The organism is Cupriavidus sp. FW305-46, assembly GCF_058787075.1.
Window position 1 is genome coordinate 1 of the sequence record NZ_JBYSZI010000047.1, and the last position, 55,379, is coordinate 55,379.

Genomic DNA, 55,379 nt, shown 5'->3' on the forward strand with positions numbered 1-55,379 from the left:
GTCTTCCCCCCTCCCTCCGGTGCCGAACACGCGTGCACCGGCGGGCAAACCCGCCGGCCAGCCCTGGCCAGAGCGCGAGTCATGAATGGGGCGAATGCGTGCCCCCTCCCGGATACGGGTGGGGCGACGGCCTGGCGAACGATGCGGAAGGAATGCTGTGCGTTGATCGCCCGGCTGGGCGGGATAGCGAAGGAGAAAGCGCGGACGCGCGCTCGTGGCGTCAGCGGTGCTGGCCAGCTGAGCGGCCAGGCGCGTCGGCCTTCAGGTCGCGCAGCAGCGCCACCGCTTCGTCACGGCCGGTCACACCCAGCTTGATGTAGATATTCTTCAGGTGCCATTTCACCGTCTCGGGCGAGACGGACAGGGTGCGTGCCACCATCTTGTTCGACATTGCCTGCGAGATCAGCTGCAGGACCTCGGCCTCGCGTTCACTCAGCGTCCTGATCGGCGCAGAGCGGCGCGTGTCGGCGAGCGGCGCCGCATGGGCACGCCACCGGCCTGATGCCTCCTGAAGACGCCGCGCATAAAAGGCCAGTACCGGGTCTAGCGCCAGCGCCTGCAGAAATTCGCCCATCAGCTTCATGCCCCCGTTGGCGGCATCCAGCAGGCTGCGCACCATGCCGAAGCGCAGTCCATAGCGCAGGGCCTCGCACAGATGATGCTGCGCGGCGCGCGCATTGCCGCGCCCCTGCTCGGCAACCGCGCACTGCATCAGCACAATGGCCACGTGCCGGCCGCGAGCGGCCAGCTGCACGCTGTCCAGCAGCGGCTTCAGGCGCGCCATGGCGCCGTCATAGTCGTGCCGGTGCAGGCACAATCCGCTGCCGGCCAGCTGCGCAACGACGTTGACCTCCCAGGTCGGGCTGCGGGCCGCGCTGTGCGAGGACAGGTCCTGCGCACGGGCGACGGTTGCCTCCGCCAGGTCGATTTCGCCTTGCTGCAACTGCCAACGCGAACGGATGGCAAGTGCGATCACCAGCAGGCGCTCGAGGCGGTGCTGCACTGCGTAGTCTTCCAGACGGTCGAGGTAAGCCGCGGCCTCCAGGCGTCTTCCCGCGACGCGGTGCGACAGCGCGAGCGTCAGCAAGGCACGCAGCACCGCATCGGGGATCGCAACCGCTTCCAGCTGCTCGATCCGCTTCTCGAGCAGCTCGCAGACCGCATCGATTTCATTGAGTTCGTACAGGGTCTCGCTCAGCAGCACCGCGGCCATGTGCGCCGCGCCCGCATACACGCCGCCGAGCTGCTCGGCCTCGCTCAGGACCTGGCGGAACACGGGCTCGGCTTGCAGGATCTTGCCTTCCATCGACAGGCTCAGGCCCGACAGGCAGCGACCGATCAGACTGCTGACCATGGTACCGCCCTGCAGCGTGCTGTCGGCCAGCACCTCGCGCGCGCGCTCATGCTCGCCACGGTGCATGTGGACCCAGCCCATCACATTGCCGCGCGCGGTCAACAGGAAGTCGCCCGCATCAGCGGGCACGCACTCCAGTTCAGGCAGCAAGGCCGCCGCCGCGCCGATGTCATCCCGCATCAGCGCCATGCCGCCGCGCAGCACCGTGACCGCGTAGCGCTCGCGCTCGCCCAGCGCGGCGGCTTGCGTCGCCAGCCGTCCGATCGCTTCAGCCGCTGCGTCGAGATGGCAGGCGCGCAGGTCGATGTGCGCTTGCATCATTTGCAGCGCAAAGCGCGACTCGACCTGCCTGGCGGGGAGCAAGCGCAGCAGGCTGGTAAGCCGGCCAAGACCGTCGCGCGCCAGCAGTTCGGACGCGCGGGCCTGGATCGCGTCCGCGGCAGCATCTTCCTCGCCGGCGAGCACCGCGTGCCGGACCGCTTCGTCAACGTACTCGCGCTGCGCGAACCAGCGCCAGGCAGCCGCGTGCAGCGCTTGCTGCTGCGCGCGGGACATGGCCGCAACACGCGCAAGCAACACTTCGCGCAGCAAGGGGTGGAGGCGATACCAGCTCTCGTGGTCGTGGCCACTCACGTGGATCAGGAACAGATTGCTGCTGTCGAGCCTGACCAGCCGTGTGATCATGCGCGCCACCGCGCGCGGCTCGCCCACCAGCGTTGCGCACAAGTGCGCGCTGAAGCGGCTGCAAATGGCCACGCAGGTCAGCAGCTTCTGGTCGTCGGCGTCGAGCTGGCACAGTACCTCGCGTTCGAAATACTGGGCGAAGGCGCTCGCATCGCGCAGCGCAATCGGCGCGAAGCCGGCGCCGTGCTTGGCCTTGATATCCAGGGCAAACAGTTGCAGCCCGGCGACCCAGCCATCGGTCAGCTCATGCAGCCGCCGGGCGTCGCGCGGGCTGACCTCGCCCAGTTGCTCGCGCAGGTAGGCCTCCGATTCCTCGAGGCTGAAGCGCAGGTCACGCAAATCGAAGACGGCAAGCAGCCCTTGCGACTGCATGCGCGCCAGCGACAGCGGCAACTGGCCGCGCGAGCACAGCACCAGGTGCAGCTGCGGCGGCGCGTAGTCAAGCAGCCATTGCAGCGCCTGCCAGATGCGGCCATCCTCGATATGGTGGACGTCGTCAAGCATCAGGACCAGGTCGCGCGGTTGGCTGGCAATCGCCTCGATCAGCGTCACCACCCACACCCAATGCTCTACCCGGGAAGCGTCGCTGCCGTCCCCGGTCAGATCGGCGGCCTTGGCCGCGATATCGGCGTCGACCAGCGCAATGCTGGCGAGCAGGCAGTCGAAGAAGCGCGCAGGTTCATTGTCCTCTTCGGCCACCGACAGCCACGCAACCTCAAAGCCGACCGAAACCAGTGCCTTGCGCCAGGTCACGAGCGTCGAGGTCTTTCCGCATCCGGCCGGCCCCTGGACCACCACACAACGCCGATGCCGCGCTTCAAGCAGGCGTTCGGCCAACGCATCGCGGACCAACGGCCGCCGTGCAAGGCGCGGGGGCACCAGCTTGGTACCGGCAATCGGCTCTGGATGATGCGAAGACATGTGTGGGTTGCGCCGGCCTGATCACCCCGGCAGCGCTTTGCATTGGGAACGAAGCATTATAGGGCTGTGGTCTGCGGGGGAGCCATCAGGAGGTTTGCGGGCGTCGCCCGCGTAGCCTACGTGGAGCGACTGCAGGGTCCGGGCCTGCGCAAGAGAACCATCCCCGCTGTCACAGCAGCCGCTCCGCCTCCTCGATCAGGGCGGTGGGCGACAGCATGTCGCCACGCGCGAAACGCACCAGTGCGATGGATCGCACCAGCGGCGGATCGCCCGGGACCTGGGCAGTGAGCAGGTCGATGTCGTATGCCGGCCCCGCGCTGTCCGCCGCGAGCAGCACGTTCATGGCACTAAGCCGCAAGTATCTTTGCTCGATGGAAAAGCAGGAGCGTGCATCCGCCAGGACTTCGGCCAGGCATTCCAGTTGACGGTCAAGCGCCCCGGTTTCGGGGCCGAGCTGCGCAAGTTCCTGCTCGTTCGCGGCAATCTGCCCGCCCAGGGCGGCCTGCTCGCCGGGACTTGCGTCGGCATCGCCGCCGAGCACCGAACGCATGCCAGTGCCTTGCTGCTGGAGCAGGCGCAGGCGCGCCACCAGCAGCGCCTGCTCGCGCGCGAGCACGTCGCGGCGTGACTTGCCGGCAGCGAAACGGGCGAGACCCTCCATGCTGAACTGATCGAACATGCGCCGGACAATTTCCTCGCGCAGCGCGGCCTCGCTGCGAGCGATGATCCTGACCTTGTGATCGCCGAAACTGACGGTGGTTTGCGGCACTTCCGTGCGCATGACATCCCCTTCCAGCGCAACCCCCAGCGTGCGCCGCTCGGTCATCGCCATCCCCAGCACCGCAAACGCCTGCGGCGCATCGGGCGACTGTTCGAAGAACGCTCGCAGTTCAGGAGAGCGGCTGAAGGCCAGCTGCACGTCACGCGCCGTGCCGAAGAAGGCGTGAACATAGGGATCGTCACCCCATGCCTGCATGCTGGCTTCCCGCGGCGCGGGAAGCCCCTGGACGAGTTCGCGCACGTAGTCCTGCGCTTGCTCGAGCGCAGGCCGAAGCCGCTGCTGGTAGCGTGACACCAGCCGCAAGCGCGGATAGATCCGGGTCACGCGCTCGGCCAGCTCGGCAATCTCCTGCTTGCCGTGCGCATGGACTTGCGCATTGCGCCGGTGCAACCACCGCAGAAAACCCATCGGCATGCTCCCACCCGGCGTCCGCCTTGCTCAGCGGGCCTGCTTGGGCGTGACGGATATGGCAAGGGCTTCGGTGTAGACGGCCTGCACCTGGTCACCGCGTCGAACCGCCTTCAGCTGCTTCGGATCCTCGACATGCACGTCCACCGTCTTGCCTCTTGGGCCCTTGAGCGTCACCATGCCGGTCTTGGCGTTGACGGCCACCACATCGGCAGTGACCGTCACCTCGCGCCCGACCGTGCCGCCGGGCTTGGCGCCAGGAACGGCCCGGTCGGCGGTCTCGCGTTCGGTGCTGGAGCGCATGCCGCTCTGCTTGGCGAGAGCCACTGACAAGGCCTGCGTGTACTCGACGGTGACCATGTCGCCCACGCGGAGCTGCTCGAAGTTGCGCACGTCCTCGCCGACCTGTACGTCCGTGATCTTGCCCTGCTTGTTCTTGAGCGAAATGGTGCGCGTGGCGGCATCGATGGCCACCACCGTGGCGGTAGCCTTGACCGTGCCGGTGGTCCTGGTAGCCCCGACGCCCGACACCGTGTCCACGCGCGTCTCGGGCTGTGCCAGCGCCGGAAGAGTTGCCGCGGCAAGTGCCGCCGCCACGATTAGCTTGCTGGGATTCATGACGTACCCCTCGATCCATGCGTGCAATATCGAGCACTTTTCTCCAATCCCTGATGGTTGGAGCACCTCGCCCCAATCGGGCATCCCTGCCCGGCTGCCGGCGTTTTAACAATAGCTTACATACACGGACATCCGCTTGATTTACCCTCCGCTGCCTGAACCTTGCCCCGCCCGGGGCCCACTACACGAAAAACAGGCAAACATGAGGAAGATCCACGCGTACCCGCTGATGGCAATCGCCATGCTGACTACCACCTCGGGGGCCGCCTTTGCGCAGCATGTCGTCGGGGGGATGGGCGAGGAAGTCAGGATCGGCGCGTTCTCCGGTCCGACGCACCGCACCGACAGCAATCGCGGCACGCCCACCGGGCGCAGGGACAATACGGCGAAGCCAGGCCGGCAAGCCGCCGACCCGCGTGGCGCGCGCCCGGTCAGCACGCGCGGACCTGCACCCGCGCTCCCCGGCAAGCATTTGCCATAGCCGCCCGCATGCGAACCTCACCGAAGCCACCTGGCGCAGAACCAGTTGCTGCTGGCACGGAACGCGTCAGCCGACGCTTATAACGGGGCGCTCGCCGCCGCGGCGATATTGGCGCTGGCGACCGGCTCGGTCGGTCGGTACGGTGCGCGATGGGGGTGGATGGCCGGCGCGGTGACGCGGCCTGGGCCGCGCTCCCGGCGTCGGGGACGAAAGCAATGGGGGCGAAACCTTGTGGCACGCGCGCTTTTGCACGCACGAGAAGGCAGCGGGCCGGCCCAGGTCAGCCCTGCCGCGGCTGCACCGTCGCCGCAAGGCCGGGCTTGCGCAGCATTTTCTCGACCTCTCCCGCATGCAGTTCCTCCAGCTGGATCAACTGCCGCGCATACTCCTCCAGCGCGACTGAGCGCCCCTCGACCAGGCTTAGCAGCTCACGGTACAGGTCCAGGGCCTGCATCTCGGTCGCAAGCGATTCACGCAGGATCGCGCCGATATCCGTCGTGTGGCTGTCCAGCAGCTCGCCGATGCCAAGCGAGGGATAGGCGCCGAGGGTCGTGATCCATTCGCCGGCCTGGTGCGCGTGCAGCAGCGACTCATTCGCCTGCTCACGCAGCCACGACACGATGGGAATGCGGCCGAAGCCGAATATCAGGAACGAATAGTGCGTGTAGCGCACAACCCCGGCGAGCTCGGCTTCGAGTATTCGATCCAGCACAGCGACGACTTTCTCCTGTTCGATTTCCGTCATGGCAGGTTCCTCCGTGAGGTGGATTCGACAGTACGCCAGCACCCGCGGGGCACGTCGCGCAGTGTCTAGCGGTAGACGAGGACAGGAACCCGGCAGTGGGTAAGTACCTTCTGGGTTTCACTGCCGACCAGCAAGCCCTCCAGGCCCCTGCGGCCGTGCGAGGCCATGAAGATCACGTCACACCCGTGCCTTGCCGCCGCATCGATGATGCCCTTGTAGGGCACCGAGGTCGTCATATCCGTTTCGCATGTGACTCCCGCGGCCCTGGCCGCAGCGACAACCGCTTCCAGCCTGGCGCTTGCATGGGCGGCCTCTTGCTCTTCGAAGGCCTTGCGCCTGGGATGGCCGGCATCGCCTGACGCCACATACGGATACTCTTCCATGCACGTATAGGCCGTCAGCCTGGCGCCGCCGGCTTTGACAAAGCCAATGGCCGCATCCATTGCCATTTTTGATAGCTCCGAGCCATCGGTGGCCAGCAAGATGTGCTTGAACACGATTCTTCTCCTTGGGCGATTGATCCCGGCGGGCAGCGACAGCCCGCCAGTCAAAGTTCAGTATGGACAAGAATCCGCCTCTCGCCACCCACGCCGATGCCTCTGCGCACGCCAACGCAGCCGCGGCGCCCCTCACCCATCGATCTTGAAGCCGATATCCTTGATGAACTGCCCCCAGCGCGCATGATCGGTCCGGATCTGCGCGGCGAAGGCCTCAGGCGTGACCGCCTGCGGCGGCAGCACGCCAACGCCTGCCAGCCGCTTCTGGTAGGCCGGGTCGGCCAGCACCTTGCGCACCGCAGCAGAGACCGCATCGACCGTGGCCTTGGGCATGGCCTTGGGGCCGAACAGCGCGAAATAGCCGCTGAGCTGCTCCATCTCAGGAAAGCCCTGCTCACGGAAGGTAGGCGCCCCGGGCGCCAGATCAGAGCGTTCCGGGATGGTGGTGGCCAGCGCCTTGGTCTTGCCGGCCTGGTATAGCGGCACGCCGGTGGTCAGGCCGTCGATCATCAGCGGCACCACGCCGCCCACGAGGTCCTGCGTGGCCGGCGCCGAGCCCTTGTACAGCACCGGTTCTAGGTTGGTGCCGGCCAGCCGGTTGAACAGCAGCGGACCGAAGTGCGACGACGTGCCCGGACCGTACGAGGCCGAGTGGATCGGCTTGGTCGGGTTCGCCTTGGAATAGGCGATTAGTTCCTTCAGCGTGGAGTACGGCGCATCCTTGTTGGCCGCCAGCAGCACCGGGGCGCGGCCAAGTTCCGCCAGCGCGGTGAGGTCGGTCAACGGGTCGTAAGGAACGCGATTGATATGCGCGCCCGAGGTGGCCGAGGAACCCAGCGTCACCAGCAGCGTCTGCCCGTCATTCTTGGCGCGGATCACATCCTGCGTGGCGGGAATGGTGGCCCCGCCGGGCTTGTTCTCCACCACCACCGACTGCCCGGTCACGCGCGTCAGGTAGTCGGCAAACAAGCGTGCCACCACGTCGGTGCCGCCACCAGGCGGATAGGCCACGACCAGCCGGATGGCGCGCGCCGGCCACTGCTGCGCGATGGCGTGCGGCGCGACGCCGGCGGCCGCCGCGATGGCCGCGGCGCTCAGGAACTGTCGACGATCCATGTATGAAGTCTCCGCGTTATGGTTGTACGCCGCGCTGGCGGCGGGTACTTCATGTTAGAGGCTGTTTCGCCGCGGGACAGGCCCGGGTTTTCCACCATGCGCAACCGGCAAAGCCGTCAGCAAACACGCCGCGACTACCGCACGCGCGCGCCGCGGCCTTCCTGACAGCCCTGACAGGCTGGCGTCACCGTTCCAACCGCCTCCGTTGGCTATAAACCAGCATGCCAATGGCTTGTGGATCCGGCGGATCCGACTGCCATGCCTGCGTTCTCCCTCACCTCATATCTGCTCACGGCGCTCGGCCCTTATGCGCGACGGTTGTGGTTTGCAGCCGCGGCGCTCTGCGTGCTCGCGCTCGGCACGCTCGGCCTGGTCCGGCGCAGCCACAACCTGGTGCGGGTCGGCGATGCCGACGGGATCTTCACCGTCACGCAGCTGTCGCCCATCACCGTGGAATTCACCATGCCGCAGTCGGCGCTGCCGGTGCTGCAACACCTGAGCGCCGGCGGCGCGAACGCGGCCGTGCACGCGCATGCACGCGACGGCGGCGCGCCGCTGGCGCAGGGGCGCCTGCTGGGGTGATCGACAGCCGCGTGGGCACCGGCAATGGCGCGGTCCGGGTCAAGGCCGAGTTCGACAACCGCGCCGGCGAGCTGTGGCCGGGCCAGTTTGTCGCGGTGCGGCTGCAGACCGGGCTGCTGCGCGATGCGCTGGCGGCGCGGCCCGCCGTGCTGCGCTACGGCGAACAGGACCAGCCTAATGTGTTCCGCGTCAGGCCGGCTTCGTGCTGATCCCCAAGGGCTTCTTCCCGCTGCAGGACACCGCATTCGTGCTGGGCACCTCGCAGGCGGCGGCGGATATCCCCAATGCGGACACGGTCGCCAAGCATCGCGCCCTCGCCGACATCATCGCTGCCGACCCGGCCGTGCTGACGGTCAACCATTCGGTCGGCATGACCGGCGGCAGCCAGGCCCTGGCCAACGGCCGCTTCTGGATCGTGCTCAAGGACCGTTCCGACCGCGACGTCTCGGCCAGCGGCCTGATCGACCGCCTGCGGCCCAGGCTGGCCGCGGTGCCGGGCATCCAGCGCTACCTGCGCGCAGCGCAGGACATCAATATCGGCGCCGGACAGCCGCGTGCCCAGTACCAGTACGTGCTCAAGGGCAACGAAACCGCCGAACTGTATGCGTGGTCGCAGCGGCTCACCAGCGCGCTGCAAGGCGAGCCGCTCTGGCCATCGTCAAGGCAATCGCCACCATGCACGGCGGCAGCGTGTTCGCGCAGGTGCAGGCGGACGCGATCCGGATCGGCATGACACTGCCGGTCAGCGAGCCGGCGCAAGCCGCACCCGCGCCGGCACGGCCGGTGCCGCGCCCCGCGGCGGCCTGATTGCGGCGCGTTGGTGCCTCAGGCCGCGCCCCGGAGCGGCCCGAACCGCTCCACGTACAACCCCGCCACCCAATCGACAAACACCCGCACCCGCGGTGCCAGCTGCCGGTGGAACGGATACAGCGCCGACACCGGCAAGTCCGGGCACGGCCAGGCCTCAAGCACCGGCACCAGCCGTCCCGCGCGCAGGTGCTCTTCCACGCGGAAGCGCGGCACTTGGATCAGGCCGCAGCCGGCCAGCGCCGCGCTGGTATAGCACTCGGCATCGCTTACCGAGATCCAGCCGCGCGCCTTGAACTCCCGCACCTCGCCATCGACGGTCAGCGTGAAGGGATAACGGTGGTCATGGTTGCGCGAGAAGAACCCCACGCCGATGTGCTGCGCCAGCTCAGACGGGTGTTGCGGCGTGCCGTGCGCGGCCAGGTATGCGGGGCTGGCGCACAGCACCTCCGGCATATCCGCCAGCCGCCGGGCCACCAGCGAGGAATCGCGCGGCCGCCCGGCACGCACCACGCAATCGATGCCCTCCCCGACCAGGTCGACCAGCCGGTCGCCGCTGCTGACGATCAGGTCGATATGCGGATAGCGCTCCCGGAACTCGCCGATGCGCGGCAGGATGATCATGGTGGCGTGGGTGCCATGCAGGTCCAGCCGCAGCGGGCCGCGCGGGTTGGCCACCTGCGTGCTGAGCGAGGTCTCGGCGTCTTCCAGGTCCTGCAGCACGCGCTTGCTGCGCTCATAGAACGCCTGCCCGTCCAGCGTGGGGCGCACCTGGCGCGTGGTGCGCTCCAGCAGGCGCGCGCCGACGCGGGCCTCAAGTTCCTTGATGGCGTGCGTGGCGGTGGCGCGTGGCATGTCCAGCGCGCTGGCGGCGCCGGTGAAGGAGCCCAGTTCCACGATCCGGGTAAAGAGTTGCAGCGCGTCGAAGCGGTCCATGCGGAGGGGCTGTCATAGCGGAAAGGTCACTTCCGGATTGGAATCAGGTTCCGGGCGCGCGTCAAGCCAGATCTCCGCTCGCCTGTCCGGGGTCGGGTCCTTGACTGCGGGCAGGGACCACGAATCAGCCAGGCATCGATTCTGCTAGCCTATATTTCATTAATAGTCTTCTGCCGTTCTCCCACGTGTCCCGCGCCGGGCATGTGGCGAGTATGCAATCCGGTTAGTGCTGGGAGATGGGATATGAGCGCCGTTCCTGAGTCGCGGGTCACCGGCACCACTTCGGCCCCAGGGAAACGTCCCGTCACTTCCACCCGGCATGTGTGGACCCGATACTGGGCCATTGCAAAACTTTACTGGTTCTCGCGGGAAAAATGGAAAGCCTCCGGCTTGCTGGTCCTGCTAATCCTGCTGCTGTTGGGCCAGACCCAGTCCGAGGTACTGATCGTCCAGCAAACCGGTGAATTCACCTCGGCCCTGGCAGCGCAAGACGCGGATCGTTTCTGGGCCTCGATCAGGAAGTGTCTCTATATCCTGATGGTGGCAGTCCCCATCTACGCGGTCTATTACTACCTGAGGAACAAGCTGGGCCTGCTCTGGAGACGCTGGCTGACGTATCACTATCTGGACGGGTATTTCAAGGGCCGGGTCTACTACAAGCTCAATTCAGATGCCGCGATCGACAATCCGGACCAGCGCATCGCCGAAGACATCAATACCTTCACGCGGCAATCCCTGTTCTTCCTTTCAATCGGTATCGGCGCGCTGCTGCAGCTCATCGCCTTCAGCGCCGTCCTGTGGTCGATCTCAAGAGAGCTGGTCTACTTTCTTGTCATTTATGCCATCGCCGGTACATTTATCTCCATCTTCTTCTTCGGCCGCGTCCTGATCGGCCTGAACTTCTTCCAGCTAAGGCGGGAGGCGGATTTCCGCTTCAGCCTGATCCGGGTGCGTGAGAACGCCGAGTCCATTGCGTTCTATCGCGGCGAGGCGCTGGAGTCATCCCATGTGAGCGGCCGTTTTGGCAAGGCCTTCCAGAATTTCGACCGGCTCATCAAGTGGCAGCTGAGCCTGAACATGTTCCAGTATGCCTATGGCTTCCTGACCATCCTGCTGCCCAGCGCCATCGTCGCTTCACGCGTGCTTTCCGGCGAGCTCGAAGTCGGCAGCGCCATCCAGGCGGCCGGCGCGTTCGCCGCCATCCTGAACGCGCTGACCGTGATCGTCGACAACTTTGAAGACCTGAGCCGCTTCGTGGCGGGGCTGGATCGACTGGACACATTCTCCATCTCGCTGACCGGTACGGCAGCAGCCTCCGTGAAGCCGGCCACCACGATCGAGTCCATCCATGACTCCCGCCTGGCGCTGGAACATGTGACCTTGCGCACGCCGAATCAGGAGCGGACGCTGGTCACCGACCTGACGCTGTCGGTCAACCCGGGAGAGGGCCTGCTTATCGTCGGCGCCAGCGGCGGCGGCAAGAGTTCGCTGATGCGCGCGATCGCCGGATTGTGGAACAACGGCACGGGATGCATCGTGCGGCCAATGCCGCAGGAAATGCTGTTCCTGCCGCAGCATCCTTACATGGTGGTCGGCAGCCTGCGCAGCCAGTTGCTGTACCCGAACCACATTGGCCAGCGAATCCCTGACGAGGAGCTTCTGACGTTGCTGGAAACGGTCAACCTGAAGGACCTCGCTGGCCGCTTTGGCGGCCTGGACACGGAAGTGGACTGGGGCAAAGTCCTGTCCCTTGGCGAGCAGCAGCGGCTGACCATCGCCCGCGTACTGCTGTCAAAGCCGCGCTATGTCATGCTGGACGAAGCGACCAGTGCCCTGGATATCAGCAATGAGGAAGCCATGTACCAGCTGCTCGCCGACATGCAGTCGACGCTTGTCAGCGTCAGCCACCGGCCCACGCTGCTGAAATTCCACCACCAGGTGCTGGAACTGCCCGGGAACGGAAAGTGGTGGCTGCATCCGACCAGGGACTATCGTTTTGGCTGGTAGGCATCCGGCGGCCCTCTACTATCATCGTGCTGTGCTAACGTCGCGCAAGGCACATTTGATGTGGAGGGCGTTTGCATGCAAGCGGGCATTGTCGAGGCCGGCTATGGGTCGGACCCGGTCGGTCTGGTCAGCGGTTTCCTGTTCGAACCCGGCGGGCCGGTGCGCGAGATCGATTCCCGTGCCGCGGCGGCATGGCTGCAGCAGATGCCGTCAGAACCGCCGGACGCCGTGCACCATCGCCCGTTCCTGTGGCTGCATTTCAACCTGTCGCACAGCGCGTGCGAGCGCTGGATGAAGGGCCAGCTGGCCCTGCCTGACGAATTCTTCGAGGCCCTGCGGCAAGGTTCGCGCTCGACGCGGATCGAGCGCCTCGACGCCGCCCTGCTGGCCGTGGTCAACGACGTGATCTACAACTTCGGCGTCACCTCGACGGATATCTCCACGCTCTGGGGCCATGCCGACCACCGCCTGCTGGTGACGGCCCGCGCCAGGCCGCTGCGTTCCGTGGACCGGCTGCGCGAGGCGGTGCGGCGCGGCGAGGCCTTCCGCTCGCCACTGGACCTTGTGGTGCACCTGCTGCGTGACCAGGCCGACGTGCTGGTGCAGATCGTGCGCGAGACCGGTGTGAACGTCGACCAGATCGAAGACCAGTTGCTGTCGCAGCGCCTGCAAGGCAACCGCGCCGACCTGGGTTCGATGCGGCGCGGGCTGGTGCGGCTGCAACGGCTGCTGGCGCCGGAGCCCGGCGCCCTGTTCCGGCTACTGAACCGGCCGCCGGCCTGGCTGCAGGAATCGGACCTGCAGGAGTTGCGTGAATCGACCGAGGAATTCTCGCTGGTGCTCAACGACTTGGCGGCGCTGGTCGAACGCATCAAGCTGTTGCAGGAAGAAATTGCCGCCAAGCTCAACGAGCAAACCAACCGCACGCTGTTCACGCTGACGCTGGTGACAGTACTGGCGCTTCCGATCAATATCGTGGCCGGTTTTTTCGGCATGAATGTGGGCGGCATTCCGCTGGCCGAACACCCGCACGGCTTTTGGGTACTGGTGGCGCTGGTGGCAAGTTTCACGGTGCTGGCCGGGCGCTGGGCATTCCGCAAGCAAGCGGGGTAGGTAACGCTTGCGGGATGTACCATACTTCAGGCAGTGTCCCCTGGCTCTCGCGCCCCCTAACCTGAGGAGCCCTGCCATGAAGCTATTTCGCATTGCTGCCCTGGCGTTCGTGCTTGCGGGATGCGCCATGAACCAGGGCACGCCAGGCACGGCGCAGGCATCGCGCACGGAAAGCTGCAAGGTGACGTCGGAGCAGGAGATTGCGGCGTTGTTTGATCGATGGAACCGGTCACTGCAGACAGGCGATCCACACAAGGTGGTGGCCAACTATGCGGAACGGTCCATTCTTCTGCCGACGGTATCCAACAAGCCCCGCTTGACCGTCGCGGAGAAAGAAGACTATTTCCATCACTTCCTGCAAGACGGTCCATCCGGGAAGATCGACTTCCGCAGCATTGAACTGAGATGCAATTCCGCCGTGGATTCCGGCCTCTACACCTTCACCTTCGCACGAACGGGAACCGTGGTGAAGGCCCGCTATACCTACACCTATCACTGGGATGGCAAGCAATGGCTGATTACAAGCCATCACTCGTCAGCCATGCCGGAGAAGAAGTAACTGAGGCATAAGCCTCAGTTACCGGGGGGCGGGGGCCTACGGCCGCGCATTCACCTGGCGGCGCCTGGCCCAGCGCCCTTACTGCATGTGCTGCCCGCCGTTGATGGCGATATTGGACCCGGTCACGTAGGCCGCTTCCTCCGAGCACAGGTAGGCAACCAGCGCTGCGACTTCTTCCGGCTTGCCGACGCGGCCGACCGGAATCTGCGGCAGGATCTTGGTCTCCATGATTTCCTTGGGCACGGCGTTGACCATCTTGGTGGCAAGGTAGCCCGGAGAGACGGTGTTGACGGTCACGCCCTTCCTTGCCACTTCCAGCGCCAGCGACTTGGTGAAGCCGTGCATCCCGGCCTTGGCGGCGGCATAGTTGGTCTGTCCGAAGGCGCCCTTGGATGCGTTGACCGACGAGATGTTGATGATGCGTCCCCAGCCGCGTTCGACCATGCCTTCGCAAAGCGGCTTGGTGAGATTGAATACCGAGTCGAGATTGGTCCGCATCACGGCGTCCCAGTTCGGCTTGTCCATCTTCTTGAAGGCCATGTCGCGGGTAATGCCGGCGTTGTTCACCAGGATATCCACGCGGCCTACGTCAGCCAGGATCTGCGCGGCGCAAGCCTGGCAGGCATCGTAGTCGGATACATCCACCTCGTAGGCGCGCATCTCGCGGCCGCTGGCGGCCATCGCGGCAAGCCAGTCCTGGGCGGTCGCATTGCCCGGCGAGTGCGTCACCACCACCGCATAGCCTGCGTCGTGCAGCTTGATGCTGATGGCTTCTCCCAGCCCACCCATACCACCTGTTACCAGTGCAATTCTCTTCATCATCCTGCCTGCTTCATTCTCGTAAAGTTGAAAGACCCCTGCCTTGCCGGGACGGGCTCTTGCCTGATTGTCCCGAGCACATTCCCGCTGCCCTGGCGCGAACAAAGCGAGGGCGAGCCGGGCTGGATGACTCCGGGCCCAGCTTGTATGCCGATGCGGGAAGATTGGCGTCGCAGTGCTGCAAGCCAGGACAGCTGATGCCCCTGGCCTGCAAGCCTGCGATCTATGTTCAGCGCGCTGGCCTGGCCTGCTTGGCCAGCCGCACGCCGTTACTGCTTGGAAGCGCGGGGCGCCGCCTGCTGGGCCGCGCCGGAGGCAGCTGCGGCGGTCTTGGCAAAGTTGGCCTTGGCGGCTTCAGCCGTCTGCTTGGCGGCGTCCTGGAAGGATTGAAAGGTGCTGCTGGCGGCTGCAACGCTCGATTGCAGCAGCGCGGTGATCGCTTCAGACCCGGCCGGCGCGTTCTTCACGAAGTTGTCAACGAAGGCTTGCACATTGCGGTTGTGCTGTTCGTACTGGCCCTCGACTGCCTTGGTCAGTTCCACCTGCGTGGTCGATGCGATTTCGTACACATGGCGTGCATATGCAACCGCCTTCTCCGCGGCAGGCTGTGCCAGATTGCCCTGCACGGCGAACACTTCACGCAGGTCCTTTCCGGCCAGCACCGCTTCGATATTGCCCTGGCCTTCGGCAAGCGTCGTCCGGACTGCCTGCAGGTTCAACTCGGTCAACTTCTGGAAGCCGTCAAAAGCCATGTTCGTCAGCGCGAACAGTTGGTTCAGACTGGACTTTTGCGCTGCAGCAAATTGCTCGGGCATAAAAGGGGACATGCAAAATCTCCTGTGGATTGATCGAACGGATTCGCGCAACAGGTTTTGCAACGTGAATCCGCCTCGGTTTGGCTTCCGGATTGGCAGCGCCACCAATCCTGCAGCGCAGCATCCGAGTGCGAATCCTAGAGGCTTTCTTCTAATTCAATCCCTAGGTACATACCCAAAAAGTCTTTAAAACATGACAATAAAAGTGCTTTATACGCCTCTATATTTACATGTGCTTACGCAGAAATGTTGCAGTGCATGACATTTGCATGACATGTGTAGGGCCCACTTCACCCCAGAACTGCCGGCACGCCTCACGTAGCAGCCTTCCTGAGCCGCAGCGCATTGGTCATGACCGAGGCAGAACTCAGGCTCATCGCCAGCGCCGCAATCATGGGCGACAACAACAGGCCTGTCATTGGATACAGAACGCCCGCCGCCAGCGGAACGCCCAAGGCGTTATAAGCGAACGCAAAACCGAGGTTCTGCTTCATGTTTCGAATGGTCGCTTGCGAGAGTTTCGCTTGCAACCATGATTGACATCGGCGTGGCGAGACCCAGTGCGCACGGACATGCGATGATCAGCACCGCGACCGCATTGATCAGCCCGAACACCCAGCTCGGCTCGGGGCCGAAGAGTCCCCACGCGACAAAGGTCAGCACCGCAATGCCGATGACCCCGAGGACGAAGACGCCGGCAACCTGGTCGGCCATCCGCTGCATCGGTGCCTTCGATCGCTGCGCTTGCGCCACCATCTGGACAATCTGGGACAGCACGGTCTGGGAGCCGACCTTTTCGGCCAGGCTCGGTTGCATCGCGTTCGTTGCTTGTCCTGTTCATCCTGGCTGCTTCCTTCAGTTGCCGGCCGGGCATCCACTGCGTCATCCGGCGTGCCTTTTACCTTCATGACACGCTCATGATGCGACGACGACGGCCGTTCGCGGTGGGACGTCCATGTCACGCCTGATGCCCCCAGCTTAGAGGTTCCCATCGTTGGAAGGTCAAGGCCAAGGAAGCACGGGACTGTTCTCAAAGGCCAACGCGCCTGGGTCCAGGATCAGTTGGCCGCCAATGAGAAGTCGCCTTCAGGGGCGAGGTCAGCCGCCGAAGAGATGACTACGGTCGATGGACGCGCACACCTTTTGCATTCGGCGCGCCCCGCAAGAGGACACCCAGGTCTACGGTGCGCCATGCCTTGGAGATGGACAACGCCGAAAGAACCAGCGTTGGGCGGCGAGGCAACCGCCTCGCCCTGTGCGTTTGGGCTGCCGTCAGCGCGCCTTGTTCGCAAGCCCTTCAACTTCAGCGCGCAGCCGCTCTTCCTGCTCCCGCAGTTCTGGCGTGAGTTCAGCACCGAAGTCCTCGACCTCGAACAGCGGGCGAATTTCGATTTCGGACTCGCTTTCCATGGGGTTGGGGCAGCGCCTGACCCATTCGACAGCCTCATCCATTGACTCGACTTGCCACAACCAGAATCCGGCAACGAGTTCGTTGGTCTGCGGGAACGGCCCGTCCGTCACAGTCCGCTGATCGCCCGAAAAGCGCACCCGCTTTCCCCTTGCGCTAGGGTGCAAGCCCTCGCCCGCAAGCATGACGCCCGCCTTGACGAGTTCTTCATTGAACTTGCCCATTGCCGCAAGCAACTCCGTGCTTGGCATCTTGCCGCTTTCTGATTCGCTCGTGGCCTTCACCATCACCATGACACGCATTGTGGTTCTCCTTGAAGGAATCGTTGGCGCCACAAGACCCCGAAGCGGGAGCCGCGGCGGCGGCGGGCGCCGGAAGCAGGATCCAATCAGAATAGTTGAATTCGGCAGCACCTGACTTGCGCGGGCCGTGCCGGTACCTCTACAGTTCGAGCCATGAAGAATGAAACCGCCGTAGCAGCGCTCGCTGCACTTGCCCAGGATTCCCGATTGGCGATCTTCCGCTTGCTGGTCCAGGCCGGCCCGGATGGCGTCAGCGCGGGCCGGATCCGCGAAGCGCTGGGTGTGGCACCCGCGACGCTGTCCTTCCATCTGAAAGAACTGGTCCACGCCGGCCTCATCAAGAACACGCAGGAGGGCAAGTTCGTGATCTACCGGGCGCAATTCGATACGATGAACGCGCTCATTGCCTTCCTGACGGAACATTGCTGCGAAGGCAATCCGCAAGGCTGCGGCGTGCCGGATGTGGCATGCAAGCCGGCCGCCAGCAAACGCCGCGGCGTCTCGACCGCACCGGCCTGAGCGCTGGCAGCCTGAGCATCACGCTCGTCGAGATCAGCGCGCCTTGGGGCGAGCGTCAGGCCCTCCGCCCTGCTTCATACCAGCCTTGGGTCCGATTGACGATGCTGACCACCAGCAGCATGACCGGCACTTCAATCAGCACGCCGACCACCGTTGCCAGCGCCGCGCCGGACTTGAAGCCGAACAGGCTGATGGCCGTCGCCACGGCCAGCTCGAAGAAATTGCTGGCGCCGATCAGCGAGGACGGGCCCGCCACGCAATGCGCCACACCCAGTTTCCGGTTCAGCAGATACGCCAGGCCGGAGTTCAGGAACACCTGGATCAGGATGGGCACGGCCAGCAGCGCGATCACCAGCGGTTGCTCGATGATGGCCTGGCCCTGGAAGGCGAACAGCAGCACCAGTGTCAGCAGCAGCGCGGCGATTGAATACGGTCCGAGCTTGCCCACGACCCGCTGGAAATGCGCCACGCCCTTGCTCAGCAGCAGCTTGCGCAGCACCTGCGAAATCGCCACCGGCACTACGATATACAGCGCCACCGACGTCAGCAGCGTATCCCACGGCACCGTGATCGACGACAGGCCAAGCAGCAACGCCACCACCGGCGCGAACGCCACCACCATGATGGCATCGTTCAGCGCCACCTGCGACAGCGTGAAATACGGGTCACCCTTGCAGAGCTGGCTCCACACGAACACCATAGCCGTGCACGGCGCCGCAGCCAGCAGGATCAGCCCGGCGATATAGCTGTCGAGCTGCTCGGCGGGCAGCATGGGCGCAAACAGGTGCCGCACGAACAGCCAGCCCAGCAGCGCCATCGAGAACGGCTTGACCGCCCAGTTGATGAACAGCGTCACACCGATGCCGCGCCAGTGGGATTTCACCTGGCCCAGTGCGCTGAAGTCGATCTTCAGCAGCATCGGGATAATCATGATCCAGATGAGGATGCCGACCGGCAGGTTCACCTGGGCGTACTCCACGCTGCCGATCGCCTGGAACGCGCCCGGCATCGCCTGCCCCAGCGCAATCCCGACGACGATGCACAGGGCCACCCAGATGGTCAGGTAGCGTTCAAAGAAGCCAATGGCGGGCTTCGTCGAAATGGGGGCGTGGGTGGTTGCGTTCTGATTCATTGGAGTTCCGGCGCCTTCAGTTCTTCGCGATCGCGTTGAGCGCGTCCTGCAGCTGCGCATTGCTCATCCCTTGCAGCGGCAACGCCAGCAGTTGCAGCATGCGGTAGCCAATGGCCTCGCGCGTCAGCTCGAATGCCAGCCGCTTGCCTTCGTCGCCGCCCAGGGCGTTGGACGGATCGGCATAGCCCCAGTGCACCTTGACCGGGCTGCCCGGCCAATACGGGCACTGTTCCGCCGCGGCGCTGTCGCAGACAGTGATCACGATCCGCATTTCCGGCGCGTTGTCGCCGACAAATTCGTCCCAGCTCTTGCTGCGGTAGCCGCTCACGTCGACGCCGGCATTGGTCAGCGCTTCCAGTGCGAACGTGTTCAGGCGCCCGCTCGGTGCGCTGCCGGCGCTGAAGGCGCGCACATCCTTGCCGAGCTTGCTGGCCCAATGGTTGAGCATCCCTTCGCTCAGCACGCTGCGGGCGGAGTTATGGGTGCAAAGGATCAGAACGTTGGTGGTCATGGAGAGAGCGTGCTCAGCAGCACGACGAGTTGGAGTTCACCGCAATCCCGATCGGCTTGCCGCGCGCGGCACGCGGGGCACAGCAGGCGGAGCCTTCGGCGGACGCCGCTTCGGCCTTGCCTTCGCCGAATACCGGGACATTGCCCAGCGTATGGAAGTGCTCCCAGGCAATGCCCTGCGGATCGGTGACCCAGTGCTTTTCGCTGCGCGCATAGCAGCAGGTGGTTTCACCCTGGTCCAGCAGCGCCATGTCGGCCGCCTCGGCACGCGTTTTCAGTTCGGCAAGCTCGGCGGCGTCATCGGTCTGGAAACCGAGATGGTCGACGCCCGTCCCCTGGCCGCGCGTGGAGATCGCGAAGTTGATGCGCGGATCCTCGAGCATCCATTTGGCGTAGTCGCTCTCGACTCGCGTCGGTTCAGCGGCAAATAGCTTCGAATAGAAGGCAATACTCTTGCCTAGGTCGTCGACATGGACGTGAACGTGAAAGCGCTTCATCGGAACATCTCCATCAGCAGTGACAGGAAACCGCGGCTTCCTCGACGCCTTCGCAGCAATTGGCGGTCAGGTAGCCGAGCAATGCATTCATATGCGCGAAAGCGGCGCGGTAGATCAGGTTGCGTCCGTCGCGCTCCTGCGTCACCAGGCCGGCGTGCGCCAGTTCCTTCAGGTGGAACGACAAGGTGGCCGCAGGCACGCCCAGCCGCTCGACCATCGCGCCGGGTGTCATGCCACCCGGGCCGGCGACGACCAGCATCCGAAAGACCTGGAGGCGCAGCCCGTGGGCCAATGCAGCAAGGGAGCGGACAACATCATTCTCTTCCATATTTCTACAATACTGGAAATATAGGATTGATGCAATGCCTGATTCTGCGAAGCGCTGCCGGCACCGCGTTAGAATGTCGCAACTCTTCGCAGCACGGCAGCTTCAACCAAGGAGCGTCTCCATGCTCAAGCTCTACGGCTTTTCGAAGGTCAATGCTGGCGCGCGCGGCCACACCCGCGACCTGCGCGTCCTGTGGGCGCTCGAAGAGATGCAACTGCCGTTCGAGCTGGCCGGCATGGACCATCCTGCACACGACCTGAGCACCGACGCCTATCGCCGGCTCAGCCCGTTCGAACAGATCCCGTCGATCGACGACGACGGCTTGGTGCTGTCCGAATCCGCCGCCATCCTCGTCTACCTGGCGAAGAAGTCCGGCCGCCTGATCCCCGCCGATCGCGCCGGCGAGGCGCAGGTGGTGCGCTGGTGCTTCGCCGCGATGAACTCGGTCGAGCCGCCGCTGCTCAGCCTGATGGTGCTCGACTGGACGGCGGATGGCAGCTGCGGCAAACACCGCGAGTTCCTGGTCGGCTGGGTGAATCGGGTGCTGACGAACCTGGAGCGCTGGTTCGCTGACCGCGACTTCGTCGCGACCAAGGATTTCACCGTTGCCGACATCCTGATGGCGCACGTGCTCCTCTCTGGCATCAAGGACCAGGGATTGATCGCGCCGTATCCGGGAGTCGCGTCGTATCGGGACCGGTGCCTGGCTCGGCCCGCGTGGAAGCGGACCATCGAGGCGTACTGCGCGCGGGTCGAGGCGGGATAGGTCGCCATCGGCGTCCTAGTCCATCAGATCCGTGTACTCACCTTTTGCATAGGGCCGGGTGCGGTTCCACGGAGCGGGTTGCGGCAAGGCAGCGGCGGTCACGCGCGTGATCTTCTTCTGCGTGCCGCTGGCATTGCGCGACTGGACCAGGCGCGGATACTGGCCGGCCACGTCCCACTGGACCGTCACCTGTTCATCGCCGCGCTTTGCGCGGTACTCCTGCACACCGCCGCGCGCAGGACCGCTCGCGCTCATGGTCTTGAGCGCTGCCGGATCCAGCAGGTGGTAGGCGGTCGCCCATGAGCCGTCGAAGCCGATGTTGCCGTATTCGGCCGGGCTGACTTCGAAGGTCTTGCGCATGGCGTCGCTGACCAGCCGCACCGACAGCTTGCCGGACGGCTGCCGCTCGATCCAGCGTGCCGCGGCCGACATGTCCATGTGCTTGTGGCCCTTGTCTGCCTTGGCGTGTTCGGCTTCGTCATGCGCCCCGTGCGGGATCTCGCGCTCGATCCAGACCGTGCCGCCCTCGCGGTAGACACGTTCGGTGAAGTAGATGTCGCGGCGCACGCCGTCGGCCCCGAGCGCCGACAACTCATGCTGCACGCGCAGCGCCAGCGGGCCGGAGGCCCTGGACGGCTCTGCCGCCACGGCGGTGAAAGCTGCCGAGACCAGCAGCAGTGCGAGGACGGGAGTGGCTTGCTTGGTTTTCATGAAATCCGTTCAGAAAGCGAAAATGCGCACGCCGGCAACCGGCGCGCGCATGGCATCAAAAGACCCTGTGCTCAGTCGTGCAGCAAGGCCGCGGCCGGCATCACAGGCCCAGCGCGGACTTCACGACGCTGAACACCTTGGTGTTGTCGATGGTGCCCTTGAGCGCGGCGTTGCCCGGCCCCGTCGAGAACAGCATCACATCGCCGCCGCCGTGGGTTTCCGAGCCCGGCGAGCCAAGGTTGACGCCAACTTCCTGCAGGTAGCCGTCAGCCGTGGTGTCCACCAGCGCGGGGTTGTCGCGCGGGGTCTTGCGCGGACCGCCGCCGTTGCCGAACACCAGCGTGGTGTAAGGCAGGCCGTCGGCCGCCGTGGCCGGCTGCCTGGTCTTGATGTCCGTTGCCGTGCCCAGGATCGGGTTGCCGCGATGCGAGTAGCCATTGATCGTCATCGTATGGTCGTGGTCGGCAGTGACCACGATCATCGTGTTCGACAGGTCCACCATCGACAGCGCACGCTTGATGGCATCGTCAAACGCGATCGTGTCTTCCAGCGCGCGCTTGGCGTTGGTGCCATGCAGCGCATGGTCGATCCGGCCGCCCTCCACCATCAGGAAATAGCCGTTGCCGTTCTTCTGCAGGATGCGGATGGCCTTCTCGGTCATGTCGGCCAGGCTGGGCTCGTCGACATTGTTCTTGACGCGGTCCAGCTCGTAGTTGAGGTGGTCCATATTGAACAGGCCGAGCAGCTTGTTGGTCGATGCCGGGTCCACGGCCTTGAACGCGGTGCCGGTGGTCACGTAGGTGTAGCCCGGGAACTGCGTGGTCAGGTCGACGCCATCGGTGCGCTTGCCACCCGCGGCGCTGGGCAGGAACTGGCGGCGGCCGCCGCCAAGCAGCACGTCCAGGCCGTCCTTGAGCGCGGTGTTGTAGCCGGCGTTGCCGGGCGTTGCCTGCGCGGCGATATTGTTCTCGCCGTCGCGGTGGCAGACGTGCGAGAAAGTGGCCGCCGGCGTTGCGTGGGTCACGCGCGTGGTGGTCACCGCGCCGACCGACTTGCCGGCGGCCTTGGCCAGTTCCAGCACGGTCACGACCGGCGCGCCGTTGCCGCTGGGACAGGTGCTGTCACCGGCGCTGGTCACATAGGCCTTGCCGGTGCCGTCGCTGGCCTTGGTATCGGCCGACATCGAGATGACTTCGTTGTTCATCTTCACGCCGGTCATGTAGGCCGCCATCGACGGCGCGCTGTCGGTGGTCTGCGCGTCGTTCGAATACGTCTTCACGCGCGCGGTGCGCTTGAGCGACTCCATGTTGAGCTTGCCGGTCTCGCCATACTTGTAGATGCGCGAAGCGGTGACGGTGGTCGGGCCCATGCCGTCGCCCAGGAAGAAGATGACATTCTTGGCCTCGCCCGCGGCTTGCGCAGGGAAGGCAATGCAGGCGCAGGCAGCCGCAACTGCGGACAGGCCGGTACGAATGATGAGTTTCATGGCGTTATTCCGTCAGCGATAGTGGCTTAGAGGCCGATGGCCGTCTTGATCAGGCCGAACACGTCGGTGTTGTCCATCACACCGGTGAAGGATTCGGCACCGTTGCCCAGTGCGCCGATAAAGACATCGGTGCCGCCATGGGTCTCGCCACCCGCCGCCATCGGGATCGCGGCTTCCTGGTGATAGCTCTTGTCGTAGACCTGCGCATCGGTCAGCGCGGTGCGCGTGGCCGGGCGGTTCTCGCCGGTGCCGAAGCCGATGATGGTGAAGGGATTGCCGCCGGAGTCCGTGGACAGTGCGCCGGTCACGTAGTTCTTCAGCAGGCCCAGCACGCCGGGGTTGCTGTCGCTGGTGGGGCCGGTGCGCTTGGCGTAGCCGTTCAGCACCAGCGTGTGGTCATGGTCGGCGGTGACGACGATCAGCGTGTTCTTCAGGCCCGGGTCGATCACGTTGAGCTTGTCGATCGCAGTCTTGATCGCGGTGTCGAAGGCCACGGTGTCCTGCAGCGCCTTGCGCGCGGTGGTTTCATGCAATGCGTGGTCGATGCGGCCGCCTTCCACCATCAGGAAGAAGCCCTTCTTCTTCGCGGCAAGCACGTCGATGGCCTTGCCGGTCATCTCCGCCAGGCTCGGTTCATCGCCGGGCACGCGGTCCAGGTCGTAGGCCATATGGCTGGACGTGAACAGCCCTGCCACCTTCTTCGCGCTGGCGGCGTCGATCTTGTCGAACTCGGCCTTGCTGGAAGCGTAGGTATAGCCGGCCTTGGTCAGTTCGCCAACCAGGTCGCGGCCGTCGGTGCGGGCGCCGCCCGCGGCCTTGTTCTGGAAGTGCTTGCGGCCGCCGCCGAAGATCACATCGACGCCATCGCCAAGCGCGCTGTTGTAGCCGGCGCCGTTCGGCACCAGTTGCGCGGCGATGGTGTTCTCGGCGTCGCGGTGACACACGTGCGCGTAGGTCGTGGCGGGGGTTGCGTGCGTGATGCGGGTGGTGGTGACCACGCCGGTGCCGTAGCCTGCCGCCTTCATCTGCTCGAGCAGCGTCGGCACGCTCTGGCCGTTGCCGGAAGCCGGACAGGTGCTGTCCGCGCCGGACAGGTAGTCCTTGCCGCTGGCGTCGAAGGCATTGGTCTCCGGCGTCATCGAGATGACTTCGTTGTTCATCTTGACGCCGGTCATGTAGGCCGCCATCGACGGCGCGCTGTCGGTCACCTGCGCGTTGTTCGAATAGGTCCGGATAAACCCGCTCTCGGGGAGCGTGTCCATGGTCAGGTCCCCATCCTCGCCGACCTTGTAGATCCGCGCCGCGGTCATGGTCGTCATGCCCATGCCGTCGCCAAGGAAGAACACGACGTTCTTCGTGGGCGCGGTGCTGCCGGCAGCCGGCGGCTGCGTGACCGGCGCATTGTTGTCATCATCGCTGCCGCACGACGCCACGGCCAGCGCCAGCAGCGGGGCTGCCAGTATTGAAAGACGCCTCATATTTCCTCCCCGTTGGTTTTGGCGGGAGGATGCACGACGAATATTTCGGCACCGTGACGTGTCACAGGACGGCAACGTTGCCGCTGCAGGCAAACATGCGAAAGTGCAGCATCAGGCCGTTCGCTATGTTCGCGAACGGCCCACCTGTGCGGCAAGCTGCCGCAGTAGCGATGCTGCCTGGTGGCGCCGAACACTGATATATTGTCGCCAAAACAGGCACCGCTCTCGTGGGCAAATCGCATCGCCGGCCATGGTTCGCCGGCTTCCTCCTCGTTGTCTTCCTGGCAGCCCAGCTGGCAGTGGCGGCGTACGCCTGTACCGGCAGCCGCTACCAGGCGGAACACAGCGGCACGATGGCGGCGATGACCGAATCCTGCGCCGATATGGCCGCCAGCGACACCCAGCAGGGCATTGACCAGGGCGGGCTTTGCCTGGCGCATTGCCAGGCCGATTCCAAGAACGCCGACCATGCTTCGCCGCAGCTTCCGGCCTTCATGCCGGTGCTGATGCGCGTGCTTGAGCCAACGCGCGTGGTCCTGGCGGAGGTTCGCGTTGCGCTGCGCGCCGAAGCTGAGGCGCGCGCACCGCCTCCCCTCACCGTCCTTCACTGCAGTTTCCAGACTTAGCCTCCGGCTCGACGTCACCTGGTGCTGCCTGCTTCCATGCGGGCAGCAGTCGTCGTCCCTGGAGGTTTTATGCTTTTTTTACGTCACCTGACCGTGGCGCTGCTCAGCGCGCCCGCAATCGGCCTGGCTGCGCCGCAAGGCGCGCCCGGACCATCCGCCCCGTCCCTCTCCCTTGAGGAAGCCGTCGCGATCGCGAGCGCCCATGCCGGCGACGCCGAATCGTCGCGCGGCGCCGTGGAGGCCGCGGGGCAAATGGCGGTCGCCGCCGGCCGCCTGCCGGATCCCGTGGTCAAGCTCGGCGTCAACAACGTGCCGGTCAACGGCTCGGACGCGTTCTCGCTGAGCCGGGATTCCATGACCATGCGCTCGATCTCGGTGATGCAGGAATTCACGCGCGCGGACAAGCGCCGCGCCAGGGCCGCGCGCTTCGAAGCCGAAGCCGCCGCTGCCGACGCGCAGCGCGCGCTGGGGCTGGCAGGCGTGCAGCGCAATGCGGTCAATGCCTGGCTCGACCGGTGGTATGCGGAGCAGGCCGGCGTGCTGCTCGGCCATCACGGCGATCCGCTTGAACTGGCGCTGCAGGCCGCCACCGCGGCCTACCGCAGCGGGCGCGGCTCGCGTGCGGAGGTACTGGCGATGGAGCTGGAAATCCAGAAGCTGCACGACCGCGAGGACGAGAACCGCGCCGCGCTGGCAACGGCCACGCTGAACCTGGAGCGCTGGGTCGGCGCCGCTGCGCGGCGCCCGCTGTCGGAGCGGCCACCGCTTGAAGTGCCGCCAGGCGCCCGGCAACTCGCCCGGGGCGAGTTCGAGGCCGTGCCCGAACTGTCGGCTGCGCAGCGCGACGTGGCGCTGGCCGAATCGGAAATCCAGGTGGCAACCGAAGCCCGCAAGCCGGACGTGACGGTCGAGCTGATGTACAGCCAGCGCGGCTCGGCCTACTCGAACATGGGCTCGCTCAACGTCAGCTTCCCGCTGCCGTGGGACCGGGGCAACCGCCAGGACCGTGAAATCAGCGCGCGGCTGGCGCAGGCCAGCGACGCGCGGGCCAGGCTGGAAGTGATCCGGCGCAATACCCAGGCCATGGTCGGCGCCAGGCTGGCCGAGCTGCAGCGCAACCTTGACCGGCTGCGGCGCTACGACGACAAGACCTTGCCGCTCGCGCGGGCACAGGCGGATGCGGCACTGACGGCTTACCGCGCCAGCACGGGCAGCTTGGCGGCCGTCGCCGAAGCCAACCATCGCGCCATCGACACCGCCATGGATCGCCTGCTGCTTGAGGCAAAAACCGCGAAGCTGTGGGCGGACCTGAACTACCTGGTGCCATTGCCGACCGCCCAGACCGAAGCCGCAGTGAGGGAGGCAAAATGAAGAAGCACATCATTGCAGCAGCAGCCGGGCTGGTCGTCGCCGGCATCGCCCTCTACGGCGCTTACCACTTCGGGTTCACGCGCGGCACACAGACTGCGCAACCGTCGAGCACGGCTGGCGCGCAATCCACCATGCTCAAGGCCGGCGACATCGACCCGAAGACAGGCAGGAAGATCCTGTACTGGCACGATCCCATGGTGCCGGGCCAGCGCTTCGACAAGCCGGGCAAGTCGCCCTTCATGGAGATGCAACTGGTGCCGGTCTACGCGGACGATGGCGGCGGCGGTGTCACCGTCGACAGCCATGTCGCGCAAAACCTCGGCATTCGCACCGCCGAAGCAAAGCCTGGGCGGCTGGCCGCGATGCTGCAGGTGCCCGGCAATGTCGCCATCGACGAACGCAGCGTGCAGGTCATCCAGGCGCGCACCAACGCCTTTGTGCAGCACGTCGCGGTCCGCGCGACCCTTGACCCGGTCCGGCGCGGACAGGCGCTGGTCACCCTGTACTCGCCCGACTGGATCGCGGCGCAAGAGGAATACCTGGCCGTGTCGCGCATGGCAGCAAGCGAGCATCTGGGCGACCTGCGCAGTGCTGCCAGGAATCGCATGCTGCAGGCGGGCATGACACCGGGCCAGGTCAGTGCGGTCGAAAGATCCGGCAAGCTGCAGCCCGGTGTTGCCATCGCCAGCCCGGTCGATGGCCTCGTGACCGAGGTGGCGGTGCGCGAGGGCATGACCGTGTCGCCGGGCATGACGCTGTTCCGCCTGGCTGATCTCAGCCAGGTGTGGGTGATTGCCGAGGTACCAGAGGGCCAGGCCGGCACCATCCGGCCCGGCGCGGCGGCCACGGTACTGCAGGGCGGCACGGCCAGCCCCCTTGGCGGCAAGGTCGACGCCATCCTTCCCGACGTCAACCCGGCGACCCGCACCGTCAAGGCCCGCATCGTGCTGCCAAACCCAGGCAGGCGCCTGCTGCCGGGCATGTTTGTCACGGTCGGCTTCGACAGTGGCGCGCAGAAGGAAGCGTTGCTGATCCCGTCGGAGTCGGTCATCCGCACCGGTCAGCGCAGTATCGTCATGGTCGATGCCGGCCAGGCAGGGTTCGTTGCCACCGAGATCAAGACCGGCCGCGAGGCCGATGGCATGGTCGAGGTGCTGGACGGACTGGCGCCGGGACAGAAAGTGGTCACGTCCGGCCAGTTCCTGATCGACTCGGAAGCCAGCCTGCGCGGCAGCGCGCAACGCATGTCCGCCCCGCCTGCGGCCTCCGCACCTGCCGCACCATCGACCGAGCATGAAGGCACAGGCCGCATCGAAGCCGTGCACGGCAGCGAGAGCCTGACCATCTCGCACGGCCCGATCCCGTCGGCACAGTGGGGTGCGATGACCATGGATTTCGCCGCGCCGCCGACAGGCCTGCCCAAGGGACTGAAGCCTGGCGACCGCATCCGCTTCCGCTTCCGCCTGGACCGCGACGGCGCGGCCATGCTGTCGTCAGTCGAGCCCGCCGGCACCGCCCAGGGAGCCAGGCCATGATCGCGCGCCTGATCCTCGCCTCGATCCGCCACCGCATCCTGGTCCTGCTGGCCACGGTGATGCTGACCGCATGGGGCCTGTGGGCGGTGCGGAGCACGCCGCTCGACGCCCTGCCCGACCTGTCCGATGTGCAGGTGATCATCCGCACGCCCTTCCCCGGCCAGGCGCCGCAGATCGTCGAGAACCAGGTCACGTATCCGCTGACCACCACCATGCTGTCGGTGCCCGGCGCCAGGACGGTCCGGGGTTACTCTTTCTTTGGCGATTCGTTCGTCTATGTGCTGTTCGAGGATGGCACCGACCTGTACTGGGCGCGCTCGCGCGTGCTGGAATACCTGAACCAGGTGCAGTCCCGCCTGCCCGCCGCGGCCAGGCCGGCGCTGGGCCCGGATGCCACCGGCGTCGGCTGGATCTACGAGTACGCGCTGGTGGACAAGACCGGCCAGCATGACCTCGGCCAGTTGCGCGCGCTGCAGGACTGGTTCCTGCGCTTCGAACTGAAATCGCTGCCCAATGTGGCCGAGGTCGCTTCGCTGGGCGGCATGGTGAAGCAGTACCAGGTGGTGGTGCTGCCGGACCGGATGCGCGCCTACAACCTGTCGCAGGGCAAGGTGCTGGCGGCGCTCAGGGGCGCCAACCAGGAAGCCGGCGGGTCGGTGCTGGAAATGGGCGAGGCAGAGTATATGGTGCGCGCCAGCGGCTACCTGAAGACGCTCGACGATTTCCGGCAGATCCCGCTGGTAACCAGCGATGCCGGCATTCCGGTGCGGCTGGGCGATGTCGCAGTCGTGCAGCTTGGGCCGGAGATGCGGCGCGGCATCGCCGAACTTGACGGCCAGGGCGAGGTTGCCGGCGGCGTGATCGTGATGCGCTCAGGCAAGAACGCGCTGGAAACCATCGAGGCGGTCAAGGCAAAGCTAGCCACGCTGCAGAAGAGCCTGCCTGCCGGTGTGCAGATCGTCACCACCTACGACCGCTCCGCGCTGATCAAGCGCGCGGTGGAAAACCTGACGCACAAGTTGGCCGAAGAGTTCGCCGTGGTCGCGCTGGTGTGCCTGCTGTTCCTGTTCCACCTGCGTTCCGCGCTGGTGGCGATCGTGTCGCTGCCGCTGGGCGTGCTGGCCGCCTTTTTGGTGATGCGCTACCAGGGCATCAATGCCAACATCATGTCGCTGGGCGGCATTGCCATCGCCATTGGCGCCATGGTCGATGCCGCGGTCGTGATGATCGAGAACGCGCACAAGCAGCTGGAACACTGGCATGCCGACAACCCCGGCCGGGCGCTGGCAGGGGACGAGCGCTGGGGCGTGATCGGCCGGGCCGCCACCGAGGTCGGGCCGGCGCTGTTCTTCTCGCTGCTGATCATCACGCTGTCGTTTATCCCGGTCTTTACGCTGGAGGCGCAGGAGGGCCGGCTGTTCTCGCCGCTGGCCTTTACCAAGACCTATTCCATGGCCGCGGCGGCGGGCCTGTCGGTGACGCTGGTGCCGGTGCTGATGGGCTATCTGATCCGCGGCAGGATTCCCTCGGAGAAGTCCAACCCCCTGAACCGATGGCTGATCCGCGCCTATCGGCCGGTGCTGGCACGGGTGCTGGCCTACCCGAAGACCACCCTTGCGATCGCCGCGGTGCTGCTGGCCGCGACGGCGTGGCCGATGATGCGTACCGGCGCCGAATTCATGCCGCCGCTCGACGAGGGCGACCTGCTCTATATGCCATCGGCATTGCCGGGCCTTTCCGCCGGCAAGGCGGCGCAGCTGCTGCAGCAGACCGACCGCCTGATCAGGACCGTGCCCGAGGTGGCGACCGTGTTCGGCAAGGCCGGCCGGGCCGATACCGCGACCGATCCGGCACCCCTCGAGATGTTCGAGACCACCATCCAGTTCAAGCCGCGCGACCAGTGGCGTGCCGGCATGACCACCGACAAGCTGGTGGAAGAGCTCGATCGCGTGGTCAAGGTGCCGGGCCTGTCCAACATCTGGGTGCCGCCGATCCGCAACCGCATCGACATGCTTGCCACCGGCATCAAGAGCCCGGTCGGCATCAAGGTGGCGGGCGCGGACCTGAAGGAAATCGACCGCCTGGCAACGCGCATCGAGGAAACCGTCAGGACAGTGCCGGGAGTGACGTCGGCGCTGGCCGAGCGGCTGAGCGGCGGGCGCTATGTCGATATCGACATCGATCGCGTGGCGGCGGGCCGCTACGGGCTGAACATCGCGGATGTGCAGAGCGTGGTGTCGTCGGCCATCGGCGGCGACAATGTGGGCGAGGTCGTCGACGGGCTGGCGCGCTTCCCGATCAACGTACGCTACCCGCGCGACTACCGCGACTCGGTGGAGCAACTGCGCAGCCTGCCCATCGTCACCGACAAGGGCCAGCAGATCGTGCTGTCCGACGTGGCGCGCATCCAGGTGGTGCAGGGAGCGCCGATGCTGCGCAGCGAAAACGCGCGCCTGTCGGGCTGGGTGTATGTCGACATCCGCGGGCGTGACCTGCGCTCGGCCGTCCGGGACATGCAGGCTGCCGTCGCGAAAGCGGTGCCGATGCCGGCCGGCTATTCGCTGAGCTGGTCCGGGCAGTTCGAATACCTGGAGCGGGCCGCCGCAAAGCTGAAGGTGGTGGTGCCGTTCACGCTGCTGATCATCTTCGTGCTGCTGTACCTGGTGTTCGGCCGTCTCGATGAAGCCCTGCTCATCATGGGCACGCTGCCGCTGGCGCTGATCGGCGGCTTCTGGCTGCTCTACCTGCTGGGCTATAACCTGTCGGTTGCCGGCGTGGTCGGCTTCATCGCGCTGGCGGGCGTGGCGGCGGAATTCGGCGTGATCATGCTGCTCTACCTCAAGCAGGCATGGACCGCGCGCGCGAACCAGGGCGAAGCCAGCCTGTCCGCGCTGCTTGAAGCCATCCAGGAAGGCGCGGTGCTGCGCGTACGCCCCAAGGCAATGACCGTCGCCGTCATCCTGGCCGGCCTGGTGCCGATCATGTGGTCGCATGGCACCGGCTCCGAGGTCATGCAGCGCATTGCCGCGCCGATGGTGGGCGGCATGCTCACCGCGCCATTGCTTTCGCTCTTCGTGGTGCCGGCGGTGTATTTGCTGATGCGCCGGCGCCAGACCAGACCTCAATCTGTTTCCGTCCACCCATCACTGCAAAAGGAACCGCAATGAAATCCATCAAGACGCTCGCCCTCGTCCTTGCCTTGACCACCACGCCGGCCGCATTCGCAGCGGGCTCGATGGACGGCATGGACATGAAGCCCTCCGCACCCTCGCAGCAGGCGCCGCAACCCGTCGCAGCCGAGATCAAGAAGATCGATGCGCAGGCCGGCAAGGTCACGCTCAGGCACGGACCGATCGCCAACCTCGGCATGGGCCCGATGACCATGGCGTTCCCCGTCAAGGAACGCGCATCGCTGAAGGATTTCAAGGAGGGCGACGCAGTTTCCGTGACCTTCGACAACGTCGATGGCAAACCAACGGTCGTGGAAATGCGGCGCAAGTGAGCAATCAGCCCCGGCGGGTTGGACCGGGGCTGTCAGATTGGTTAGTGCACTTGGCGCTTCAGGTCAGAAAGTTCCGAATGCATCGAACTGACTGCATCCTTGACCTTTGCATCGAGACCGCCGGCCTGCTGGCAAGCGCGGTCTGCACGATCACCGATCCGTTCGAGATCATCGACCCACTGCCGGATCCGATCCTCATCCTTGGAAGACACGACCTTCGATGCCGCTTTGCATTCCTTGTCGAGCTCATCCACGCAGTTCATCAAATCTTGTGGAATCCCCGCATCGGCATGACAAGTGCGTGATGTCTCGCTGATGGTTTGCTGCAGATGACTAAAACGTTGCTGCATTTCACTGGCTTGCAACATGATGCCCCCTTCGTGAACATCAATTCACATGAATTCAGGTAGCCTGTGCCATTGTCATTCGCCCGCATTATCGGCTGCCAGTGAAGCTCCATTGCGCAGCCCCGAAGCGCGCGAAGGGCACTTTTTCAGTCTAGGTCAAAATCGACCGCACGCTCCGATGTGATCCCCGGGGTTCCTGTTGCCGAAATCCGCCACTGGTCACTCCCATGCCTGGGCACTGGCCGCGGCATTACTAGGCTTTCGCCGCGCCCCGCTATATCGTGAACTCAAGACAGTCCGGCGCTCGTGCTGAGCCACGGACCTGCATAAATTTTCGGAGGCTGAAATGCTGGAAAAAAAGCGGTCTTACAAGGGATTCCACGTTGCCCTGTTCGTGCCGGAGGTGATTGAGCCAGGCAAGCCATGCGGGCGAGTCCAGATCTCCACGCGCAATGAGGACATGGGCATCCGCTTTACGCCGGACTGGCCCCACCCGCCCGCATCGCTGCTGGAGGCAGAGGACTGGCTTTTTGCCTACGCCGCCGGGATCATCGATTGTGAACTGGCTGGCGGCTTCGGCATTGATCTCAGGAACGAGTAAGTCAGCTCGGCGAGGAAGGATCTCCAGCGTAGCGCGCCTGGGCAATCGCATTTGGCGCGCACAGTTTGCTGCCGGCCAAGTTCCAGCGAAACTGTACGCGGCGCTGCGCATGCAGGGAGCGATGGCGCGGCACTGGCGTCACGACTTTCGCGTCCCTCGCCTTATCCGCTCCAGATATTTTCCTGAAGCGACCTCGATTCGCACCGTGTCCCCTTCCTTGACGAACTGAGGAACGAGAACTTCCATGCCGTTCTCCAGCGTGGCAGTCTTGAAGGTAGAGGTTTCATGCTCGTGCAGTCCTGGCGGCGTGGACATGATGGTTACCTCGACCGCCGGCGGGAATGCGATGGTGACTGGCTCGCCCTCATAAAGCTGCACCGGGATTCGCATATTGGGGTGAAGAAATTTCTGGTATGCACCCATGGTTTCCGCAGGAAAACTGATCTGCTCGAAGGTGTCGGGATTCATGAAGAAAAAGGCGACACCATCGGTGTACAGATATTCCATCTCCTGGTGATCAAGCTCGACCTCTTCGAACTTGTGGCCCGGGTGTAACCGCAACTCCTTGATGTGACCAGTCTTGAGGTTCTTGAACTTGGCGAAAACTGCGCTCCCCTGTTGGCCGCCGCCGGCGTGGTACCCGGCGCTGGTAACGCTATGAAGTTCACCCTCAAGCATGATGACCATGCCCGACTTCAGTTCGGAAGCTTCGACCATTGGTGTCTCCGCCTGGGCGGCAAGATCTCGCCTTCAGCCTAGCACCGCAGCGCGCCTTCAACAAAGGCCGGCGGCGACAGCGGGATGCTGCAGCGCCGCATGCATAAGGCTGAAGAACCCCGCGAGCTATCTCGCCGAACAAAAAAAACGCCAACCCCGTGTGGGTTGGCGTTTTTGCGTGGGGTACTACTGGTATCAGAACTGGTTCATGGTGTTGTCCTTACCCGCCGCCTTCAGGGCCGCTTCGCCGCTGAAATACTCCTTGTGGTCGTCGCCGATGTCCGAGCCGGACATGTTCTGGTGCTTGACGCAGGCGATGCCCTGACGGATTTCCTTGCGCTGCACGCCAGCCACATAACCCAGCATGCCCTGGTCGCCGAAGTATTCCTTGGCCAGGTTGTCGGTCGACAGTGCGGCGGTGTGGTAGGTCGGCAGGGTAATCAGGTGGTGGAAGATACCTGCTTCGCGCGCCGCGTCGGCCTGGAAGGTCCGGATCTTTTCGTCGGCCAGCTTCGCCAGTTCGGTCTGATCGTATTCAACGCTCATCAGTTGCGTGCGATCGTATGCCGACACATCCTTGCCTTCGGCCTTCATCGCGTCATACGCCTGCTGGCGGAAGTTCAGGGTCCAGTTGAACGACGGGCTGTTGTTGTACACCAGCTTCGCGTTCGGGATGACCTTGCGAATCTCGCTGACCATGCCGCCGATCTGGGCGATATGCGGCTTTTCGGTTTCGATCCACAGCAGGTCAGCACCGTTCTGCAGTGCGGTGATGCAATCCAGTACGCAGCGCGCTTCGCCCGTGCCGGCGCGGAACTGGAACAGGTTGCTGGGCAGGCGCTTGGGACGCAGCAGCTTGCCGTCGCGCTTGATGACGACATCACCATTACCCAGTGCGTCGGCCGACAGTTCTTCGCAATCGAGGAAGGAGTTGTACTGGTCGCCCAGGTCGCCCGGGGTGTTGGTCACGGCGATCTGCTTGGTCAGGCCGGCGCCCAGCGAGTCGGTACGGGCCACGATAATGCCGTCGTCCACGCCCAGTTCCAGGAAGGCGTAGCGGATGGCGCGGATCTTGGCCAGGAAGTCCTCGTGCGGCACGGTGACCTTGCCATCCTGGTGGCCGCACTGCTTCTCGTCGGACACCTGGTTCTCGATCTGGATGCAGCATGCGCCCGCTTCGATGAACTGCTTGGCCAGCAGGTAGGTGGCTTCGGCGTTGCCGAAACCCGCGTCGATGTCCGCGATGATGGGCACGACGTGGGTGACGTGGTTGTCGATCTTCGCCTGGATGGCGGCCTTGGCGGGGCCTTCGGCCGCGTCCAGCTCGCGGAACAGGCCGCCCAGTTCACGGGCGTCGGCCTGGCGCAGGAAGGTGTACAGCTCGCGGATCAGCGCGCTGACGGAGGTTTTTTCGTGCATCGACTGGTCCGGCAGCGGGCCGAACTCAGAGCGCAGCGCGGCCACCATCCAGCCGGACAGGTAAAGGTAGCGACGCTCGGTGCTGTTGAAGTGCTTCTTGATGGAGATCATCTTCTGCTGGCCGATAAAGCCGTGCCAGCAGCCCAGCGACTGGGTGTACTTCGACGAGTCGGCATCGTAGGCGGCCATGTCGGCGCGCATGATCTTGGCAGTGTACTTGGCGATGTCCAGGCCAGTCTTGAACTTGTTTTGGGCACGCATGCGGGCGGCATACTCGGGATTGATGGCATTCCACGCGCTGCCGTGGTTCTCTTTCAAACCGGCAACTGCCTTGATGTCGTCTTGATACTGGGCCATGGGAAATTCCTAAGAAGAAAGCGCGTTTGAAAAAAGTTGAGTGTGCTGGCGGATGTCGAAGCGAGCAGCGTGGGTTCATTGTAGGGCCTTCTTGATGCGTCGCGGCAAAGTCTTATATAAGACATAAGAGTTCATTTCCCCTTATTTTTCAATGAGATAGGCGCTAAATTTTGTAATGTGGAAAGCTTTTTCAGAGAACGAAAGCTAGCGCCCGGGGAAACACGCAGCAAATTCCACAATGTGAAAAGCGCTTTCAGTGGTCGGAGGCAGGGGCGAGCACGGATGGCTCGAGCAACGGGCGAGCAATGACAAGTCGGCATTGTCCGCGTTTGTCGCCATCCACCGGCAGACGAGCTCGCATGGCATGGAGATTGTCATCCAGCTTGCCGGGCGGCTGGCGTCGATATGGAACATGCGGTCCGGCGCCATCCAGCCGATTGCATGGCGGTCGAACCGGCGCCCGTCGACCACCGTGCGCGGCGGAACTTGGCTACCACGTGACCCTGGTGCGGGACACGACCGCGGCATTCTCGCCGGAAGCCTTGCACGCCGCGCATGAGATCAACGGGCCCACGTTCGCGCATGCCATCCTGACCACCGCCCAATTGCTCGCCGCACTGGGCGCGCGCTGACGGGGAATTGCGCTACATTGACGGCTGCCCGCATGGGCAAAACCCCCGCATAACAGGAGGCATCATGGGCGAGTACACATCGATCGACGTTGCGGACGGCACTTTCCGGGCCTACCTTGCCAGGCCGACATCAGCGGCAAGCGGCAAGGCCATTGTGGTGATCCAGGAGATCTTCGGCATCAACGACGACATGCGTGCCACCTGCGATCATTTCGCGCAACACGGTTTCACCGCCATCTGCCCGGATCTCTACTGGCGCCAGCAGCCGAACGTCGAACTCACCGACAAGAGCGATGCGGAATGGCAGAAGGCCCTGGCGCTCTACCAGGCCTTCGATGTCGATGCGGGCGTGGGCGACCTGGATGCGACCATCCGGTTCACGCGGCGGTTGGACGGCATTACCGGCGGCGTGGGCACGGTCGGCTACTGCCTTGGCGGACTGCTGGCATTCCTGACCGCAGTCCGCACCAATGCCGAGGCGGCTGTCTCCTACTACGGGGTCGGCATCGACAAGCATCTCGGCGAAGCCGCGACGTTCACCACGCCGCTGCTGATGCATATCGCCGAGGAAGATGAATTCGTGCCGCCGGAAGCGCGGGCGCGGATCGTCGCGGCGCTGTCGGACAAGCCCAATGTCGAGATACACACGTATCCCGGATGCATGCACGCCTTCGCGCGAAACCAGGGCGTCCACTATGTCGCCGACGCCGCCGAACGGGCCAATGCCCGGACGCTCTCGTTCTTCCAGGCAATGCCATAGCCTGCGCCGCAACCACGCTCCGTCCGGCGGGACCGGGGACGGCGCCGGTGCGGTCCCGTTCCGGTCGTACCGTGTCGCGCATGAGGCGACGCGATTAGGCCCGTAGGCGACCCTCAGTCTCCAACGGGCGAAAACTATCCTGGCTTGGTGCCTGACCCGATGATGAGTTCAAGCTCGGTCTTGAAGCCTTCACCGACCTCGAACTGCTTAAGGCATTCATAAACCTCGTTCCAGGCCCTCAATCTCGCCGCGACGTCGAGGTCCGCTACCACAGCCCGGTATGCCCCGGCGGCTTCCTGCATCAGTTGCAGAGCATCAGACGCACTCGGCAAGACGAGCTGCGCTCGAACGTGCTGTGTTTTCACATCGCCAAGACCGCTGTCGTTCATCAGGCGCTCCATCACGCCATCGCCTCCCAGTGCGAAGATTCCAGGTTGTCCGGGGGCGGGCGGAGACTTGCCCGCGTGGCGTAGAAGGATCGCCATCGGCTGGGCCATAAAGGGATTGTTGGCCGGCGTCGTGAAGACTAGCGCCGCGAAACGCGCGCCAGGCTTGAGTACGCGTCGGACAGATTCCAATGCATCTCCAGGTGACGGGAAAAGCATCAATCCCAATCGACACATCGCCGCGTCGAACGGCGCCAGTGTCTCGTCCAATTCGTCTACTGCGCATTCCAGCGTTTCGATATTCTGAAGACCGGCACGAGCGGCATTTCGGCGGACATGCTCCAGCATGGAGCCAGATATATCACTGGCGACCACTTCGCCGCCGGCACCCACTCGCATCGCTGCCTGGACGCTCTGGCTGCCGGCACCGCAGGCCAGATCGAGAACGCGCATGCCCAGCCGGATACCGGCCATATCGATGAGCGTGTCCGTGGCGCCCGAAAGATTGGTGGCAAACACATGCTCCCACTTCGCCCAGCCGGGTGCTGCCGACTCCCACGTATTGCGAAGATTGGATTTCACGCTGCTGTCGGTCATCTGGAGACTCCCTCAGGACGCCGCCTGTACAGGAGCATTGTAGTGCGCAAGCGATGCGTGTGGCCTGCTGCTCAAGTTGCTGATAGTAGTTGGCCTCGTACTCGGCCGGCGGCACATATCCCAGCGGCGCCATCAGACGGTGATAGCGGCGATAGCCCGACGGGGCGACCTGCAGCACCCTGCAAATCGGCTCGACCCCAAGGGGGCCTCGGTACTCGTCGATGAAGTCCCTCAAGACTTGAATCGGCGGTCGAGCTCCGCCTGGGGGAAAAACGCGCTGGCCAGCTTGAGAATTTCGTTGGCCTTGCGCAGTTCGCGGACCTCGCGCTCCAGATCCTTGATACGCTGGGCCTCTGCCGTGGTTGTGCCTGCGCGCTGACCGGTGTCGCGCTCATGCTGGCGAACCCAAGCCAACAAGGTCTGCGCGGTACAGCCAATCTTGGCTGAGATCGACACCACGGTCGCCCACTGCGATTCGTGCTCGTCACGATGCTCGAACACCATGCGCACGGCGCGCGCCCGGACTTCCGGGGAAAATTTGACTGACTTCCTCATGGACTCCATTCTCTCAAAGAGTGGAGCCTCCTCGAAACCCGGGGCGGTTCAGACCTGCCCCACCGCTCCCGTCAACTCAGTTCAGACACGGAAGACCCCGTGGAATCCAAAGGCGTCGCCCTACCCCATAGCCACACCGCCGTCCTGACGGACCCCCAAAAGAAAAAACCGCAGCCAAAGCTGCGGTTTTTCATCCTACAAGCACCCTACCCGCTCAAACTTCCTCATACAGCGGCAGCGTCAGGAACTCAGCAAAATCCTCCGACGTAGCCATCTGCTCAAAAATCTCAGCAGCCCGGTCATACGTCTTGGTATCGCCACCCACCAGTTCCTTCACCTTGGCCAGCTCTTCCGGAATCAGCTTGCGCACCAGCTCGGCCGTCACCTTGGTGCCGTCTTCCAGCTTGCCCTTCGGCGAGCGGATCCACTGCCATACCTGCGAGCGCGAGATCTCGGCGGTAGCAGCATCTTCCATCAGGTTGTGGATCGGCACGCAGCCGTTACCGTCCAGCCAGGCGCCCAGGTAGTGAATGCCGACGTTGATGTTCATGCGCAGGCCATGCTCGGTGATCGGCGTTTCCGGCTTGAAGTCGAGCAGGTCGGCGCCCTTCACTTGCACGTCGGGGCGTTGCTTGCCGAACTGGTTCGGCTTGTCGCCCAGCACTGCCACGAACTCCTTCATGGCCGGCTCGACCAGGCCCGGGTGGGCCACCCAGCCGCCGTCGTAGCCGTCGGTGGCGTCGCGGCGCTTGTCGCTGATGATGCCTTCCATGGCGATGGCGTTCTTCTCCGGATCGTTCTTGATCGGGATCAGCGCGCTCATGCCGCCCATGGCGGGAGCGCCACGGTGGTGGCAGGTCTTGAGCAGCAGCAGCGCGTAGGCGCGCATGAACGGCGCGGTCATCGTGACCTTGGCGCGGTCGGCCAGGCAGAAGTCCTTGTCGTTCTTGAACTTCTTGATGCACGAGAAGATGTAGTCCCAGCGGCCGGCGTTCAGGCCAGCGCTGTGCTCGCGCAGTTCATACAGGATTTCGTCCATCTCGAACGCCGCCAGGATCGTTTCGATCAGCACGGTGGCCTTGATGGTGCCTTGCGGCAGGCCGATTTCGTTCTGCGCCATCACAAAGATGTCGTTCCACAGGCGCGCTTCCAGATGGCTTTCCATCTTGGGCAGGTAGAAGAACGGGCCGGCGCCGCGGGCGATCTGCTCGCGGGCGTTGTGGAACAGGAACAGCGCGAAGTCGAAGATGCCGCCCGAGATGCGCTTGCCGTCGATGGTGACGTGCTTTTCATCCAGGTGCCAGCCGCGCGGACGCACTTGCAGGGTGGCGATCTTGTCGTTCAGCTTGTATTGCTTGCCCTTGGATTCCAGGGTCAGCGTGCGGCGCACGGCGGCCTTCAGGTTGACCTGGCCCTGCAGCTGGTTGTGCCAGTTGGGGGTGTTGGAATCCTCGAAGTCGGTCATGTAGCTGTCAGCGCCCGAGTTGAAGGCGTTGATGACCATCTTGGCCTCGACCGGGCCGGTGATTTCCACGCGGCGGCATTCCAGGGCCTGGGGGATCGGGGCAACTTTCCAGTCGCCTTCGCGGATGCTCTTGGTTTCCGGCAGGAAATCGGGGATCTCACCGGCGTCCAGGCGCTTGGCGCGTTCCACGCGCGCGGCCAGCAGTTCCTGACGGCGCGGTTCAAAGGCGCGGTGCAGCTTGTCTACCAGGGCCAGGGCTTCCGGCGTGAGGATATCTTCGTAGGCCGGCAGGATCTCGCCGGTAATCTTCATGCCCGCGGGCAGCGTGATAGCCATCAGTCTTCTCCTGTGATCGATAGCGGTAAGGCTTGGTTGAAGGGACCCTGCTACACCGCCACGCCACGGGCGCGGACGAATTCAAGCAGGTCGTTCATGTCGTGCCCGGTGCCGGAGGGGGCTACGTCGAGCCGCTCCGCCGGATGGCCGGCACGGTTGATCCAGAATGTGGTGTAGCCGAACCAGGTGGCGCCGCAGGCGTCCCAGCCGTTGGACGAGACAAAGAGCATCTCTTCCGCGGGCAGGCTGAAGGCTTGCGGCCCCAGCGCGTAGGCGGCCGGCGCGGTCTTGTACTGGCGCACGGCGTCCACCGACAGCACGTGGTCGAACAGGCCATGCATGCCGGAGCTCTTGACCGAGATGTCCAGCATCTCGGCATTGCCGTTGGACAGGATGCCCAGCGGCAGCCCGGCGCGGCGCATGCGCTTGAGCGCTCCCAGGTTCTCCGGGAACGCGGACAGGCACGCATATTCCTTGAGCAGCTGCGCTTCGGCGGCTTCGTCCAGTGTCAGGTTCAGGCGCTCGGCGGCGTAGCGCAGCGCGTCCACGGTGATCGCCCAGAACGGCTTGTAGCGCGAGCCATCGGGCGCGGCCATGGTGCGGATGCGCGTGTAGTCGATCTGCCGGTCCCGCCACAGCAGCGCCAGCGCCTCGCCGCGGCCCGGGAACAGTTGTTCCGCGCGCGCGGTGACGGAATACACGTCGAACAGCGTGCCATAGGCATCGAAGACGACTGCGCGGATCTTGTTCATGAGGGCCTGGGCAACCTGCAACGGTACGGGCGACTGGGTGGATGGACGAGCAGACCACAGCTGCGTGGCTCTGTACACCATTGAATGCATCGAATTGTAGGGAGACGCTGCAGTGCGGCAAAGTGGTCGCGGGTCACTTGATCTTTTACTTTTAGGCAACTAATCTTGGCTGACTAAAACAAAACTCCGCACCAAATCCTCCTCACTGCCGGCCATATGGACGCAACGCCACCGATTGCGTGACCGTGCCGGCACACCGCAGGCACATCAGGCAAACATTTGTGGACCATTTCAAACAACTGGAGACCTTTGTATCCGTCGCGTCGCGCGGCAGCCTTTCCGCAGCGGCGGCGGCTGAAGGCGTGGCGCCGGCCATCATCGGGCGGCGCATCGACGCGCTGGAGGAGCGCCTGGGCGTCAAGCTGCTGGTACGGACCACGCGCAAGATCAGCCTGACCTTTGAAGGCTCTGCCTTCCTGGAAGACTGCCAGCGCATCCTGAACGACCTGCACAACGCCGAGGCCAGTGTCTCTGCCGGCGGGGTCAAGGCCAGCGGGCACCTGCGCGTGACCGCGCCGGCGGGCTATGGCCGCAAGCACGTGGCGCCGCTGGTGCCGCTGTTTATTGAGTCGCACCCGGACGTTTCGATCACGCTGGACCTGTCTGACCGCGTGGTCGACCTGGTCAATGAAGGCTTCGACTGCGCCATCCGCCTGGGCGACCTGCCCGACTCCAGCCTGGTATCGATCCGGCTGGCGGAAACACGCCGCGTGGTGGTGGCCTCGCCCGAGTACCTGGCGCGCGCCGGGCGCCCCATGGCGCCGGAAGACCTGCAACGCCACAACTGCCTTGCCTTTGGCGCCAGCGCCAATGTGCAGCGTGGCTGGGTGTTCCAGGAGGAAGGCCGCGCGGTCACGGTCAAGGTCGGCGGCACCATGGAATGCAGCGACGGCGCGGTGCTGCATGAGTGGTGCCTGCAAGGCAACGGGCTGGCGTGGCGCTCCTGGTGGGAGGTCGGCAGCGAGATCGCCAGCGGGCGGCTGGTGACGGTGCTGGATGAGTTCCAGGCGCCGCCGATCGGCATCCATGCGGTGTTTCCGCAGCGCAAGCACCTGCCGCTGCGGGTGCGGCTGTTTATCGATCACCTGAAGAACACCTACGGCAACCCGTCCTACTGGCGCCGGGCCGAACGGGCCGCGGCCATGCCGGTTGCCGAGGTCCTGGCGGACTGAAGCATGGGGCCCCTGCCGGTATGCAGAGACGCTTTCATTGCAATTGATTCCGCGCAATGCCCTTCTCGGCACACTGACTACAATGGATTCGTGACAGGCGCGTCCCGGCGCCCCGGCATCCGCCGATGCCAGCTGGCTGCCCTGCCCCGATCCCCTAGTCAGAAAAGGAGCCCCGCATGTTCCAACATATCCTGCTACCCACCGACGGCTCGGAACTCTCCAAGAAAGCCATCAACGGCGGGCTGGAGCTCGCCAAGGCCATCGGCGCGCGCATCACGGCCTATGTCTGCCTGGAGGAGTACCCCTACACGCCGTTCAGCGAAATCGTGGTCGAAGCCCCGCAGGCCTTCAAGGACCGCATCGAGAACCAGGCCAAACTGTATCTGAAAGAGGTCGAGAACCTGGCCACGGCGGCGGGCGTGACCTTCGACGCCGATATGTCGACCTTTGCGGTGCCCTACCTGGGCATCATCGACGCGGCCGAGCGCCATGGCTGCGACGTGATCTTCATGGCGTCGCACGGCCGGCGCGGGTTGTCCGGCCTGCTGCTGGGCAGCGAGACGCAGAAGGTGCTGACGCATACCGACATCCCGGTGATCGTCTACCGCTGACCCCCGGCGCAGCGCCAACCAAGCAAAACCGCCCGCACCGGCATGACCGGTGCGGGCGGTTTTTTGCTTGCGCAGGCCGCTTACGAAGCCTTGCTGATGCGCTGCTCGATATGCTTGGCGCGGTCTTCCGAGCCCGGGTGCGACGAGAACATGCTGGACTTGCCGCCGTCCAGCTTGGCCAGTTTCTGGAACGCCGTCACCAGGCCACGCGTGTTGGCCTTGTTCTTGGTCAGCAGGTCGAACGAGTAGTCATCCGCCGCGCTTTCCTGCGACTGCGAGAACTGTGCGTTGATCAGCTTCTCGCCCAGCTCGCCCAGTTGCGACTGCGACAGCGCCGCCACCGCGCCGTTGCCGGCAGCTGCCGCCGCGCCGCGTGCGGCCGTTGCGGTGTACGCGACTTGCATGGCCTTCTTGGTGTGGCCCAGCGCCACGTGGCCCAGCTCATGGCCCAGCACGCCGCGCACTTCATCGTCGGTCATCATGTCCATCAGGCCGCTGTAGACGCGCACGCAGCCGTTGGCCATGGCCCAGGCGTTGACGTCCTTGGTCATGTAGACCTTGGCGTTGACGTTGGGCACATCGCTGTTCTTCAGCCCGCTCATGATCTTGACCAGGCGCTTGTTGTAGGTGGTGTTGGCAGCGGCGATCTTGTTGGTCTTGTCCGATTCAGCGCAGGCCTGGTCGGACAGGCTCTTGACGTCGGCGTCGGACAGCGTGGCAGCCTTGGCCAGGGAAGTGCCGGCGCTCATCACGCCATCGAGATTGGTGGGCATGCCGCCGGAACAGCCGGCCAGCAGTGCCGCCGCGATGGCGCAGGAAGCGAGCGAGAGAGATGCTTTCATGATGTTGTTCTTGGTGGGTAGCTCGGAAGTGCCGATAAAGGCCCCGGCACTTTAAGCCATATTGCTTACGGCGGGAATAACCCAAATGCTGCAAGTTGCCAAAAATGACAATTTATTGAGTTCCGGCAAATTCGCGCCCGCCGCGGGCCCAGTGATGTCGGCTCAAGCGGGGCCGCCTCCCCAACGTGTTCGCGGGCAATCACTGTTTGCGACTGCCATCTCCCGATTCATTGCCGCCAACCTTGACATCTGGTGGGGGTAGCGCCCGAGGCAGCGCTGACGCCGCGGCGTCCCCAATCGCCTCGATCTCCCGCGCGACTTCGTGCGCGCGGGTCGATAGTTGATATTTGAAATATCCAAAAGCGACAAGCGCCGCAAGCGCGTATGCGGTGACTGCCATCCATACTGGAATTCCCCACAGCGGCCGGAAGTTCCGTTCTTTGGAGATTTCCAGATCGCCGGATAGTGCATCCCGCACCGGCGGACGTTGTGACTTCAATAGTTCGTAGAGCTTCTGCCGGATATGCTCATGCTGCCGGTCTCCTCCCGCTTCCACCCGATAGCGGCCCATGAACCCAAGGCTCATGACGAGATAAAACAACTCGATCAGGTCGTATTTGCCGTGCGGGTCCTCAATGGCGCGGGCCAGCAGTTGGTAGACCTTGATGCCGCCTTCGCGGTCTCCGTGGAACTGGCTGGATAACGCCATCTGTGCCCAGACGCCGGTGCCGTCTTTTCCGCCGCCCCATTTCGAATGCTGTGCCGCCTCGTCCAGTGCCGAACAAAGCGTGTAGCTTGCAATGGTGATATGGTCGGCCTCGATGTTCGCCTGATGGCAAAGCGTCTTGAATGCGTGAACTTCGCGCTCCAGCAAGGCGCGCAACTGCTCCACCTGCCTGCGCTGAAGCTTCATCTTCGGCTTCAGGTCACACATCGCCCGCAGTAGTGGTCGAGCTGCCTCATGGAGCGGATTGGGAGCGGCCTGAATGGCCTTAAGTCGCTTCGCAAGCGCCGCTTCATCGTAGGGGGCGACCGTGACCGGTTCCGCATCCTTGCCCTGGATAGCTGCATCGATGTCCTGGGCGAATTTCCGCTTTGCCTTCGGCTTCGGCCTGGGGCTCGGTGATGACTTGCCGCCCGCTTGGCCGCCCTGTTTCGGCAACCAGGATGGGGCTTTGCGAGGGGTGGGATCAGTCTCCAACATGTGCCGTTACCGATGTCATGATCAACTTAGCCAATCGCTGTATTGTTAATCATGCATCGCCATTTCCGCAGGCGTAGGCTTTGGACCCGTATTGACACTCTTGACCAGCGCATCCGTGCCAAATCCCAGATGCCGCACGCAGTTGTCATGGCCGATGAAGAACACGCGCGCCCATCCATAACCACCGGGCGCATATTCATGGAAGTCGGGCACGCGGAACCAGGCCCGGCTGTCGTGGACATAGTTGTCGAACAGGGCAATGGCTGCCCGCTCCTGGCGGGCGAATTGATCGACCACCGCTGGCGCCGTCCAGGCGCGCAATTGATCGAGCATGTCTCTGGCTGGCAGCACCAGGACATCGAATTTCTCCGCGTCGAATTTTGAAAATACCGCGGTCTGGACGTAGAAGTCCTTGGGGATCAATAGCACGCGCTTGCTGTCGGGGTTGCTCTCGCGCGGCACGCAGAGGTATTGACCGGTAGGGTTGGTATATGCCGCCAGCGGAACGCGCAACGGGCAAAGCATGTGAGCGCCCACCGCTGGCGGTCGCGGCGTCATGGGCGATAGCTCCACGCCGAGGCTTGCCCGCTGCTCGGGATGGAGATAGCCCAGCAGCAGCCGGAATTCCTCGGCAGCTTCGCGGAGATCGTGCTGGTCGTTGGTCACCGTCTCAGCGGCCCCCTCTCCGGGCCGGGTCTTATCCTTCGCTCGTGCAACTTCCTGGTACTTCTGCTCTCGACGCCGCTGGAGCGCATCCCAGGCCTGCCTTGCCTGCTTGTCCAGCTTCTCGCCCTCCTTCATCTGGTCTGCGCTGATGTATCCTTCCTGCGCGATCCCGGCCAATCCAAGCGTCGTGCGGGCAGCGGCCAACTCATCGATGCGCTTGCGAATCTTGATCGCCTCGGTATCGGTTTTCATGGCCTTGTCAACCTGCTGCTCCAACTGATGCGGCGTCATGCCGTCCTCATGCGCTGCCAGGAAGAACGGCTGGTTGGTCACATAGTCGCCCTTGTTCCATCGGGCACGCAGGGTGCGCCACGCAAGGCTCTGGCGCATGCCGAATCGCAAGGCATCTTCCACGCGCGAAATTTCGACGGTCCTGTCTAGCCAACGGTTGAAGGCATCGATCAAGGTTTTTCCCAACACAAAGTCATGCTGCTTACCCTGTAGGTAAACGATCTCCTCCTCTAGTTGCAAGGGCACCCCGGCCCGCAACGCTTCGATATACATCTGGTGCAGCGGAATCTGGCTAAGCTTGCTCGCATCCCCTTCCCGTGCCTTGCCCTGATCATTGGGCGGGTAGCCGCCCCCGACATCCGAGTGAACCCCAGGAAAGGCAACCTCCAAGCGCTTGCCCGGACCACCCGGATAAACACTGCCCTCACGGATGGTGTCCAGTGGGAAACTCATGCGCTGCTCATGGATGGAGAAGAAATGCGCGCAGCGCTGCACGTCCTCAGGGATGTTCATCAACCCGTCATTCGACCAGGCGAAATGGCCGTCAAACACGCTGATATCGAGGGAGGCCTTCACCGAATCGGGCAGCCCCACCGAAGCCACGGTATCGAACAGCCCCATGAAGTTCACCTTGTAGGGAATCTCACCCGCGATCTTGCCGCCCGGCGCCCAGTCGCGGGTCAGCTTGCCGATGAATGAGCGGGCACCGGCAGCCCCGCGCGAAAAGCCGAAGACGTTAATCCATACCTGCTTGACCACCCAGTTGCGCTGGCTGTCCCGCTTGCGATCCCGTTGCATGCCGGCCAGTTTCCTGTGCTTCACGTCGAAGACGCTAGAGAATGCGCGGTAGCTGTCAGCCGCAGCCAGGCAAAGGGCCTTTGCTTCCTCATCGGGAATCAAGCGATTTTCCTCGCCGCCCGCAATAGCCTTATAAACGGCATTCAAGATGCGGGTGTAGCCCCATACGCAACGGCGTCCGTAGCCTACGGCAAATCCCTTTCCGGAAGAGGAATACTCCATTTCCCCGATCTTCGTGAAGATGGTTCCGACACCCGTGATGTAATAGCGATAGATACCATTTTCCGGCTCATGGCGCGCCGCTCTGGACAGGCGCGCTACGTTCGTGTGGGCGCCCCACTTGGAATCCCGAAATGCTTGATTGTCCTCGTCGTCGTTGTTGTTGGTACCATCGAAGAACAGGCTTATGTGCAGCGTCTGTTCGCATCCCGCACCGGAATCGCGGACTTTCCCCTTGCCCAGATCGTAAGCCTCCTTGCCTTTTGAAAGCAGGCCGCCCTCGGGCACTTTCTCCGGCCAACGCAATACGTTCATTACTTCAACTCTCCGATTGATGGGTCCGCCTTAATTACCTCACCGAATCGCACTAAGCGTGCTGCCTCTTCCTTACGATTCGCTTCGTCGTCCACCTGCCCGACTGCCACGTAAGGATCGTCGTCAGCAGGACGAGCCTTTACCCTGTTGTGGCCGTTTGCATTCCCGTCCATAACCATGACTTTGACGCGATCTCCTGGCAGGAAAATAACCCACATGCCATAAGTGGTGGTGCCATATTCTGGAATTTCCGCCTCAGCCTTGTACCAGGAACCCCATGCGTGCCCATCAAGTTTCTTGTTGGCGATCCAACGCACCGTGACCTTTAACCCCGGGCGCCAGTGGACCGGAAACGTGCCACAGCAGGCGCCACCGCTCTCTGTCGGTATATAGTCGGGTCTTACTGGAACAATGTTTGGCCCGCCGCCTCCGATGCCGTTGTCGTGCCCCACTATATTGAAGGTGTGAACGTAATAAGGGGTGTAGTTCAGGCCCTCAACATCGCCTGACATCATGGCGTCAAGATCGTCGTTTGGGTGAGTTCCAACGACAGAGTTTTCATTGCAGCCTGGCAGAATCGCGAGGCATACCATCAAGGCCCACACCAACAGGGATTTCATGTGCTGATCTCCCGTTCCGCATCTTCTTCCAATTGCTCCCAGACGGATGCATTCAACCAATCCCGCGCAGGGCGATCATATTTTCCCCGAAACGAGCACTCGCTAGCGATTTCAGGCCATCGCAATATGCTCATTGTTTTAAATCTCCAATTGATGGGTCCGCTTTAATTACGCTACCGAAATTTCTGAGGTGTCCTTCCTCTTCCTCGTGATTCGCTTCGTCATCCACCTTTCCAACAGCAACGTAGGGATCATCATCAGCTGGACGAACTGCAAGGCTGTTGTGGCCATTCGCGTTGCCGTCTTGCACCATTACCTTGATCCGGTCGCCGGGTAGAAAAATGACAAACATGTCACCTGATCTTGGGCCATACTCTGCAATCTCAGCATCTGCCTTGTATCAAGAACCCCACGCGTGGCCGTCGAGCTTCTTGTTGGCGATCCAACGGACGCTAGCATTCAGCCCCGGCCGCCATTTCGCCGGGAACGAGATACAGCACATTGTTGCGCCCCCACCCGATGGCATGTCGCCCGGAGTGGCCGGTGAGATATTTGGACCACCACCTGCCAAACCGTTGTCTCCGGTTATGTCAAAGGTAGCTATGCAATAAGGCGTGTAGTTCAATCCACTGACGCCACCCGGTAGCATTTCGTCCGGATCATCGCCTGTCTGAATCGCACGAGGCTCGCATCCTGACACGCATGCAAGGCACACCGCCATCAAGGCCGATACGAACAAGGATTTCATGCGTTGACCTCCCTGTTTGCATTTTTCGCCAACTGCTCCCAGACGGATGGATGCACCCCATCCGCGCAGGCGATCATGGTTTGCCCAGAACTGCCACGCTCTTCCAATGCACGTCGTATGTCATCGTGGGCATCGAAGTCAGGGCCGTATCGGTATGAAAGTTCGCAGAAGTACATTCGATCCGCTGGCTCTGTCAGCCCCCACTCGGCGGCACGCTGGTAACGGGGCAGAAAATCCATGAAGCGCGTGAGATAAGGACCTGCCCCATCAACCACGCCGCCCTCCACAAGCGCCGCAAGCAACTGATCCGGCTCGCAGTGTTCGGTCAGTCGGTCCAGTTGCTCCTGGCTGAGCTGGATGGAAGGCGGCGTGTCCTGCGTGCTCTCACCCTCCATCGGCCCATCAATGCACTGCCATTCGTCGCTGTAGCCACGGTGTTTCCATTGCTGAATGGGTCGCATGATCCGTTCCACGATGTCGTCGCCCCAGACTTCCATCGTCACCAGCAGGTTGCGCGGGTCGTAGTAGCGAATCAGGGCGGTCATGCCTTCGCCAATGTCCGCAACGAGAAACTGATGCAAATGACGGGCGAGGCGGTCAATGTCCACCCGGCTCCAGATGAGCGTGATGCATGGCGCCCGCAAATCCATCGCGTCGAATTGCGCTAGCCAGGGCGCTTTGGGATCGTCCACCCGCGCCAGGAACAGGCAGGCGTCGCCAGCATCGGCTTCGGGCAGGCCGGCATACACATTTCGAAAGTCGGCGCCCGATTCGCGCAGCAATGCACCAATGCGAGTCGGGTGCACGGCGCCATCGGCCAGCACGTAGATATGAACTGCGCTTTCTTCTTCTGTCATCGAACTGCTGTTCCTGGTTATTTATCGAGGAACCACGGCGGCATTGCGTGCGGCCGCCTTGAGCAGGCATTCCAGGCAAACTTGTCTGGCCTTTGGTTCCACCGGAAGACTGCTGGGGCCGGTCAGGTTCTTGCTGGCCGCGTGCACGATCCACCCGCCATTGGTGCCGTTCTCAATGCCGCCTTCGGTCAGCTTGATGTAGCTGCCGCCGCCATCCAGCAGCACTTCCTTTGCCTTGAAGGTAATCTTCTCTGCGGTTGCGTTGATCTGGAGTCTTGCCAGCAGATTGATATTGTTCTTCAGGGCTTGCAGGTCGATGTCGCCCATGTTGGCAACCAGCTTCATGCCGGCTTCATATACGAACAGGCGCAGTGCCTTGCGAATGCTGGCAAAAAAGCCCCCGCCCGTGGTCACGGACAGGTGCTCCCCGGTAGTCAACGCGGTATGCGTGCCACTGGCAATGTGCGTGGAACCCGCTGCGGTGGAAACAATGCCAGCGGGGCTGCCTGATACCAGGTGCGGCGCCGTGAACTCCTTCAGCTCGCCACCGCCCTTGATTTGTTCAAGCTGCTTCTCCAGCAATTTTGCGATGTCGGGCTGTTCGCCATCTTGCGCCTGCGCCTCGGTCGCCTTGTCGCCCATGGTGCTGGCGATATCCAGGGCCTGTTGCATCAGCTGAATGACGTCGCTGACATTCATCATGTTGCCTTCGGCGTTCCGGCGCGAGAAGGTGGTGATAAGCATGCCGAGTGCGGCGCGCAGTGCTCCATGCGCATCGGTTCGAAGCTCAAAGCCTTCGCCGCGCTTGTCCTTGCGCCCCTCCCAGTCGTTGACGCGGACGTTGTGGCCCAGCGCCAGCAGGCTGTTCTGGTGGTCCGAAGCGACCTGCACCTGCTGCTGGCCTTGGGTATCGTCGTAAAGCGTGTGGTTGCGCCCCTCGCCGAACAGTTCCTTGCTCTGGTAGCCGGACAAGGCATGCTGGCTCGGCAGATCCCACGGCGGCAGGTTCAGCCGGTTGTTGACCGGTCCCAAGATGAGGGGCCGGTCCGGGTCGCCACCCTCGTAGATGACAATGACTTCCTGGCCGATGCGAGGCAGGTGCGTGTTGCCGAAGCGGTCGCCGGAGGAAAAGCCGGTGACGCGAATCCAGCAGGAGCTATTCTCGTCGTAGGTGCCATAGCGGTCCCAGACAAATTGACAGCGCACCCTTCCCAGGTCATCACACCAGATTTCCTGATTGGCTGGACCGACGACCCTGGCTTTGTGATGACCGCCGATGTAAGGCTTTTCGACCCGCTCAGGCCGGAAGATTTCGCTAGTGGGCTGCGCCTCGAATTCGACCTCGCAGCGCCAGGACTGGCCGCTGCCAGCGAACTCGCCCACGTCCTCGATCAGCAGGTGCGTGGCAAAAATCAGGTACTCGCAGTTTGCCTTGGTGCGCAGGAATCGCTTGAGGGTGAAGGTGTGTCCCGGCGCCATCGCGCGCACATTGCCCTTGCCGCGCGCCCGTACGCCGTGCTGCCGCAGGCGTTCCATGTTGATGCGCGCCAGCATGTCGCCTTCCTTGCGGGCGTCGTTGCCGCTCTTGGGTTCGGCGTAATCGCCCGGCCAGTGATACAGCTCATAGGTTGCGTGGCTGGTGTCGCGCGGGTCGGTGGCGCAGACATTGAGGTTGGCGCGCGGTTGGTTGTGGTCGTAATCGCCTTGCGCCCAAGCCCCTGAGACGAGCCGGTCGCGCACCTCGAATTCATGAAAGTGTTCCTCATCCACCCGGTCCGAGGACGGATACCAGCTGATGGCATGGTAGGCAGGGCTGGGGATATTCCGGAAAGCGCCATTGCCATCGGTCAGCACCATGCGGTGGTGGCCATCCGAATGCTCCCAGTGGAAATTCACGCCCCATTCCGCGAGCAGGCGGCGCACGAACTGGTAGTCCGTTTCGCCGGCCTGCATCTGAAATCGGCGCTTGGGATACTGGCTATCCAGCAGGCGGCGCTCGACCGGGAAAGTGTATTTGCTGAGCACCGCCTCTACGATTTCCAGCACAGTCATGTTCTGATAAGGCCGGATGGTGCTGGTGAGCGTGGCCAGCCACAGCCACGGGCGCAGGGTCAGGCGGTACAGGATGCGTTCGTGTTCGTAGTAGGGGCCGCGCACTTCCGTGACGAGGCCGGTAATCTCTCTCTTGCCGCTGCCGAAGCCGCCATCCAGACCGGTGCCGGAGCCGTCCAGCTCGATGCTGACGGTCAACTCCTTGCCTTGCATGGCCTCCATATCGAAGTCACCCGCCGGCCCGTATAGCACGTTGCGGTCGTCGGGTGTCTTCAGTTCCAGTTCGTATTCGAACAGGGAATTGATACCCTCGGTGCCAAACAGTTTGGAGAACAGCAGCAGTGGCTGTCCCAACAGTTCCGGCAGACCGTCGCCGGAAACGGTGACGGTACGAAAGGAAAACCGCAATCGGCTACCCATGCAATCACGCTCCGTGGAAAGTGGACTGTCGCCGCCGTCAGCAGCCAGTGGCTCGGTCGTCCATCGACCAGCCAATGAGAGTGCAGCAACGCGGCCTCGATAATAGGAGCAGCGAAGTGGGGAATAAATCAGACGATTCCTAATTACGCAGCCCAAAACGCCTGAAAACAGAATTAAGCAAGATTGAAATCGCGCTAAGATCCCTACTCCGTAAAGACGTGCGGACACATGGACTGCGCTGACGCTTCAGAACTTTCCAATTGTGAAGAATTGAAAAGGCGGTAAGGCACGAAGCAAAAGAGGCGGCACACATAACTTGAGAATGCGCGCCGCTCTGGAAGATGCGGGCATTGACCTGTCCCGCGTCAGGCTTCTAAATAGCCGGCGTGAGCCCGGCCAGGCTTGGGCGGTAACTCTGCATGGAGTTTGAGTTTTGAACACCCGTTGAACAGCTACCCGCTAACCCGCCCCAGCATTGGAAAACAAAAAGACGCGCCGTCCCTGAGAGAGAACGGCGCGGCGCCTAAATCAGAAGGCGTGATGGTCGCACGCCTTCCTTAACCGCCGGACCCACGTTCCGGCAGGGGTGACCAGGAGAGTCAGGCCACTTTCTTGTCTTCGAAGAACTGCTCGTCTTCGGTCGAACCCTTCAGTGCGGTCGTCGACGACTGGCCGCCTTCGATGGTCTGGGTCACGGCGTCGAAGTAGCCGGTGCCGACTTCGCGCTGGTGCTTGACCGCGGTGAAACCCTTCTCGGCGGCCTTGAATTCGGCTTCCTGCAGTTCCACGAACGCGCTCATCTGGTTGCGGGCGTAGCCGTAGGCCAGGTTGAACATCGAGTAGTTCAGCGAGTGGAAGCCGGCCAGCGTGATGAACTGGAACTTGTAGCCCATCGCGCCCAGTTCCCTCTGGAACTTGGCGATGGTCGCGTCATCCAGGTTCTTCTTCCAGTTGAACGACGGCGAGCAGTTGTAGGCCAGCATCTTGCCCGGGAACTTGGCGTGCACGGCTTCGGCAAACTTCTTGGCGAACTCGAGGTCCGGCTTGCCGGTTTCGCACCACACCAGGTCAGCCACTTCAGCGTAAGCCAGGGCGCGCGAGATCGACTGCTCCAGGCCGTTGCGCACGCGGTAGAAGCCTTCCACGGTGCGCTCGCCGGTGCAGAACGGCTTGTCGTTGTCGTCCACGTCCGAGGTCAGCAGGTCCGCGGCCTCGGCGTCGGTACGGGCGATCACCAGGGTCGGCACGCCCGAGACGTCGGCGGCCAGGCGGGCAGCGGTCAGCTTGGCAACGGCTTCGCGGGTCGGCACCAGCACCTTGCCACCCATGTGGCCGCACTTCTTCACCGAAGCGAGCTGGTCTTCGAAGTGCACGCCGGCGGCGCCCGCTTCGATCATCGACTTCATCAGTTCGAACGCGTTCAGCACGCCGCCGAAACCGGCTTCAGCATCCGCCACGATCGGGGCGAAGAAGTCGGTGTCGCCCTTGCCTTCGCTCCACTGGATCTGGTCGGCGCGCTGGAAGGTGTTGTTGATGCGCTTGACGACTTGCGGCACCGAGTTGGCCGGGTACAGCGACTGGTCGGGGTACATTTCACCGGCCAGGTTGGCGTCGCCTGCGACTTGCCACCCCGACAGGTAAATAGCCTTCAGGCCGGCCTTCACTTGCTGCATGGCCTGGTTGCCGGTCAGCGCGCCGAGCGAGTTGACGAACGGCTCCGTGTGCAGCAGGTTCCACAGCTTCTCGGAACCGCGGCGGGCCAGGGTGTGCTCGACCTGGACCGAACCACGCAGGCGCACCACGTCTTCGGCGGTGAAATTGCGCTTGATCCCTTTCCAGCGGGGATTGGTATCCCAGTCTTTCTGCAGGGCCTGGATCTGTTCTTGGCGGGTCATGGTCACTCTCCTGATGATGCGGGGATGGCTGAGAATCTGTTGATCACCTGAGCTGGGCTGCGTCGTGGGGCTGCTGCGTCCGCTGCCGTTTCTCGCGTCTCAGGTCATGAGTCTTATATAAGAGTGTAGAGAACCCTCCCGCGTTGCAACAACCTGGATCCGCAATTTCCCTTTAGTTTTTTCTTTCAATAATTCAATGACTTATCGATTTTATTTCACGATGCGGGACATAATCTTCCATCATGAGAAATGGTGTTGTGCTACGCAAACCATCTATTTTTGCGGTCCAAAACATCTTTCCACATCGTGAAAAATGCGCAGGATGCGCCGCCTCCGCTAGCGCAGGCGCGCGGCGAGCAGCGCCGGTGAGGCCAGCTCTCCTTCCATATGCTCGACAAATTCCCGCACCATGATGGCAAACCCCTGGGCGTCGGCCAGCGGCAGCCAATGGTGCGCGGGCACGGTGCGGCGCCAGAGTTGCGTGGTCCAGCGGTGCACGTCTTCAGTCAGCGCCGGCTTCACATACCGGTCATGCAACGGCACGATCACCTGCACCGGCGCATGGGCATGACAGTGGCGCGGGGCACGCAGTACGGGCAGGAAGTTGGCACGGTACAAGCGCACACCATGGCAACCGTCGGCGGTTTGTGTGAGGCTGGGCCCCGTGCGCAGGCCCTCGGTCAGGCGCAGGTAGCGCGGCCACGCACGGCCGAGCCACAGCCGCCAGGTCAGCTCAGGCAGCCACGGCAGATGGAAGGCGCCGATATACCAGGATGCCGCCAGCTGCCTCAATGTCTTGCCCAACGCAGCCAGCGACCGCTGCCCGCGCAGTTCGCGCAGGCCGATTGCCGCGTGGTCCAGGCAGGGACCGGAGCATGAGGTGAATGAGGCGATGCGACCTTGCAGCCGAGCGTCGGTCACGAACTCCCAGCTCTGGATCGAACCCCAGTCGTGGCCGACAAGGTGCACCGGGCGCTGCGGCGAGACCGCGCCGATGACTGCGATGAAATCATCGGCAAGCTTCTGCAGCCGGTAAGCGTCAGTCGCGCACGGCGCGGTTGAGCGCCCTGCCCCGCGCACGTCATAGGCCACCACATGGAAGCGCCCCGCCAACTGCGCCGCCACGCCGTGCCAGACCTCGCTGCTGTCGGGATAGCCGTGCACCAGGACGATGGTGGGCCGCCCTGGCCCGGGCTCGCCCCAACTGGTGGCGCACAGCCGCACGTCACCGGCGTGGATAAAGAACTGCCGGGGGAAGACCTGCGGCGGCAGGGATTGCGGAGCGTTCATGGCCGTCGATTCCATTGTTCGATGTCATCGCCGGCCATGCTACGCAAAAGCAAACGGCGCCGCGAATGGGCGCCGTCTGTTTGAAACGAGCCGGGGCTCAGGCCGCGGCGGTATCGCGTGCGCGGCGATAGGCCACCCAGTCGCCGCTGTCGATGCGCGGCAGCGTGGCCACCGCGGACTCGGCCACCGGGTACAGCAGGCAGGCGACAGGCTGGCCGTTGTGCAACACGGGCCGTTCCTCGCGCACGAACAGCGTGGCCTGGCCGGGATAAACCTCTTCAATCTCGTCGAGCACCGGCAACAGCGCCTCGGCAATCTCATAGAGATCGCCCACGACCGGCCCGCCACTGGCGTCCAGCACCAGGCCGGGATAGGTGCCGAAGTCAAAGAGCCTGCCCGCGATCGTCCCCGTGCCCAGCAGCGTGGGCGCGGCAATGCCGTGGCGCTGCGCGGCGGCGTTCAGGTCGTTGACCTCGCCGGCGCGCAGCGTGCCGTAGACAAAGACGCGCGGCATGCTCAGTTCCCCAGCCTTTCGTCCGAGACCAGCACGCCGTCGGCATCGACGTAGATCCAGTTGCCCGGGCGCACCACCGCGCCGGGCATCTGCACCGCGACGTCGCTTTCGCCGACGTTGCGCTTCTGGCTTTTCTGCGGATGCACGGCGAGCGCGCGGATGCCGATGTCGCACACGTCCAGCTCGGCGGTATCGCGGATGCAGCCGTTGACGACGATGCCGACCCAGCCGTTCTTCTCGGCCAGCAGGCCAAGGTTGCCGCCCACCAGCGCGCAGCGCAGCGAGCCGCCGCCGTCGATCACCAGCACGCGGCCCTGCCCCGGCGCTTCCAGCGCGGTGCGCACCAGCGAGTTGTCTTCGAACACCTTGAGCGTAGCCGCGGGGCCGGCAAAGGCGCCCTGCTTGCCGAAGGCGCGAAACACCGGCGCCATCACGCGCAGGGTGCCGTCGGCAAGGCGGTCTTCATG

General features: G+C 63.8%; 55 protein-coding genes, 2 pseudogenes and 1 other annotated feature (1 of these 58 running past the window's edge). Of the genes and pseudogenes, 19 read left to right on the forward strand and 38 right to left on the reverse strand.

All coding sequences use genetic code 11. From position 1 onward, the window contains the following. Positions 1-220: 220 nt before the first annotated feature. From AC3WON_RS21565 to AC3WON_RS21575, 3 genes are all read right to left on the reverse strand, one after another. Complete coding sequence (locus AC3WON_RS21565) at positions 221-2,791, reverse strand: winged helix-turn-helix domain-containing protein (RefSeq protein WP_492352721.1); 2,571 nt, start codon at positions 2,789-2,791, stop codon at positions 221-223. A gap of 337 nt (positions 2,792-3,128) precedes the next feature. Beyond that, positions 3,129-4,148: a hypothetical protein gene (locus AC3WON_RS21570; RefSeq protein ID WP_492352722.1), complete on the reverse strand. Its 1,020-nt coding sequence runs from the start codon at positions 4,146-4,148 to the stop codon at positions 3,129-3,131. Positions 4,149-4,178: 30 nt separating this feature from the next. After that, positions 4,179-4,766, reverse strand: a complete 588-nt coding sequence (locus tag AC3WON_RS21575) for a hypothetical protein (protein WP_492317907.1) — start codon at positions 4,764-4,766, stop codon at positions 4,179-4,181. A 202-nt stretch (positions 4,767-4,968) separates the two neighbouring features. On the opposite strand from AC3WON_RS21575, the gene AC3WON_RS21580 reads away from it, so the two are divergent. Beyond that, positions 4,969-5,247 (forward strand): hypothetical protein, encoded by a 279-nt coding sequence (locus AC3WON_RS21580; protein WP_492352723.1) that lies wholly within the window; start codon positions 4,969-4,971, stop codon positions 5,245-5,247. Positions 5,248-5,527: 280 nt separating this feature from the next. Here the strand turns inward: AC3WON_RS21580 and AC3WON_RS21585 are convergent, their stop codons facing one another. The 3 genes from AC3WON_RS21585 to AC3WON_RS21595 form a co-directional block, all read right to left on the reverse strand. Next, complete coding sequence (locus tag AC3WON_RS21585; RefSeq protein WP_492317909.1) at positions 5,528-5,992, reverse strand: ferritin-like domain-containing protein; 465 nt, start codon at positions 5,990-5,992, stop codon at positions 5,528-5,530. 65 nt (positions 5,993-6,057) lie between these two features. Beyond that, the gene (locus AC3WON_RS21590; protein WP_010810581.1) at positions 6,058-6,489 is read right to left on the reverse strand and encodes a universal stress protein; all 432 of its coding nucleotides are present in this window, start codon (positions 6,487-6,489) and stop codon (positions 6,058-6,060) included. Positions 6,490-6,621: 132 nt separating this feature from the next. Beyond that, complete coding sequence (locus tag AC3WON_RS21595; protein WP_492317910.1) at positions 6,622-7,605, reverse strand: Bug family tripartite tricarboxylate transporter substrate binding protein; 984 nt, start codon at positions 7,603-7,605, stop codon at positions 6,622-6,624. Between the two features lie 258 nt (positions 7,606-7,863). On the opposite strand from AC3WON_RS21595, the gene AC3WON_RS21600 reads away from it, so the two are divergent. Genes AC3WON_RS21600 through AC3WON_RS21610 form a run of 3 tightly spaced genes read left to right on the forward strand, consistent with a single transcriptional unit; the run spans position 7,864 to position 8,920 of the window. Continuing rightward, positions 7,864-8,187: a hypothetical protein gene (locus AC3WON_RS21600; protein ID WP_492317911.1), complete on the forward strand. Its 324-nt coding sequence runs from the start codon at positions 7,864-7,866 to the stop codon at positions 8,185-8,187. Continuing rightward, positions 8,184-8,396: a hypothetical protein gene (locus AC3WON_RS21605; protein WP_492317912.1), complete on the forward strand. Its 213-nt coding sequence runs from the start codon at positions 8,184-8,186 to the stop codon at positions 8,394-8,396. The genes AC3WON_RS21600 and AC3WON_RS21605 overlap by 4 nt, the downstream gene beginning before the upstream one ends. Beyond that, positions 8,390-8,920 (forward strand): efflux RND transporter permease subunit, encoded by a 531-nt coding sequence (locus AC3WON_RS21610; protein ID WP_492352724.1) that lies wholly within the window; start codon positions 8,390-8,392, stop codon positions 8,918-8,920. Before AC3WON_RS21605 ends, AC3WON_RS21610 begins: the two co-directional genes overlap by 7 nt. A 92-nt stretch (positions 8,921-9,012) precedes the next feature. Here the strand turns inward: AC3WON_RS21610 and AC3WON_RS21615 are convergent, their stop codons facing one another. Beyond that, positions 9,013-9,930, reverse strand: a complete 918-nt coding sequence (locus tag AC3WON_RS21615; RefSeq protein WP_492317914.1) for a LysR family transcriptional regulator — start codon at positions 9,928-9,930, stop codon at positions 9,013-9,015. Positions 9,931-10,173: 243 nt separating this feature from the next. On the opposite strand from AC3WON_RS21615, the gene AC3WON_RS21620 reads away from it, so the two are divergent. From AC3WON_RS21620 to AC3WON_RS21630, 3 genes are all read left to right on the forward strand, one after another. After that, positions 10,174-11,937: an ABC transporter ATP-binding protein/permease gene (locus tag AC3WON_RS21620; RefSeq protein WP_492352725.1), complete on the forward strand. Its 1,764-nt coding sequence runs from the start codon at positions 10,174-10,176 to the stop codon at positions 11,935-11,937. 75 nt (positions 11,938-12,012) lie between these two features. Further along, on the forward strand, positions 12,013-13,050 hold the full coding sequence (locus AC3WON_RS21625) for a transporter (protein ID WP_492352726.1): 1,038 nt from the start codon (positions 12,013-12,015) through the stop codon (positions 13,048-13,050). 76 nt (positions 13,051-13,126) lie between these two features. Next, positions 13,127-13,609: a DUF4440 domain-containing protein gene (locus AC3WON_RS21630; RefSeq protein WP_492352727.1), complete on the forward strand. Its 483-nt coding sequence runs from the start codon at positions 13,127-13,129 to the stop codon at positions 13,607-13,609. Between the two features lie 78 nt (positions 13,610-13,687). Here AC3WON_RS21630 and phbB read toward each other — a convergent pair whose 3' ends face one another. From phbB to AC3WON_RS21655, 5 genes and pseudogenes are all read right to left on the reverse strand, one after another. Continuing rightward, positions 13,688-14,431, reverse strand: coding sequence for an acetoacetyl-CoA reductase (gene phbB, locus AC3WON_RS21635; protein WP_035828351.1), 744 nt, complete (start codon positions 14,429-14,431; stop codon positions 13,688-13,690). Positions 14,432-14,697: 266 nt separating this feature from the next. Next, on the reverse strand, positions 14,698-15,255 hold the full coding sequence (gene phaP3, locus AC3WON_RS21640; RefSeq protein ID WP_492317949.1) for a TIGR01841 family phasin PhaP3: 558 nt from the start codon (positions 15,253-15,255) through the stop codon (positions 14,698-14,700). A gap of 302 nt (positions 15,256-15,557) precedes the next feature. Continuing rightward, positions 15,558-15,737, reverse strand: a complete 180-nt coding sequence (locus AC3WON_RS21645; RefSeq protein ID WP_492352728.1) for a hypothetical protein — start codon at positions 15,735-15,737, stop codon at positions 15,558-15,560. Positions 15,738-15,750: 13 nt separating this feature from the next. Further along, a pseudogene (locus tag AC3WON_RS21650) lies at positions 15,751-16,044 on the reverse strand (copper-transporting ATPase); the annotation flags it as partial. A 471-nt stretch (positions 16,045-16,515) separates the two neighbouring features. Continuing rightward, a complete protein-coding gene (locus tag AC3WON_RS21655) occupies positions 16,516-16,953 on the reverse strand; it encodes a YciI family protein (RefSeq protein ID WP_035828342.1) in 438 nt (145 codons plus the stop codon). Between the two features lie 153 nt (positions 16,954-17,106). Between AC3WON_RS21655 and AC3WON_RS21660 the strand changes: the two genes are divergently transcribed. Beyond that, positions 17,107-17,472 (forward strand): ArsR/SmtB family transcription factor, encoded by a 366-nt coding sequence (locus AC3WON_RS21660; RefSeq protein WP_492352729.1) that lies wholly within the window; start codon positions 17,107-17,109, stop codon positions 17,470-17,472. Positions 17,473-17,527: 55 nt separating this feature from the next. Here AC3WON_RS21660 and arsB read toward each other — a convergent pair whose 3' ends face one another. From arsB to AC3WON_RS21680, 4 genes are read right to left on the reverse strand one after another with little or no spacing between them, the layout of a single operon-like run. Next, positions 17,528-18,604 (reverse strand): ACR3 family arsenite efflux transporter, encoded by a 1,077-nt coding sequence (gene arsB / locus AC3WON_RS21665; RefSeq protein ID WP_492352730.1) that lies wholly within the window; start codon positions 18,602-18,604, stop codon positions 17,528-17,530. Between the two features lie 16 nt (positions 18,605-18,620). Further along, entirely contained in the window at positions 18,621-19,115 is a 495-nt protein-coding gene (locus AC3WON_RS21670) for an arsenate reductase ArsC (protein WP_492352731.1), read from the reverse strand. Positions 19,116-19,128: 13 nt separating this feature from the next. Further along, entirely contained in the window at positions 19,129-19,611 is a 483-nt protein-coding gene (locus AC3WON_RS21675; protein ID WP_492352732.1) for an ArsI/CadI family heavy metal resistance metalloenzyme, read from the reverse strand. 13 nt (positions 19,612-19,624) lie between these two features. Continuing rightward, positions 19,625-19,939, reverse strand: a complete 315-nt coding sequence (locus AC3WON_RS21680) for an ArsR/SmtB family transcription factor (protein WP_013957060.1) — start codon at positions 19,937-19,939, stop codon at positions 19,625-19,627. A gap of 121 nt (positions 19,940-20,060) precedes the next feature. Between AC3WON_RS21680 and AC3WON_RS21685 the strand changes: the two genes are divergently transcribed. Beyond that, positions 20,061-20,705 carry a glutathione S-transferase family protein gene (locus AC3WON_RS21685; protein ID WP_492352733.1) on the forward strand — a complete coding sequence of 215 codons (645 nt, stop codon included), beginning with the start codon at positions 20,061-20,063 and terminating at the stop codon, positions 20,703-20,705. Positions 20,706-20,720: 15 nt separating this feature from the next. Here the strand turns inward: AC3WON_RS21685 and AC3WON_RS21690 are convergent, their stop codons facing one another. The 3 genes from AC3WON_RS21690 to AC3WON_RS21700 form a co-directional block, all read right to left on the reverse strand. Further along, on the reverse strand, positions 20,721-21,416 hold the full coding sequence (locus AC3WON_RS21690) for a hypothetical protein (protein ID WP_492352734.1): 696 nt from the start codon (positions 21,414-21,416) through the stop codon (positions 20,721-20,723). A gap of 100 nt (positions 21,417-21,516) precedes the next feature. Beyond that, positions 21,517-22,902 carry an alkaline phosphatase gene (locus AC3WON_RS21695; protein ID WP_492352735.1) on the reverse strand — a complete coding sequence of 462 codons (1,386 nt, stop codon included), beginning with the start codon at positions 22,900-22,902 and terminating at the stop codon, positions 21,517-21,519. A gap of 26 nt (positions 22,903-22,928) precedes the next feature. Continuing rightward, positions 22,929-24,380 (reverse strand): alkaline phosphatase, encoded by a 1,452-nt coding sequence (locus AC3WON_RS21700; protein WP_492317926.1) that lies wholly within the window; start codon positions 24,378-24,380, stop codon positions 22,929-22,931. Positions 24,381-24,607: 227 nt separating this feature from the next. Between AC3WON_RS21700 and AC3WON_RS21705 the strand changes: the two genes are divergently transcribed. The 5 genes from AC3WON_RS21705 (at position 24,608) to AC3WON_RS21725 (ending at position 31,414) form a co-directional block, all read left to right on the forward strand. Beyond that, on the forward strand, positions 24,608-25,006 hold the full coding sequence (locus AC3WON_RS21705) for a hypothetical protein (protein ID WP_492317927.1): 399 nt from the start codon (positions 24,608-24,610) through the stop codon (positions 25,004-25,006). A gap of 69 nt (positions 25,007-25,075) precedes the next feature. Then, the gene (locus AC3WON_RS21710; protein WP_492352736.1) at positions 25,076-26,377 is read left to right on the forward strand and encodes a TolC family protein; all 1,302 of its coding nucleotides are present in this window, start codon (positions 25,076-25,078) and stop codon (positions 26,375-26,377) included. Beyond that, positions 26,374-27,912 (forward strand): efflux RND transporter periplasmic adaptor subunit, encoded by a 1,539-nt coding sequence (locus tag AC3WON_RS21715; protein ID WP_492352737.1) that lies wholly within the window; start codon positions 26,374-26,376, stop codon positions 27,910-27,912. Before AC3WON_RS21710 ends, AC3WON_RS21715 begins: the two co-directional genes overlap by 4 nt. Then, positions 27,909-31,079, forward strand: coding sequence for an efflux RND transporter permease subunit (locus tag AC3WON_RS21720; RefSeq protein WP_492352738.1), 3,171 nt, complete (start codon positions 27,909-27,911; stop codon positions 31,077-31,079). The genes AC3WON_RS21715 and AC3WON_RS21720 overlap by 4 nt, the downstream gene beginning before the upstream one ends. Then, complete coding sequence (locus AC3WON_RS21725) at positions 31,076-31,414, forward strand: copper-binding protein (RefSeq protein WP_492317931.1); 339 nt, start codon at positions 31,076-31,078, stop codon at positions 31,412-31,414. Before AC3WON_RS21720 ends, AC3WON_RS21725 begins: the two co-directional genes overlap by 4 nt. A gap of 41 nt (positions 31,415-31,455) precedes the next feature. On the opposite strand, the gene AC3WON_RS21730 is transcribed toward AC3WON_RS21725, so the two are convergent. Next, entirely contained in the window at positions 31,456-31,782 is a 327-nt protein-coding gene (locus AC3WON_RS21730; protein ID WP_492317932.1) for a hypothetical protein, read from the reverse strand. Between the two features lie 325 nt (positions 31,783-32,107). On the opposite strand from AC3WON_RS21730, the gene AC3WON_RS21735 reads away from it, so the two are divergent. Beyond that, on the forward strand, positions 32,108-32,362 hold the full coding sequence (locus tag AC3WON_RS21735) for a hypothetical protein (RefSeq protein ID WP_492317933.1): 255 nt from the start codon (positions 32,108-32,110) through the stop codon (positions 32,360-32,362). 138 nt (positions 32,363-32,500) lie between these two features. Here AC3WON_RS21735 and AC3WON_RS21740 read toward each other — a convergent pair whose 3' ends face one another. Both AC3WON_RS21740 and AC3WON_RS21745 read right to left on the reverse strand, forming a co-directional pair. Further along, complete coding sequence (locus tag AC3WON_RS21740) at positions 32,501-33,079, reverse strand: elongation factor P (protein ID WP_492352739.1); 579 nt, start codon at positions 33,077-33,079, stop codon at positions 32,501-32,503. 195 nt (positions 33,080-33,274) lie between these two features. Continuing rightward, positions 33,275-34,855 carry an isocitrate lyase gene (locus AC3WON_RS21745; RefSeq protein ID WP_492317935.1) on the reverse strand — a complete coding sequence of 527 codons (1,581 nt, stop codon included), beginning with the start codon at positions 34,853-34,855 and terminating at the stop codon, positions 33,275-33,277. Positions 34,856-35,361: 506 nt separating this feature from the next. On the opposite strand from AC3WON_RS21745, the gene AC3WON_RS21750 reads away from it, so the two are divergent. Together AC3WON_RS21750 and AC3WON_RS21755 are read left to right on the forward strand one after the other, a co-directional pair. Continuing rightward, positions 35,362-35,487, forward strand: coding sequence for a hypothetical protein (locus AC3WON_RS21750; RefSeq protein WP_492352740.1), 126 nt, complete (start codon positions 35,362-35,364; stop codon positions 35,485-35,487). 64 nt (positions 35,488-35,551) lie between these two features. Then, positions 35,552-36,247 carry a dienelactone hydrolase family protein gene (locus tag AC3WON_RS21755; RefSeq protein WP_492352749.1) on the forward strand — a complete coding sequence of 232 codons (696 nt, stop codon included), beginning with the start codon at positions 35,552-35,554 and terminating at the stop codon, positions 36,245-36,247. Positions 36,248-36,381: 134 nt separating this feature from the next. Here the strand turns inward: AC3WON_RS21755 and AC3WON_RS21760 are convergent, their stop codons facing one another. The 4 genes and pseudogenes from AC3WON_RS21760 to AC3WON_RS21775 all read right to left on the reverse strand — a co-directional run bounded on the left by AC3WON_RS21760 (position 36,382) and on the right by AC3WON_RS21775 (position 40,338). After that, complete coding sequence (locus AC3WON_RS21760) at positions 36,382-37,230, reverse strand: class I SAM-dependent methyltransferase (protein WP_492352741.1); 849 nt, start codon at positions 37,228-37,230, stop codon at positions 36,382-36,384. A 142-nt stretch (positions 37,231-37,372) separates the two neighbouring features. Next, a pseudogene (locus AC3WON_RS21765) lies at positions 37,373-37,785 on the reverse strand (transposase); the annotation flags it as partial. Beyond that, positions 37,391-37,507: a sequence feature (AL1L pseudoknot), on the reverse strand. Its footprint overlaps the pseudogene before it by 117 nt. A 214-nt stretch (positions 37,786-37,999) precedes the next feature. Next, the gene (aceB, locus tag AC3WON_RS21770; RefSeq protein WP_492319989.1) at positions 38,000-39,586 is read right to left on the reverse strand and encodes a malate synthase A; all 1,587 of its coding nucleotides are present in this window, start codon (positions 39,584-39,586) and stop codon (positions 38,000-38,002) included. A 50-nt stretch (positions 39,587-39,636) separates the two neighbouring features. Next, on the reverse strand, positions 39,637-40,338 hold the full coding sequence (locus tag AC3WON_RS21775; RefSeq protein WP_492352742.1) for a haloacid dehalogenase type II: 702 nt from the start codon (positions 40,336-40,338) through the stop codon (positions 39,637-39,639). Positions 40,339-40,619: 281 nt separating this feature from the next. Here AC3WON_RS21775 and AC3WON_RS21780 point away from each other — a divergent pair, with 281 nt between their 5' ends. Next, positions 40,620-41,570 (forward strand): LysR family transcriptional regulator, encoded by a 951-nt coding sequence (locus AC3WON_RS21780; RefSeq protein ID WP_492319988.1) that lies wholly within the window; start codon positions 40,620-40,622, stop codon positions 41,568-41,570. 176 nt (positions 41,571-41,746) lie between these two features. Beyond that, positions 41,747-42,181, forward strand: coding sequence for a universal stress protein (locus AC3WON_RS21785; RefSeq protein ID WP_010810522.1), 435 nt, complete (start codon positions 41,747-41,749; stop codon positions 42,179-42,181). An 80-nt stretch (positions 42,182-42,261) separates the two neighbouring features. Here AC3WON_RS21785 and loiP read toward each other — a convergent pair whose 3' ends face one another. The 12 genes from loiP to rraA form a co-directional block, all read right to left on the reverse strand. Beyond that, positions 42,262-43,023, reverse strand: a complete 762-nt coding sequence (gene loiP / locus AC3WON_RS21790) for a metalloprotease LoiP (protein ID WP_492319987.1) — start codon at positions 43,021-43,023, stop codon at positions 42,262-42,264. 199 nt (positions 43,024-43,222) lie between these two features. Then, positions 43,223-44,227, reverse strand: a complete 1,005-nt coding sequence (gene icmH / locus AC3WON_RS21795) for a type IVB secretion system protein IcmH/DotU (RefSeq protein WP_492352743.1) — start codon at positions 44,225-44,227, stop codon at positions 43,223-43,225. 45 nt (positions 44,228-44,272) lie between these two features. Next, complete coding sequence (locus AC3WON_RS21800; RefSeq protein WP_492352744.1) at positions 44,273-46,516, reverse strand: T6SS phospholipase effector Tle1-like catalytic domain-containing protein; 2,244 nt, start codon at positions 46,514-46,516, stop codon at positions 44,273-44,275. Continuing rightward, complete coding sequence (locus tag AC3WON_RS21805; protein ID WP_492319984.1) at positions 46,516-47,136, reverse strand: DUF3304 domain-containing protein; 621 nt, start codon at positions 47,134-47,136, stop codon at positions 46,516-46,518. Before AC3WON_RS21805 ends, AC3WON_RS21800 begins: the two co-directional genes overlap by 1 nt. A gap of 130 nt (positions 47,137-47,266) precedes the next feature. Continuing rightward, positions 47,267-47,488 (reverse strand): hypothetical protein, encoded by a 222-nt coding sequence (locus tag AC3WON_RS21810; protein WP_492352745.1) that lies wholly within the window; start codon positions 47,486-47,488, stop codon positions 47,267-47,269. Between the two features lie 48 nt (positions 47,489-47,536). Further along, the gene (locus AC3WON_RS21815; RefSeq protein ID WP_492340332.1) at positions 47,537-47,884 is read right to left on the reverse strand and encodes a DUF3304 domain-containing protein; all 348 of its coding nucleotides are present in this window, start codon (positions 47,882-47,884) and stop codon (positions 47,537-47,539) included. Next, positions 47,881-48,741 (reverse strand): DUF4123 domain-containing protein, encoded by an 861-nt coding sequence (locus tag AC3WON_RS21820; RefSeq protein ID WP_492319982.1) that lies wholly within the window; start codon positions 48,739-48,741, stop codon positions 47,881-47,883. The genes AC3WON_RS21815 and AC3WON_RS21820 overlap by 4 nt, the downstream gene beginning before the upstream one ends. 21 nt (positions 48,742-48,762) lie before the next feature. Next, positions 48,763-51,213 (reverse strand): type VI secretion system Vgr family protein, encoded by a 2,451-nt coding sequence (locus tag AC3WON_RS21825; protein WP_492352746.1) that lies wholly within the window; start codon positions 51,211-51,213, stop codon positions 48,763-48,765. Between the two features lie 599 nt (positions 51,214-51,812). Next, entirely contained in the window at positions 51,813-53,108 is a 1,296-nt protein-coding gene (aceA, locus tag AC3WON_RS21830; RefSeq protein WP_010810514.1) for an isocitrate lyase, read from the reverse strand. 336 nt (positions 53,109-53,444) lie between these two features. Next, entirely contained in the window at positions 53,445-54,398 is a 954-nt protein-coding gene (locus AC3WON_RS21835; protein WP_492352747.1) for an alpha/beta fold hydrolase, read from the reverse strand. 97 nt (positions 54,399-54,495) lie between these two features. Beyond that, positions 54,496-54,912, reverse strand: coding sequence for a gamma-glutamylcyclotransferase family protein (locus tag AC3WON_RS21840; RefSeq protein WP_492319979.1), 417 nt, complete (start codon positions 54,910-54,912; stop codon positions 54,496-54,498). A 2-nt stretch (positions 54,913-54,914) separates the two neighbouring features. After that, positions 54,915-55,379, reverse strand: partial view of a ribonuclease E activity regulator RraA gene (gene rraA, locus AC3WON_RS21845; RefSeq protein WP_011615564.1) — the 3' portion only. The gene runs 33 nt beyond the window's last position; only the last 465 of its 498 coding nucleotides appear in the window; its start codon lies off the right edge, out of view; the stop codon is at positions 54,915-54,917.

Excerpts from the sequence above, each read along its gene's own strand:
- AC3WON_RS21585 (WP_492317909.1), bottom strand. The coding sequence starts at position 5,992 with ATGACGGAAATCGAACAGGAGAAAGTCGTCGCTGTGCTGGATCGAATA.
- AC3WON_RS21730 (WP_492317932.1), bottom strand. The coding sequence starts at position 31,782 with ATGTTGCAAGCCAGTGAAATGCAGCAACGTTTTAGTCATCTGCAGCAA.
- AC3WON_RS21655 (WP_035828342.1), bottom strand. The coding sequence starts at position 16,953 with ATGCGTGTCATGGTGATGGTGAAGGCCACGAGCGAATCAGAAAGCGGC.
- AC3WON_RS21580 (WP_492352723.1), top strand. The coding sequence starts at position 4,969 with ATGAGGAAGATCCACGCGTACCCGCTGATGGCAATCGCCATGCTGACT.
- AC3WON_RS21660 (WP_492352729.1), top strand. The coding sequence starts at position 17,107 with ATGAAGAATGAAACCGCCGTAGCAGCGCTCGCTGCACTTGCCCAGGAT.
- AC3WON_RS21685 (WP_492352733.1), top strand. The coding sequence starts at position 20,061 with ATGCTCAAGCTCTACGGCTTTTCGAAGGTCAATGCTGGCGCGCGCGGC.
- AC3WON_RS21745 (WP_492317935.1), bottom strand. The coding sequence starts at position 34,855 with ATGGCCCAGTATCAAGACGACATCAAGGCAGTTGCCGGTTTGAAAGAG.
- loiP (WP_492319987.1), bottom strand. The coding sequence starts at position 43,023 with ATGAAAGCATCTCTCTCGCTCGCTTCCTGCGCCATCGCGGCGGCACTG.
- icmH (WP_492352743.1), bottom strand. The coding sequence starts at position 44,227 with ATGTTGGAGACTGATCCCACCCCTCGCAAAGCCCCATCCTGGTTGCCG.
- AC3WON_RS21820 (WP_492319982.1), bottom strand. The coding sequence starts at position 48,741 with ATGACAGAAGAAGAAAGCGCAGTTCATATCTACGTGCTGGCCGATGGC.
- AC3WON_RS21815 (WP_492340332.1), bottom strand. The coding sequence starts at position 47,884 with ATGAAATCCTTGTTCGTATCGGCCTTGATGGCGGTGTGCCTTGCATGC.
- AC3WON_RS21715 (WP_492352737.1), top strand. The coding sequence starts at position 26,374 with ATGAAGAAGCACATCATTGCAGCAGCAGCCGGGCTGGTCGTCGCCGGC.
- AC3WON_RS21835 (WP_492352747.1), bottom strand. The coding sequence starts at position 54,398 with ATGAACGCTCCGCAATCCCTGCCGCCGCAGGTCTTCCCCCGGCAGTTC.
- AC3WON_RS21575 (WP_492317907.1), bottom strand. The coding sequence starts at position 4,766 with ATGAATCCCAGCAAGCTAATCGTGGCGGCGGCACTTGCCGCGGCAACT.
- AC3WON_RS21775 (WP_492352742.1), bottom strand. The coding sequence starts at position 40,338 with ATGAACAAGATCCGCGCAGTCGTCTTCGATGCCTATGGCACGCTGTTC.
- AC3WON_RS21695 (WP_492352735.1), bottom strand. The coding sequence starts at position 22,902 with ATGAAACTCATCATTCGTACCGGCCTGTCCGCAGTTGCGGCTGCCTGC.
- AC3WON_RS21735 (WP_492317933.1), top strand. The coding sequence starts at position 32,108 with ATGCTGGAAAAAAAGCGGTCTTACAAGGGATTCCACGTTGCCCTGTTC.
- AC3WON_RS21645 (WP_492352728.1), bottom strand. The coding sequence starts at position 15,737 with ATGAAGCAGAACCTCGGTTTTGCGTTCGCTTATAACGCCTTGGGCGTT.
- AC3WON_RS21840 (WP_492319979.1), bottom strand. The coding sequence starts at position 54,912 with ATGCCGCGCGTCTTTGTCTACGGCACGCTGCGCGCCGGCGAGGTCAAC.
- AC3WON_RS21570 (WP_492352722.1), bottom strand. The coding sequence starts at position 4,148 with ATGGGTTTTCTGCGGTGGTTGCACCGGCGCAATGCGCAAGTCCATGCG.
- AC3WON_RS21755 (WP_492352749.1), top strand. The coding sequence starts at position 35,552 with ATGGGCGAGTACACATCGATCGACGTTGCGGACGGCACTTTCCGGGCC.
- AC3WON_RS21620 (WP_492352725.1), top strand. The coding sequence starts at position 10,174 with ATGAGCGCCGTTCCTGAGTCGCGGGTCACCGGCACCACTTCGGCCCCA.
- AC3WON_RS21670 (WP_492352731.1), bottom strand. The coding sequence starts at position 19,115 with ATGACCACCAACGTTCTGATCCTTTGCACCCATAACTCCGCCCGCAGC.
- AC3WON_RS21690 (WP_492352734.1), bottom strand. The coding sequence starts at position 21,416 with ATGAAAACCAAGCAAGCCACTCCCGTCCTCGCACTGCTGCTGGTCTCG.
- AC3WON_RS21710 (WP_492352736.1), top strand. The coding sequence starts at position 25,076 with ATGCTTTTTTTACGTCACCTGACCGTGGCGCTGCTCAGCGCGCCCGCA.
- AC3WON_RS21720 (WP_492352738.1), top strand. The coding sequence starts at position 27,909 with ATGATCGCGCGCCTGATCCTCGCCTCGATCCGCCACCGCATCCTGGTC.
- AC3WON_RS21615 (WP_492317914.1), bottom strand. The coding sequence starts at position 9,930 with ATGGACCGCTTCGACGCGCTGCAACTCTTTACCCGGATCGTGGAACTG.
- AC3WON_RS21595 (WP_492317910.1), bottom strand. The coding sequence starts at position 7,605 with ATGGATCGTCGACAGTTCCTGAGCGCCGCGGCCATCGCGGCGGCCGCC.
- AC3WON_RS21825 (WP_492352746.1), bottom strand. The coding sequence starts at position 51,213 with ATGGGTAGCCGATTGCGGTTTTCCTTTCGTACCGTCACCGTTTCCGGC.
- aceB (WP_492319989.1), bottom strand. The coding sequence starts at position 39,586 with ATGGCTATCACGCTGCCCGCGGGCATGAAGATTACCGGCGAGATCCTG.
- AC3WON_RS21630 (WP_492352727.1), top strand. The coding sequence starts at position 13,127 with ATGAAGCTATTTCGCATTGCTGCCCTGGCGTTCGTGCTTGCGGGATGC.
- AC3WON_RS21600 (WP_492317911.1), top strand. The coding sequence starts at position 7,864 with ATGCCTGCGTTCTCCCTCACCTCATATCTGCTCACGGCGCTCGGCCCT.
- AC3WON_RS21680 (WP_013957060.1), bottom strand. The coding sequence starts at position 19,939 with ATGGAAGAGAATGATGTTGTCCGCTCCCTTGCTGCATTGGCCCACGGG.
- phaP3 (WP_492317949.1), bottom strand. The coding sequence starts at position 15,255 with ATGTCCCCTTTTATGCCCGAGCAATTTGCTGCAGCGCAAAAGTCCAGT.
- AC3WON_RS21785 (WP_010810522.1), top strand. The coding sequence starts at position 41,747 with ATGTTCCAACATATCCTGCTACCCACCGACGGCTCGGAACTCTCCAAG.
- AC3WON_RS21700 (WP_492317926.1), bottom strand. The coding sequence starts at position 24,380 with ATGAGGCGTCTTTCAATACTGGCAGCCCCGCTGCTGGCGCTGGCCGTG.
- AC3WON_RS21675 (WP_492352732.1), bottom strand. The coding sequence starts at position 19,611 with ATGAAGCGCTTTCACGTTCACGTCCATGTCGACGACCTAGGCAAGAGT.
- AC3WON_RS21805 (WP_492319984.1), bottom strand. The coding sequence starts at position 47,136 with ATGAAATCCCTGTTGGTGTGGGCCTTGATGGTATGCCTCGCGATTCTG.
- AC3WON_RS21725 (WP_492317931.1), top strand. The coding sequence starts at position 31,076 with ATGAAATCCATCAAGACGCTCGCCCTCGTCCTTGCCTTGACCACCACG.
- AC3WON_RS21740 (WP_492352739.1), bottom strand. The coding sequence starts at position 33,079 with ATGGTCGAAGCTTCCGAACTGAAGTCGGGCATGGTCATCATGCTTGAG.
- AC3WON_RS21625 (WP_492352726.1), top strand. The coding sequence starts at position 12,013 with ATGCAAGCGGGCATTGTCGAGGCCGGCTATGGGTCGGACCCGGTCGGT.
- phbB (WP_035828351.1), bottom strand. The coding sequence starts at position 14,431 with ATGATGAAGAGAATTGCACTGGTAACAGGTGGTATGGGTGGGCTGGGA.
- AC3WON_RS21810 (WP_492352745.1), bottom strand. The coding sequence starts at position 47,488 with ATGTTTGTCATTTTTCTACCCGGCGACCGGATCAAGGTAATGGTGCAA.
- arsB (WP_492352730.1), bottom strand. The coding sequence starts at position 18,604 with ATGAATCAGAACGCAACCACCCACGCCCCCATTTCGACGAAGCCCGCC.
- AC3WON_RS21760 (WP_492352741.1), bottom strand. The coding sequence starts at position 37,230 with ATGACCGACAGCAGCGTGAAATCCAATCTTCGCAATACGTGGGAGTCG.
- aceA (WP_010810514.1), bottom strand. The coding sequence starts at position 53,108 with ATGACCCGCCAAGAACAGATCCAGGCCCTGCAGAAAGACTGGGATACC.
- AC3WON_RS21800 (WP_492352744.1), bottom strand. The coding sequence starts at position 46,516 with ATGAACGTATTGCGTTGGCCGGAGAAAGTGCCCGAGGGCGGCCTGCTT.